Genomic DNA, 57671 nt, shown 5'->3' on the forward strand with positions numbered 1-57671 from the left:
AGGTGTTTACGGAGAAGCAATTTATCAATCTGGGATTGTTCCAAGTGTTAAATATTCTCCAGAAGAAGGGTTAGTTGAACTGTCCGCGAGAAAGGCTTATGAGACAAGCGGGTATGGTCCAGGGGATATGGATATTGTACAAGCTTATGACAGTATGAGTCCAGGAGAGTTATGGGATATTGAAAAGTTAGGATTTTGTGAGCGAGGGTTAGCTCCACAATTGCTTAGAGAAGGTTATTTTGATTTAGACGGGAAATTACCTGTCAATACGGATGGAGGCTTACTTTCAAGAGGACATCCATTAGGAGCAACAGGTCTAGCTCAAATCTATGAAGTTGTGCAGCAGCTAAGAGGTTATGCGGGAGAAAGGCAAGTAGATAATCCCAGAATGGGATTAACACATGCGATGGGAGCGGGACCAAATAGTACGATAACCATTCTAAAAAAATAGAAAACGGGGTATTGATGTGAGAGAAGACACTTTGTTTTATGAAGACTTTCAAGTTGGGGATGTTTATTTTTCACCATCCAGAACGGTTACTGAGGCGGATATTGTAAATTTTGCAGGTCTTTCAGGAGATTATAATGCTTTACATACAGATGAAGAGTATGCGAGAGACTCCATATTTGGACAAAGAATAGCCCATGGCATGTTAGGTATGGTCATAGCTTCAGGACTCTTTACAAGAACAGATTTAAACGGAAGAATGAGTCCAACGTTATTAGCATTATTAGGAATTGATTCTTGGAAGTTTATCTCACCGATTAAAATTAATGACACAATTCGCTTGGAAATTGAAATTGCCGATAAAAGAGAGACAAGTCAGGGCGGAAAGGGAATCGTATTTTTTAAGAGGAAAGTAATCAATCAAAACGGTGACCTTCTACAAGAGGGGACTACGCCGATGTTAATTGAAGCTTATCAAAGATAGGAGGAATAAAATGAGTATAACATTAAATGAAGAACAGTTAATGATTAAAAATACTGTTAAAAAGTTTTTGGATAAGGAAATTAGTCCAATGGTTAATGAATACGAGCATGAAGGAAAACCCGTTACAACGGATATTGTACAGAAACTTGTACCATTTGGATTCTTAGGCGGTTTGTTACCAGAGAGTAGCGGAGGCTATGGTTTAAATCATACAACTTATTTTATTATGATAGAAGAGTTGTCAAGAGTTTGGCCATCGTTGAGGGCAACAGTTGGAATTACTAATTCTGTCTTAACGCATATTTATGAATATGGATCGGAAGAACAAAAGAAAAAGTTTATACCGCCATTATTAAAGGGAGAAAAGCTCGGTTTCTTTGCATTGACTGAACCAAATGTAGGATCAGATGCGTCCAGTATACAAACACGGGCAGTGCTCAAAGGAGATAAGTGGGTATTAAATGGATCGAAAATGTTTATTACAAATGGAATAGAGGGAGAAGTTGGAATTGTTATTGCCCAAACAGATAAAGACAAAGGAAATAAAGGAATAGCTTCCTTTATAGTAGAGAAAAGTGAATCGAGTTATTATGCAAGTAAAATAGAGAAAATGGGAACATTGAGTTGTCCTTTTGCAGAATTAACATTTGATAACTGTGAAATTCCAAAAGAAAATTTACTAGGGGAAGTAGGAGACGGCTTAAGACAAGGACTTAAATTTTTGAATAGTGCTAGAGCGATGGTTGCTTTTATTTCAACGGGTATTGCACAAGCGAGTCTAGATGCTTCAATTACTTATGCAAAAGAAAGAGTGCAATTCGGCAAGCCAATCGGTGGTTTTCAACTAATACAAGAAAAAATTAGTAATATGGTCACTTTAACAAATGCAATGCGTTTGCTCGGTTTACAAGCTAGTCATCTATTAGATGAAGGGAAAGAATGTAAGGTAGAATGTTCGATGGCAAAATACTTCTCTACAGAAAATGTCTTAAAAGTCGCAGAAGATGCTTTACAAATTCACGGAGGATATGGTTATACAAAAGAGTTTCCAGTAGAGAGATATTATAGAGATATACGATATTTCACGATTGCTGAAGGAACTAATGAAATACAGAAACTTATTATTGGAAGAGAGCTTTTAGGGATTTCTGCTTTTACTTAAAAGGAAGGAGGGATTTGAATTGCTACCACTTGAAGGAATCAAGGTTTTGGATTTAACTAATTTACTTCCAGGACCTTTTTCAACAATGATCTTTGCAGAGCTAGGTGCAGAAGTTATAAAAGTAGAGAGACCGGGGATAGGGGATGGAGCAAGAGAAGTAGCAGGGTTATTTGAAGCAATTAACAGAGGTAAAAAAAGTATTACACTTGACCTTAAAAATAATGAAGACAAAAAGAAGCTTTCTGCACTAATAGAAGAAAGTGACGTAATGATCGAAGGTTTTAGACCGGGCGTAATGGAGAGATTGGGTTTTCTAAAAGATAAAGTGAAGACAATAAATCCGCGCATCATTTATTGTTCTATTTCGGGCTATGGACAAGAAGGACCGTATAGAAATCTGCCAGGTCACGATATAAATTATTTAGCTGTATCAGGTATTCTTAGTATTAGTGGAGATCCAAAAGGAAAACCAGAGGCAGCAGGTGGTATACAAGTTGCTGATTTAGGTTCTGCTATGTATGCGGTTAATTCTGTTTTGGCTGCTTTATTATTGAGAGAGAAAACAAATGAAGGTACTTATATAGATGTCTCAATGACAGATTGTGCACTCTCTCTAATGGCACCTAGAATTAATGAGTACGTTAATCGTAACAATCCTTCCAAACAAAATTTTATGGGGAGAGGAGCTTATGGTGCCTATAAAACGAAAGATAATAAATATATTGCAATCGGCTGTGTTGAAGAACACTTTTGGCATAAATTATGTGACGTTTTAAATGTAGAAAAGTTGAAGTCGAATAAGAAGTTCGAAGGTTGGCATAATCGAATGGAACATGCAGATGAAATAAATGCTATTTTGAATAAGAAGTTTCTATTAAAGAACCGTTCAGAATGGTTGGAATTAATGATAATAGAGGATATACCGTGCGCTCCTGTTAATTTTATCGAAGAATTATTAGAGGACCCACATTTGGCATATAGAGGCATTATAAAAAAGGACGAAAATAGTGATAACCTTATTATTACGCATCCTGTGAAATTTACAAGTTTCGAAGTGAGAAGTAACTCGGATGTTCCAACAGTAGGAGAGCATAATTCCCTCATTAAAAACCCGCTATAAACTCCCGTTGCAATGGGGGGAACGTATATGATTTTTTAAAAGCGCTTACACTCAATTTCACATGAAAGAAAGGAGCTAAGGAATATGTTTACAGATTTAACAAGACTCGTTCAGCCGACAAATATAGCAATTATTGGTGTTTCGAGTAGGGATGGTTCTCACGGGAAAAACACATATGAAAATATAGTGAAACAATCAAATTTCTCTAAGGAAAATGTCTACTTAGTTAACGATCGATATGATGAGTTATTTAATCGTAGATGTTATAAAAGCATTAGTGAAATTAAAGGTGTTCAAATCGATGTAGCAATTATTTTAGTTAGGGCTAATGCTGTTCCAAGAATTGTCCAAGAGTGCGCAGACCATACGATTCCCTTTGCATTAATTATGAGTTCTGGTTTTAATGAAGTAGGGGAGGAAGGTCAAAAGTTACAAAATGAATTACAAGCTGTTATTAAAAATACGAATATTAGAGTTTATGGACCAAATTGTCCGGGGTTAACCGATTTAAATAGAAGATTAGGAATGACATTCTCTCCGGGATATGTAAATGATACGTTAGGCGGGAGTATTGGATTAGTTACACAAGGCGGTGGGTTAGGGAGAACTGCATTACAAGGACAGAAAAGAGGGATTGGCTTTGGTTACTTCTTTTCGCCAGGAAATGAAATTGACCTAGATTTATCAGATTGCATTTACTATATGATTCATGACCCTAAGATTAAAGTAATTGCTGCCGTTGCAGAGGGGATTAAAGATGGAGAGAAATTTAAAGAAGTAGCGAAACTAGCACTTAAAAAACGTAAACCAATTGTAATTTTAAAGGTAGGGAGAAGTGAACTCGGCAGAAAAGCAGCGCTGTCCCATACAGGTTCATTGGCGGGTTCAGATCAAGTTTTTGATGCTTTATGTAAACAATTCGGAGTCATAAGAGTCAACGATATTGATGAGCTTATAGAAACATCACAACTATTTGTTAGATGTACAATAAAAGAAGATGTAGGTTTAGCAATAGTAACGGGATCTGGAGGAAGTGGTTCCTTGTTGGCAGACTTCTGTGGTTTAAATGGATTAGACCTACCCTCATTTAATACATCGACCATAAAAAAATTAGAAGAAGTCTTACCACCGTTTGCTTCTTATAATAACCCAGTAGATTTAACCGCATCATTTTTAGTAGATGAAAGAATCCATGAAGATAGTATGATCCCAATATTGGAAGATGATAATATTGATATTGTCATTGAGCCAATTAACGCAGACTATGGAAATTCCACTAAAATACTTGCTGAATCACTTGTTAATTTACAGAAGAAAACGGATAAAGTGATTATCCCAATTTGGATGAGTAGTAGAGAAGATGGGGGATATGACATTTTAGAAAAAGGGGGACTAGTTCCTTTCAGAAGTATAAGAAATACGGTGACTGCCTTAACTCACTTCTCAAACTATGGAAACTTTGTAAGTAGTCATGTAGAAGTTGATTTTAATCCTAATCAAAAGGAAGCGCAGAGGAGAAAAGATATAATAGTTAAAAAAAGAGTACTGAACGAATATGATAGTAAAAAATTTATTGGAAAAGTGGGGATTGAAGTTCCAAATGAAGTATTAGCAGTAAGTAAAGGAGCTGCGATAAACGCTGCAGAAAGTATAGGTTTTCCTGTAGCTATGAAGATTGTTTCTGAGCAAATTAAACATAAAACGGAAGTAAAAGGGATTCAGCTTAATATTGAAAATGAAAAAGCTTTAAGTTTAGCCTATGATGAATTAATGGAGAACGTGACTAGATTGGCGCCAAACGCTCATATCGATGGTGTACTAATAGCTGAAATGGTTAAAGGTGGGCAGGAAATGATATTAGGATTAAAATCCGATCCTCAATATGGTCAGTCTATCTTAATAGGAATGGGCGGAGTAAATGCAGAAATTTTAAAGGATATTGCAATTGGAATCTGTCCGATTTCTGAACAATATGCGAAAAGCTTGGTAAATGAATTAGCGTCCACTCCTTTATTAAACGGGTATAGAAATAGTCCGAAGTTAGATGTCGATGCATTGGCGAAAGCAATTAGTGATTTATCTGTACTAGGTATCACAACACCAGAAATTAATGAGCTAGACATCAACCCATTGATTGTAAAAGAAAAAGGTGTCGTTGCGTTAGATGCATTAGTTATCTTGGATTAATTCTTATTGTTGTAAAAAAACGCAAAAAGTATTCAGAATAAATAGTTTCCCGTATAAGCTAAGGTCGGTTCGTTCTCCAATTCTAGCCAGATTTTCAGTTTATTTTATAACTTCATATTGAGATCTAGTGCTAGTGTTGATTAATACAAGGTTTGTTATACAAACAATGATATAGGAGGGAAAATGATGAAAAGAATATTAATTAACATATTAATTGCTGTATCAGTCATATCAATTGTATCTGCTTGTGGGAATACCGATGAGGAAAAAAGTTCTGATAATCAAGATGTTATTAAACTAAGATTCGCTGACTATATGCCAAAGAATCATTTTTCATCTGTCAATGCGCAACAAGTGTGGATAGATAGAGTAGAAGAACTAACGGAAGGCAAAGTGGAAATTGAGTATTATCCCGGTGAACAATTAGGGAAAGCGAGTGACTCACTGGATTTGGTAAATACAGGAGCAGCGGATATTGTTAATGTTCCGCAAGCTTATGTTTCGGGGAAAATGCCACTGTCTAGTGTAGCTTCGCTACCTGGTTTAGTAGATAATATTAGGCAAGGAAGCTTAGCATCTTTTGAACTGATAAATAGTGACCCAGTATTAAATCATGACTTTCTGAAAAATAATGTTGTGCCTATTTTTGGATATACGACGAGCACTTATGAGTTCTGGAGTGTGAAAAAGCCAATCAGTCAAATTGAAGATTTAAAAGGTATGAAAGTTAGATCTCAAGGCGGTTCAGCAAATCTTCAAATAGAAGCATTAGGGGCAACGCCAGTTACAATTTCAACAGCTGAGCAATATGAAGCATTGGAAAGAGGGACAATTGATTCGACTTTATCGGCTACAGCAAGTATCACCTCCTATAAGCTTGATGAAGTCCTAAACTATGCGACATTAGGTGCAGGCGGAGGAACAACTTTAGTTTTTTATTTAATGGATAAAGAGAAGTGGGACTCGATTCCTGAAGACTTGCAGAAGAAAATGCAACAAGCAACAGATGAAGTTTTGGAGGAATTTATAACTGTTTCGATAGAAAATGATGAAGAAATAATAACAGGGTTATCAGAAGAAGGGATTGTAGAGTTCATAGAAATCGACAAAGAAGAATTTGCACATGTTAACGAAGAAGTTCAGGAAAAATGGATTCAAGAAAATGAATCTATATCTTCACAAGAAACGTTAGATCTGTTTAAAGAGTTTTTAAATAAATATTAAGGAAATCCCAGAAAAAAGTGAGGGCCAATTGTAGAATCAAGTTAGCCTTCTAAATTCAAAAAAGTGCCATTATAAAATTTCGTGTATCATTGAAGTTGCGAAACAAACAATGAGAGGAAGTCTTATAATGGCACACACTGAGAATACCATAAAAATAAACACTTAGCTTTTTTGAGTGAAGTCAAATTGCTGCCCTGCATAATACTGAACTTTCTAACCGAGACATTGGAAGACGCTTAGGACGTGCCCACCAAACGAATGCTACTGAGTTGAAGCGTGGTGCGACAACACAACTGAAGAGGGCCGCACATCCTATACAGCCTACTTCGCTGAAACTGGACAGACTGTTACGAACGAAAACGGCTCAACTGTGATGCTAAAAGTAAGCTACTGAATACCGGAGAGTTTATTGATTTTGCCTGTGAACAGATCACAGATCACGATTGGTCTCCCGATGCCTTAGTAGGGTTTGCCGATAATCAATCCGACTGGATAGACAAGCCGATGGTGTCCACCAAATTTGTCGTCCATACTTCCCTTGTGAAAGAGGATCAAACGAGCGTCACAATGGCCTTATTAGACGGTAAATTCCTAAGGGGGGTTCAGATTATTCTGCTGAATCCATCCAACGTATTTATCAGACGCTAAATAACTTACCCCAGGAAGATTCTGGACTACCAACAGCCAGCCGTTCTTTCTAATGAAGAGTTAGCCGAACTGGCGTAGCAACTCTGAAATAAGACCCATATCAAAACCTTTTTAAAAGGGTTCTGGAAAACATTACCATCCATAAATACAATAAAATTTATCTAAGTGGCTAACTTAATATTGCAATATAGGTGAAAAATAAATTACTCACTTTTTATATTTTAGTCGATTTTATAGTTGCCTTTAAATCTATATCATCCAATTAATATTGATTTTTTCTCCAAACGAACGCTTTCCACTATAACCAACAGGGATAATAACAAAATAAAAGGTACACCTTTGAATGATTTTACATACGTCTTCAAGATGAAGTGTATGAATTATGAAACCAACTAATTTAGTAGAAAAATTATTGTGTCAATGATCAAAAACATTGAGGATGAAAAGAAGTAATAAATTTTTATCGTTTTCGAAAAGGAGTTGCATGTATGATGAAAAATAAAATTAGTTTTTTTGAGAAAACTGTAACACTTTTAGAAAGATTTTCAATGTTCTTTGCGGCTTTCATATTATTAACGATGATGACTGTCATTATTGCCGATACGATATTAAGACACTTCTTCAATCATCCGATTTTAGGTGTACTAGAAGTAGTTGAAGGGTTTTTTATGGTCGCTATTGTGTTTTTTGGGATTAGCGATTCATTTAGAGCGGGGGAACATATAAGGGTTGATTTATTAAGTAAAAACTTTAGAGGCAGGTTTAAAAATATAAATGAAATTATTCTTCAGTTAGTAGTCGCATTTTTCTTTATCGTTATCGGATTAAAAGCATATAAGCAAATGACAACCGCACTAAGTTTAAATCAAATGACTATAGGAGCCTTAAGTATACCAATTGCACCAGCATATTTAATTGTTGTGATTGGCTCATTTTTATTTGTCATTCGGTTAATGCTTACTATATTTAGTTTAACTTTTGGAAGAGTAAAGGAGGGGTGATATGGAGATTGTTGGTCTTTTTCTTTTAATTCTTTTCATGTTGCTAGGCATGCCAGTCGCATTTGCACTTTTAACAGCTGGTGCGATTGGTTTGTTTCTTATAGACATTGACTCAGGATTTAGTGTATTAACAACTACCCCATACAGAGCCGTTGCTAACTTTACATTGAGTACAATTCCGCTATTCATTTTAATGGCTGAATTTTTATCAAGATCAGGATTTGCAAAAGATTTATATGACTCTTCCAACAAATGGGTAGGACATTTTCCGGGCGGACTCGGAATCAGTTCGATTTTAACTTGTGCATTGATGGGGACAATGTCAGGATCTACTACGGCAACTGCGGCTGCAATGTCTCGAATCGCAATACCTGAAATGGACAGACATGGATACAACCGTATTATGTCGACAGGTATCATAGCGTTTGGTGGTACGATTGCGGGATTAATTCCACCAAGTATTGGACTGATTATCTATGGTATTCAAACGGAAACTTCTATTGGAAAGTTGTTAATTGCCGGGATTATTCCAGGGGTTTTGCTAACACTATTGCTTTCTCTAGGTATATATCTTAGAGCGAAAACAAATCCAGCGTGGGCCCCGGTAGGTTTCTCATTTAGCTGGAAGGAAAAAATATATTCGTTAAAATATTTATGGGCAGTTATTATAATACTGCTCGTTGTGATTGGCTCAATCTATAGTGGATTTGCGACGGCTACAGAATCTGCCGCACTCGGTGCAGGTGCCTCCGCACTTTTAGGTTTTTTAACAAAAAGGCTAAGCTTGAAGGATTTTTATGAAAGTTTAATTAGCACAATAAGAACGACTACAATGATATTCTCGATTATAATAGGAGCTATGGTTTTTGGTTATTATTTAACAATTACAGGCATGGCTCTAAGTTTTATCACCTTCTTAACAACAATGGATGTTCCGAATATTGGAATATTAATACTCGTTTTATTTGTCTATTTAATATTGGGATTCTTTATGGATGCAATTGCAATTCTATTATTGACATTACCGCTAACTTTTCCAGTAATAATAGAATTAGGCTATGATCCAATCTGGTTTGGGATTTTAGTCATTATGATGGTTGAAATTGGCCTAGTTACACCACCTTTGGGAGTGAATGCTTTTGTTGTAAGCTCCATCTCGAAAGAACCAATTAATAATGTATTTAGAGGTTCTGTTTATATGGTATTAATAGCGCTAATTACTTTAACAATAATCGTTATATTCCCTAATTTAGTGACTTGGCTTCCATCTACGATAAAAGGTATATAAAATCGGTGATTTGAGGGATTTGGAAGTCCTACTATAATAATCTTTTATTGTAGAAGAAGTATCGGTATTGGGTATATGGCGAATTTCCATTAATATCAGTCATACTAACATGTTTCAAAAAATGAGAAGTAGCGAATATAACAGCTTGTGTGAATAGGAAAGCAAGCCTAAGCCGGATAAGCGAAATAACGAGAAAGCAACTCATTCTAAGAATCGTAAACTATAGAACGGCTGGACGTCTAACCTCACCTGATTCGCTCTGAAAAATTATCGATAGGAATAGCAGTGGAGAGTAAAATATTCTAATAGTGTTACAGGGCACTTGCACCCCCTAATCTGCTATAAAACTCATTATTTTATATATAATGGGTTTTATTGTCATTGAGTCCTGTTTATATGATGGAGAGCCTGCAAAATTAATACTTTTGTATTTCTATATTATATTGAAATGTCATAACGAAATCGAATCTTCGATTACACAGGTAACCCAACTAGTCTCCTGATGTGCGACATGATTAACTGATGACTGCTTACGTAGCCAATACTTTATATTATGGACGGCGACCTTTGCCTTTTCATACCATTTAGAAAGTGCTAGTTCGCTGTTTTGATATTCATCGACTTTAGCAGACTAGTATGCTTCTTTCTCTTTCCTTTTCAAATAGATACCTCCCAAAACGTGTTCTATAGGAGGAGTATCTGACGAATGTACTTCTATTAATATGTGTTTACTTTTTGACGCTTACCGCCTTATGACTAGATCGAACGAAGGAATGTAGGCGCATCAACCCAATATATCCTGCAGTCTCTATTTTTTTCCGGGAACTTGAATGATGGAAAAGCCGCTATTACGCGGATAAAGAGAATTGAAGAACGGCTTCGGCTTTCTCATCTGACCTATCATACACTAGATGCCGGCTACGATTTCGAAGCGATTTTCGAGAAGGTGCATCGCATGGGACACCGGTCCAACATCAATTACAATAGGCGCAATGAACCCGACCCTGTTGGCTTTGATTAGCATTTCGCACTGACTTGTTTCCATTAGCAAACGTACCGATACGACAGCTACGACACCAAATATGAAACGCTGAAATAAACGCGACCTCAAGAGTGTGAGATGTGCCCACTCTCAATAGAAGGGATCTTTCAGAAAATGTAAAAGGTCAAAAACAACACAGATCTGCGGAGATATTCGGCATTAGCCCGCGGTTCTCAGGCATGGAAAGAGCTCTTCAAACGCCAGACCGCCGAAGAACGCGTCAACGTTTATTTGAAAAAAATCCAATTAAACAATGTACAATACCGCACAGGAAATCGCGCAAATGTTCATTTCGATTTATTAGTTCTAATGTACAACGCATCTAACGCTCGGATGATAAAATGAACGCAAGGTTACAATTGCTTCAAGCTGTATGATTTCTGTTTTTTGAAATACAACTCGTAAATTCTGTCCTTTTCTGTATTTTTAAAAAGAGCAATTATGAAATTGATTCATTTGTATGGTATTCTTGATGTGCTTATGAAAACTGCGTATATTTTTCGTGAAAACACTTTTTATTTGTTTGAAATGATTAGTCAGCTCCTACAAAAGATTCGATTTTTAAAAATAATAATAATAAATATTAAGTTTTTCGGAGGGAGGATGTTATGTCTAACATGGAGAATAATCAATCTATCTTTAGTAAAACTATTTTAATGCTTTCATCTTTAGCGAAAAAACCTTACTATAAAGAAAATTGGAATAATTTTTATTCGGATGTAAAACCAATTTTAGGAGAAGATCTTTTTTCGGATGTATACACAAGTTTTCAGGATATTGAAAACCTAAAACAAAGAGAACACAATTTAAGCTTTACATCAAGTACTTTAGAACTGATCCAGCAAATAAACCTTGAAATTTCTTCGTTAAAAAAGCTTGAGGAAGTATTAAATATAAGTGCGAAAAGATTAAAAGATGTCTCAAAAGCTCATATTATTTTTTTATTCTTAGTTGATGAAAAAAAGCCTCATAATTATATTATTAAAGCTGTGGCAGGCGCGTCTGCCCAAAATTATATAGGTTATAGATTAGACATTCGTAACTCTGTATTTGAAAAAACAATAGATGATAAAGAAATTTATATTATTGATAAATTCAATGAATCTCCAATAGAATTAGACGTATTTTCAAAGTATATAGCTGAAAATGAAGGAATACAATCTAGCATATATTCCCCAATTCTATTAAATGATCGATGCACTGGAGTGTTAGTTCTATCACGTAAAGTCCCTTATCGTTCAACTAAAGCGCATATTAAAATGTTATCTCAGTATTGCCAACACTTGGCGATTGTCATGGAAAACTCAAGATTATATACAAAAGAATTACAAATTTCAAATTTGAATCAACAAGTCTTATATGCCACTTTGGATGAAGGCTATGCTAACACGGTGCAACGATTAGAAAAGATTATTAACTCTCCAATATTATTAGTTGATGAAAATGGAAATACGATCTACAAGACAGACAGCACTAACCCTTATCCTACATATCAATATATCCTGAAATTCCAAATGGAAATCACTCAACTAATTTTATCCATGTCGTTTGATAGATTACAAAGAAAATCTCAGAGATTACGAAATGGTAAGGTTTTAACAATCTTTCCAATAGTATTAAAGAATAAAAATGTCGGCTTTTTAATTATCCCTCGAGTTTTTGATGATCGGGATGATTTAGACATATTAGCAATTGAACAATTTAAAAATGTTATTGCGCTTAAAATAAACCAGGAAAAGTCTATCACAGAAATGGAACTTAGTTTAAAGAGAGACTATCTTTATGAACTGTTATTGGGACTGGAGTCTGAGGAGAATTTATGTAGAAAAGGGAGGTTCTTGGCGTTTAATTTTGAAGAGCCTCATAAAATTCTTGTACTTAGACTGAACAAACAATCACACGAGATGACAGATTTAGTTATAGAAAAAATAAGAAATAGGATGGACATTGCTTCCGTAGAATTTAATATGATTCACAATAATAAGTTGGTCGTAATATCACGCGAAGAAGATGCAGAAAAATTGTCGGGAAAATTATTGGAATTGCATGATTCTTTATATCCTGATTATCCAGCAACGATTGGGATTAGTAACATTGTAATTACACCTAATGATTACGTGAACGGTTACTGGGAAGCTAAAAAAGCTTGTGAATTTGGTTTACATTTTGATACTACCCAAAAGGAAATACATTTCGATGATTTAGGCATCGTTGGCATGCTACTTCAAGCAGACCACGTAGAAAGAATTAGTAGATTTAAGGAGAAATATTTAAATAAATTGATTCAGTATGATTTAGAAAGCAATACCGATTTGATAAATACGTTGAAAGTATATTTAGAAAATGAATCGGTTATCCAATCATCTGCTAAAGTTTTATTTGTACACTACAATACATTAAGAAATAGAATTAAGCGGATTGAAGAAATTCTTGAATTAGACTTAAATGATGCTCAAACGAAACTGAATTTGAGGATAGCTTTAATTATACATAAGTTAGTCAGTAACTAACTAACTGATCGTGACAACCGCTACTCAAATAACAAGTTTTATCTTAAGTAGGTAATCGAATCGATTTCACAATTGTAAGCGTCAAAAAGGTTCTTTCCATTGTTAGTTGAATTTACTTGATTCAAGTAATAATAATCTATTCCGTAGAAGTTAAAAACTATTTCTGTCATACATGATCCGTTTGATAGTTTTTAACTTATTTATGCTTTCTTCAGCTAATCCATTGTTATATGGAAGTATACACGCATTTTCAACCGCAACTATAATTCATTACATCACAAGCCATACATCGTACATAATCAAATTTCAATCTATACGAAGAATTCATTCATCATCATTCCTATTCCTCACATATCCTATAAAAGCATTGCTGAAAATAGGAAGGGGAATGATGTATGACGAGCGAATTCCATTACGGCGAGTCCCAACCGAACATTCTGTTTTTAATGGTGGACCAGGATCGGTTTCCGCCTGTGTATGAAACGAAGGGGATACAAAAGTGGAGAAGAAAGAATTTAGTAGCGCAAGAATTATTACGAAAAAATGGACTTTCCTTTTTGAATCATTATGCAGCGAGTACGGCTTGCTCTCCTAGCCGGACGTCATTATATACAGGGCACTATCCTTCGTTACATGGGGTTACGCAAACGCCGGGTGCTGCAAAAGGTTCTTTCGACGCGGATTTATTCTGGCTGGATCCGAATACCGTTCCCACTATGGGGGACTATTTCCGAGCTGCTGGCTACAAAACGTTTTGGAAAGGGAAATGGCATGCGTCGGAACCTGATATTCTCATTTCAGGAACAAAAAATTCATTGCCCAGTTATGATCAAAATACAGGAGTGCCTAATAAACGGGATGAAAGGATGTATCGAAAAGCAGACCGTCTGCATGAATACGGTTTTTCTGAGTGGATTGGTCCAGATCCCCATGGTGCGGATCCTAGAAATTCCGCTTCATCTGCAGGCACTGGAACGAGTGGACGCGATGAAGTGTATGCAGCGGATACCGTGAAACTGATTAAACAATTAGATCAAGATAGAACGTGTGATAAGAAGGATACTCCTTGGTTTATTCAATGTTCATTCGTCAATCCGCATGACATCGCATTGTATGGCCTGTTTTCTGCGATTTCTCCCAACTTTAATTTCGAAGTAGATCCCACACTTCCTTACATCCCATCCGCCCCAACTGTTCACGAATCGCTGCGGTCGAAACCGTCTGTACAGGAAAGTTATCGGGTCACGTATCCGAAAGGGCTTCAGCCGATACATGATAATAATTTTTACCGCCAGCTTTATTACAGTCTTCAAAAAGAAGTGGATCACGAACTCCTCAAAGTCCTTACCGCTCTCCAACAGTCTAGTTTTTTGGATAATACGATCATCGTGTTTACTTCGGACCATGGTGAGCAACTAGGTGCACACGGCGGCCTGTATCAGAAATGGTACACGATGTACGAGGAATCCATTCATATTCCTCTCATCATTCATAGTCCAAAACTTTTCGATAAAGCAGAGACTACTGACATGCTAACGAGTCATGTGGATATTCTACCTACTCTTTTAGGATTAGCCGGAATTGACGCCGCGGCTATACAACGGAAACTATCCCGCGATCATACAGAAGCACAGCCTCTCGTCGGAAGGAATCTAACGCCACTCTTTTACGGCCGTGACCATTTCTTCCGAGCAAATGAACCGTTGTATTTCATGACAGAAGATAATGTCTTCAAAGGACTTCACCAAACCAACCCGATTACCGGGCGTGCTTACGAACAGGTGGTCCAACCAAGCTCTATTGAAGCGGTCATTGCCTCATTTCAAACAGGCTGTAACAAGGAGCGTGAAATTTGGAAATTTGCCCGCTACTTCGACAACCCTCAATTTTGGTCGGAACCCGGAGTTAGTGATACCACACTGGTTGAGAAAGATGGATGCTGGGTGGAAATCGTCAAAACAGAGCCGGTTGGCGATCAATTCGAAATCTACAACCTGGCTGAAGATCCGCTGGAGACGAAGAATTTGGCTGATCCTGCTTATGCGTCGAAGGAATTGGAAGGGATTCGTTGTAGATTGGAACAGTTGTTGGTGGATCAGCGTTGTGAGAAACGGGTGTAGGAGGTACCACGACGATACAGTACCACGACACAGTACCAGGTCCCCACACAATTCCCACACAATTCGGGGCGGTGGACGTGCCAGCTCCTCACATCACGACACAGTACCAGGTCCCCACACAATTCCCACACAATTCGAATCGTTAAACGTACCAACTCCCACATAATTATTCAATTACAAGGTAGTAACTCAACATACCGACTAAATTGAACGAGATCAAAAAATACTATATACTTAGTTTAGTATTATTGAACTAGTCAGAATGTAACTATATGACTAAGTAGAGTAATGTGAAAAATGGAGGTTGTAATATGAATCAAGATATTCTCTTGCGCAATAATGTTAAAGTCACTGGGAAAGGTGACAAGACCATTTTATTTGCGCCTGGCTTCGGATGTGATTTGAATGTGTGGAGCTTGACAGCGCCTTACTTTGAAGACGATTTCCAAGTGGTTTTATTCGATTATGTCGGTTCGGGGCAATCTGATTATCAAGCGTATAGTGCGGAAAAATATCAAGATCTTCATGGGTATGCACAGGACGTACTTGATGTGTGTCATGCTTTGGAGTTGAAGGAAGTGATATTCATCGGGCATTCTGTCGGGGGTATCATTGGTATGCTGGCGGCTATTCAGCAGCCTGATTTATTTGAACATCTTATATTGATAGGTCCTTCTCCTTATTACTTAAATGAAATACCCGATTATTACGGTGGGTTTGAGAAGGAAGATTTAGAAGGGTTGATTCAGATGATGGATATGAATTATATTGGCTGGGCGAATTATCTAGCGCAAGTCATTATGAAGAACCCCGAAAGACCGGAACTGTCACAGCAATTGGAGGATAACTTCTGCTCGACGGATCCAGAAGTTGCCCATCGTTTTGCGATTGCGACTTTTTTCTCTGATCATCGTGAAGATATAAAGAAGGTACTAGTGCCGTCGCTCATTCTTCAGTGTTCCGATGATAGTATTGCACCGGTGGAAGTAGGGCATTATATGCACCGTCACCTCCAGAACAGCACGCTGAAAATTATGGATGCGACAGGACACTGTCCTCATATGAGTCATCCAGAAGAAACCGTTCAGCTGATTAGCCATTATTTGACTTCTGTATACAAGAGTCTTGTCACAAATGGATAGACAACTAGATTGTGCGCCGTTCGGTTATTTCACACTTGATGATGCAGGGATGATTTTTGAAGTCAATCAAACGCTGCTTAGTTTACTTGGCTACCAGCTTCATGAGGTACAAGGGAAACACATCAATTTAATATTGCCGAACGCAAGCCGGTCTTTTTACCAGCTGTACTTTTTTCCGATGATTCGATTGCAGAATAAAGTAGAAGAGATGTTTTTTTCATTTAAGTCCAAAGATGGTCAGGAAATATCCGTGCTATTGAACGCACTGCGTCATGAACGCGATGGAAAGGTGTTCAATGACTGTGCATGTCTGCGCATGAAAAATAGAATCGAGTATGAAGAAGTGATTCTGGCGGCAAAAAAAGAAACAGAGGCACGCAATTTACTGAAAGTGAAGCAAATAGCAGAGTTGGAGCGCTTACAGATCGAGTTGGAGTCAAAGCAGAAAAAGTTATTGGCGGTAAATGAGACGCTTCTCGAGATGGCCAATACGGATGGACTTACAGGTCTCAGGAACCGCCACTATCTACAAGACTGTCTTTCTTCTTATTTCACGCCGCATACCGAACAGTCTTTGACTCTTTCTTTTCTGTTGATCGATATAGACTTTTTTAAAAACGTCAATGATACATATGGTCATTTGACGGGCGACAGCATATTACAGAAGTTGGGAAAAATGTTGAGGGAAGAATCCAGAAAAGAAGATGTGGCTGCTCGTTACGGGGGAGAAGAATTTGCTGTAGTCCTCCCAGCAACAGGGAAAGTGGAGGCTTTAGAAATAGCGGAGAGAATTCGTTGGCGGGTCGAGAAGGCAGACTGGAATACTTATGGTGTTACCGTCAGTATTGGGGTAGCGACCAAAATGCCAGGAGATACAGAGAATTCCTTGCAGTCTAGGGCGGATTGGGCATTGTATAATTCAAAAGATAATGGACGGAATCGGATTACGTTTGGTTTGTAGGGGGAGATACGATGCGGTGCGATACGGTACCAGGTCCCCACACAACTCCCACACAATTCGGGTAATTGAATATTGCGATACGGTACCAGGTCCCCACACAATTCCCACACAATTCGGGTAATTGAATATGGAAAAGGTAAAGGAGTCTTTTGATCGTGAAAACGATTAAAGAAGGTATCAGGTTCTTATACAATTGCTAGTATATTTATACTACAGTAGGAGAATAATATTATTTTATAAATTTATATTCTGAAAACTAGTAATAATCTATTCAATAGATAAAATAGACTAGCAAAATAGATTTCTTACTGTAAAATAAAGAAAAAAGAACAACGATGAGAGATTCGAATGAAGATTTGATGGATGACGTCTGTCTAGATTTAAGCCTTTATGATGGTGATGGCTCAGTACAAGTTGTAAAAATGAGAGTGGGACAAAGGGGAGAAGAGAGTATGATGAAATTTACGAAGAGAGTTGTACCGGCACTACTAGCATGCAGTATGGTTTTACTACCGATCCAATCAACCGAAGCGGCAGCAGCGAAGTTTAAGAATTGTACGGAGTTGAATAAAGCATATCCTGGCGGCGTTGCAAAGAATGCTAGTGTGAAAAATAAAGGTGGTAAGACTAAACTGAAGCCTACTGTCGCGGCTAGTATATATAACTCACACACAAAACTTGATCGAGATAAAGACGGGATTGCTTGTGAGAGATAAAGCAGTAGCGATGTTTCAAAGAAGGTAACAGGTCACCACATAATCCCCTATGAATCGTCTATCGTGTCATGTGGAAGTGATACCGGTCTCTATATAATTAAAAGGTTTTCCGATCATGGATAGGATCGGAAAACCTTTTTGAGTTTTAGACTAATGAATCATCACGGCCGATTCATTAGTCGTTGGCAGCCGGAAGTGTGAAGTTTTGGTTCGGGTAAATCAAATCGGGGTGTCTAATTTGATTTTTGTTTGCAGCGTATACTGCTTGAACTTGCCGTGAAATTTCTGTGTTCGTCTGCTTGTTAGGATAGTGCGTTTTGACGATCATCCACAGATTGTCGCCTCGTTTTACAGTATAGGCTAACGGGCTTTGCTGTTGTGTTTTTTCACTTGTAGTTTGTTTGTCGCGATTGTTTACAAGTTCCGTCGTTATGCTGAGACCACGACCGGAATCAATACTGCTGTCGCCGAATGTGTAGATCGTTGAATAGTCGGACGGGATCGTGCCATCTGCAATGGCTTCGGCAAATGGGTTCGGTTCTCCGTTATAGACGTTCTTGAACTGGCCGTCTTCTGTTTCTATATCTTTATTTAGTAGATAGGCTGCCATGTGGCGGTGCGTTTTGTTGCTTACGTGATATTCGTCATACAAGTAAAAATCATTTGGCTCAAAGCCTGCAGTTTCGGGTGTGTAGTATTTGCTGTCAGTAGAGTAGAGACCATAGCCGCCGTATTTTTCCTCTTCTTTTGTAGTCGGGAACACATCGCTATTATCTTCAGAAGCCACTGCGTATCCATATGCTGGGACCCAGTCAGAAATTAAATAGAAGCCCATACTTTTGTAGCCGAATTTTTCGAAACCTTGTTCGTCGATGTTTTCCTTGAGTTGCTGATTATGTCCATATAGAACATGGACATCGTCTGGCGTAGAATCTGACGCTAGATAGTCATTGATTTTTTGGACGGTTTGTTGATTTCTTATGTCTTCAAAATCGGTCAACTCTTTGCGGTCATCTTCATAGCGGTTAGGTAGCAGTATGTATTTCGCACCGCCTTCTATTAGATTTTGCACCATTTTCAAAGAAAAGTCGCTAGCCAGTTCTGCAGTGCGATCTGCGCCTAGATCTTCTACTGCATAGGTATCATTTCCACCTACGCTTATGATGTACAGAGCGTCTGGATCGATTTTGCCGTTATGTTCTGCGAGAAATGTCTTCACTTGCTGGTCAGCGCTCCAGCCTTTTAAGAAAGTAGAATAGTTGGAACGTTCATCGTCGCTACCTTCTGTTCCAAATAGGACGCCTGAAAAAGCACCGCCAACGGCATAGTTTGTCAAGTTGTCATACTCTCCGGTCAATGCCTTGGCTAGATATTCCGGAAAGACACGCCCGTTAGAGTAGCGTCCATTATAATAGTAATCGCTTTCCGCTTTTACATAGATGCCGTCTTCCGGGTCATACCCTTCGGCTGGTTGTGCCGCTAACCCTGTTGTAGCAGCTGACACACTTAATAAGAATGCCAAAAGTAATGCTGCCCATGATTTGTTTTTCATGTTATCCCCCTGTCTGATAGTTAGAATCGTGATGCGTTGTGCATACGAAAAAGTTTTCTGACTTTTTCGTACTAGAATAATATAGCATGAATACTGAAAAGTCTGCAAAATTAAATGTTATTTATAGGATTCAAATTTTATTACACTATATGCAAAGTCGAGATTTATCTCGCCAATAGCTTTATTCGTTAAATTCTTTAATCATATGAAAAACGCCAATCCCTTTTGCGGATAGGCGCTTTTCGCAATACTCAAGCAAGTGTTTATAGCTAAATTCAAAGGACTAATAATTAAGTGTTTCTAGTCATCTGGGATATCCTTTGATCAACCTATTCCATCAATCTTGCAAGGGAAGTTTTATGAATACATTATATTCATTCAATACTTTCAGGTAAAATTTGACCACCATCTACTACAAGTGTTTGCCCGGTGATAAAGTTTGCCTCCTTAGAAGCGAAGAAAGTAGCAGCATGTCCTATGTCGTCTACAGTTCCTAAGCGTTTAAAAGGTATTGCGGCAGCCATAGAATTCAAATACTCTTCACCCAGTCCATCCAAACCTTCTGTGAGGATATTACCCGGTGAGACAGCGTTAATTGTGATATTATAATTGGCCAACTCCAGTGCGGCTGTTCTCATGAAGCCGAGTTGTGCGGCCTTACTCGCGCCGTAATGTGCCCATCCAGCATAGCCGGTAATAGGTCCAGTGATGGAAGAAGTTAATATGAAACGTCCGTATTCAGCTTTTTTTACATAAGGCATAAACGCTTTAACTGTAAAAAAGGTACCTTTGGAGTTAATGTTTTGTACGTGATCCCATTGTTCTTCGGTCATATCCTCTATGGTAGCGGATGGGAAAATCCCCGCATTGGCACAAACAATATCGATACTACCAAAATCCCCGAGAATAGTTTGTGCTGTTTTCTCTAATGAATGTAAAGAAGTTACATCTGCGGTGTAAGCGCTAACATTATTGTCGTTATTTTTTAACTCATTTGCGGTTTCTTGACCTTGTGTTAAATCACGAGAGATGATGGCGACATTAGCTCCTTTCTCAGAAAAGACTTTTGCAATTCCTTTACCAATCCCTTTACTTCCACCTGTTACTACCACTGTTTTTCCTTCAAATTGACTCTTCATTCTATCATCCTCCTAAAATTGTTTAAAAATCGTCTATTAATAAGAAGTATAAATGGGGAATTTGAATATCCTGTTAAATCCACAGTGAAATGTTGTATTTTGTGGATTTGAATCATAGTATCATTAGTGGAATTTTTAGTCAATCGGCTATATTTATTCTTTTACTAGTCGTCACATTTTTTGGGAATACTATAGCCTAATGTGTTTATTGAAAGGTTATAGCTTAGAGTAGACATTATCGTGATTACAAAATCGACCATAAAACTATGACCAGTATAAAGTTTTAAAAGATGAAATAATAATTTATTTAATTCTGAATTTTCTATTGACTAATTGGAATGACGATGATATTCTTTGATAAATCCACAACAATCAAAGAGAATACACAATCGCTGATGGTTGTCATTCGATTCTTGTGATGGAGTCTATTATACTGTGAATGTGAGGTGTTACACACATAAGCGGAATAGGAGACTGAATTATGTCATTATCATTTGAAGATAGAAAAAAAGTTATTTTAGAAGCATTAGAGCGAGATGAAAAAGTATATGTGCCTAAGCTAGCAAGTGATTTTCAAGTATCTGGAGAAACGATTCGAAGAGATTTAGATCGTCTTGAGAAAGAAGGGATTTTAAAGAAGGTTTATGGTGGTGCTGTTAAAGAGAAATCTTCATTAGAGCTTCCGTTTGATTTAAAAGCAGATATTCTACGTTTTGAAAAAGATGCTATATGCAAAGCGGCTGCAGAATTAGTTGAAGATGGAGATAGTGTAATTATTGGACATGGCACTACAACAGTAGGAATTATCCCTAATTTAGCTACTAAAAAAAATATCACCATCATCACACCGTCAGTACCCGTATTGTTAGCTACTATGGAACATTTTCATGGGAAAGTGATCTTTGTTGGAGGTGAGTATGAAGCAAACCAAAAATTCACAAGTGGTCCTTTATCTACTTCTATTCTAAATCAATTAAAAGCTAATAAAGCTTTTGTAGCTGCAGGAGGTTTATCTATTAACGAAGGTATGTCTGACTATGATTTGCAGGGAGCGAGTAGTTCGAGGCAAATGATGAATCGGGCAGATGAGACGATAATACTTGCCGATCACTCGAAGTTTGGAAGGACAACATTTGCTCATATTTGTTCATTGAAAGATATATCCATGATTATTACGGATAAGAAGTGTTCTAATGAGTGGAATAACGTATTAGAAGAAAGTGGAATTGAATTAATTGTAGCGAATGTGGAATGTTGAAACTTCAAATTCTAGTACGTTATGGTATCTCTCCAAAAAGTTTCATGATAATGAAGAGAGTTCTGCTATAACGTTTAATTGATAAAATAATTTCTAAGTAAAGGTGGAGATAGAAGTAATGGAATATAACATGAGTAAATCAGCCGTTTTAGATAAATCTATTCAGTATTGGAATCCCGGTAAAACGAAACAATGGCAAACTGATGGTGTCGATTTGGTAATAGGTAAACGTGAAGATTATTATCTGTATGATATGGAAGGTAAAAAGTTAATGGACCTTCATTTAAATGGTGGAACGTATAACCTAGGACATAGAAATCAGGAGATTATTTCATCATTAAAAGAAGCAATGGATTATTTCGATATCGGAAATCATCATTTCCCTTCGACTGCTCGTGCACAGTTGGCTGAGCAGTTAGCTAAGTGTACTCCAGATAATCTTCGCTACTCCATACTTTCAAGTGGCGGTGGAGAAGCTATAGATGTAGCGATTAAAAGCGCACGTTACGCAACTAAAAGAAGAAAAGTAGTTTCTCTTAAATATGCCTATCATGGCCACACAGGAATAGCAGTTTCTTTAGGAAATGAACGTTATTCAAAGTTGTTTTTGAGTGAAGGTAGCCCCGATGATGTAGTCAATGTTTTATTCAATGATTTAGATGAAATGGAAAGAGCGCTATCCAAAGAAGATGTAGCGTGTGTAATCATTGAGACAATACCAGCTACATACGGTTTCCCTTTACCTGACCCTGGTTATCTAGAGGGGACAAAACGTTTATGTGAGAAATACGGTACTTTATACGTTGCCGATGAAGTACAAACAGGACTTTTGCGGACTGGAAAACTGTGGGGCTTTGAACATCATAATATCAAACCCGATATCATGGTAACTGCAAAAGGTCTAAGTGGTGGAATATATCCTATTGCAGCTACTATCGTCAGCGATAGAGTAGGTCAATGGATGAATGAAGATGGCTTCGCACATATATCTACATTTGGTGGATCGGAACTTGGCTGTGTCGTAGCTATGAAAGTATTAGAGATCTCTCAGCGCACCGAAACTATAGAGAATGTGGATTATACTGCACGATATTTACGTGCTGGCCTGGAAAGAATAAAGAATCAGTATTCGGATCAATTCACGGGGATACGTCAAAAAGGAGTCATTCTTGGCCTGGAGTTCAATAAAACGGATGGTGCTAAAGATATTATGAGGTCATTGTATGAAAATGGAGTATGGGCCATTTATTCCATGCTTGATACAAAGGTTTTACAATTTAAACCTGGACTATTGTTAGATCAACGCTATTGTGATGACTTGTTGAATCGTGTAGAGACGAGTATTGGTCAGGCTGTTCGGAAAATGTAGAGAGATGTAGAAAGGGGGATTTTGAAGATGGGTAATACGAGTGCGAATACATGGGATCGGTCAGTTGAATTTTTTAATCAAGTGTCGAAAAAAGCGAAGGGTATGTATGAGGGGCTAGATGACTTTTCAGTCAGGCTCCTAGATTACTCTGAAAATGCTACTTATCTAGTGGAAAATACGGTAACAGATGAAAAATACATCTTACGGGTTTGTCGACCAGATTATCATAAGAAAGTTGAAATTGAAAGTGAAGTTAAATGGTTACAATCCATTGATGAACATACAACCATCATGGTTTCGAAGCCTATTCTAGGTTCAAATAATGAATTTTTGCAAACGGTTACATTAGAAGGAGATAATCGAGAATATCATTGTGTGCTATTTACATTTCTTGAAGGCGAAACACCGGATGTCGATAATGAAGAAAAATTAATACGGATATTTCGAGAAATCGGAAAAACTACTGCGCAATTTCATCAACATTCTATTTCTAATTATGCTAAGTTTGAAGAAATTAAACGTCCTATTTGGGATTACGATAATTTGTTGGGTGAACAACCTAAATGGGGAAGGTGGCAAGACGGCAGAGGGATCACTCCAGAACGTGAGCAACTTTTAACGCGCGTTTCAAAAACGATTAAATCTCGTTTGGAGGATTTTGGTAAGGGTCCTGAATTTTTTGGTTTAATTCATGCGGATTTACGACATGCCAATCTTCTTATTGATAACGAGAAAAAAATCGTACAAGTGATTGATTTTGATGACAGTGGCTTTGGCTGGTACTTATATGACTTGGCTACGTCCTTGTCCTTTATTGAACATCGTTCCTACGTTCCCAAACTGATAGAAGCTTGGCTTGAGGGGTATAGGGAAATACGTTCATTATCCGCGAAAGAAGAAAGAGAAATTCCAACATTTATTATGATGAGGAGATTGCAACTCATTGCTTGGATTGGTAGCCGCGATAATGAGACTGCCGAAGAACTCGGAGCTGAATATTCAGTTGAAACAGATGACTTGGCCGTTTCATACTTAAAAGAGTTTGAATATTCCAAATAGGGCAATCCGCAAACCGGAAATAAGATAGAGAAAATACTTTTTTAAAAGGAGAATACTATGAGTGATAAGAAGAATTTAGAATTAAAGAGAACACTCACGCCTTTTAACTTATGGGTTATCGGTGTCGGTATCGTTATATCGGGTAACTTTTTTGGTTGGAATTTCGGATTAAGCTCTTCAGGATATGTAGGCATGTTAATAGCTGTAGCCATAATGGGTGTCATGTACGCTTTTATGTCATTCGGAATTTCTGAATTATCGACGGCTTTACCGTTTGCTGGTGGACCATATTCATTTGCTAGACGTGCCATGGGTCCTTTTGTAGGCTTTGTTACAGGTATAGGTGTCATGTTGCAGTATGTTATAGCAGCACCAGTTGTAGCGATTGGTATTGGTGCGTATATTAACTTCCTTTTTCCAGCTGTCAATCCAATTGTTTCGGCTGCGGTTATGTATGTGTTCTTCATGGCTGTCCATATTCTAGGCGTAAAAGAATATGCAAGACTTGAAGCTGTATTGGTATTCATCGCATTAGCGCTCTTAGTGCTGATGTATTTCGTTGGATTACCACAAATTAAAGTCGAGAATTTATTTGGAAGTGAAGGTCAATCTATGATCCCGGGTGGCATAAAAGGGATTTGGGCTGCCTTGCCATTTGCTATGTGGCTCTTCTTAGCTATCGAGATGCTACCGATGTTATCAGAGGAAACCCGTGATCCGAAAAAAGATATGCCAAAAGGTATTTTGTCGGGAATGTTTACACTCATTATTTTATCTGTATTAACTACAACCGTAGCAATTGGTCTTAGTGGTTACGATCAATTAAGCACAGCGGATGATCCATTACCTGCTGCGATTGCAGCGGCATTTGGAGGCACCTATTGGCTGGCACAATTACTTGCTTCCGTTGGATTGGTTGGTTTGATAGCTAGTTTTTCAGGAGTAATACTCGCCTATTCTAGACAAATATTTTCCTTATCAAGAGCAGGATATTTGCCAGCAATATTTTCAAAACTACATCCAAAACGACGAACTCCATATATGGCAATCATTCTACCTGGCTTTATTGGATTAGTCTTAGTCGCATTCTTTAATCCGGATGATTTGATCTTAATTGCTACGTTTGGTGCACTGATCTCGTACATCTCGGTCAATCTTTCACTTATTATCTTACGTAAAAAAGAGCCTACTTTACATCGACCATATAAATCTCCCATGTATCCATTTATGCCAATCGTTTCAATGGTATTAGCCTGTATAGCCCTTTTCGCTAGTTTCTTTGCAAATCTTACTTTCTTCTGGGTGAGTATTGCAGTTTTCGGAGTAGCTATTCTTTATTACTTCATATGGGCACGGCATAATATTAACGCAGATGCACCTGAAGAACAATTTATGCAAATTGATGAAAATGACGTGCATATACTACCTGAGGTTGTTAAGGAGAGTATTTAATGAAATTTCCACAAGAAGACATCCAGTCGACTATCCTGTTTGATAAAGATGGTACATTAATTGATTTACCTTCAGTTTGGTTGCCATGGATAGAAGATGTTGATCAATATCTATCAAATTCTATATCTAACTATCCGTATCAAGCTGAAGGAATCAAGCATTTAATCGGCATCAATAAGCAAGACGGTACAATTGATCCTAAAGGTCCTCTTGCAATTGGAAGTGTAGAAGAAAGTGTATCCATTATTGCATTTTTGCTTTACACAAAAGGAATGTCTTGGGACAGCGCACTTTTATATGCAAGAGATAGCGTAGATTATGCGAATGAGCGGCAAAATCACTCACCGTTTCTGCAATTAGTTGAGGGTATTGAAGAGTTGCTAATTCAATTAACTGATAAAGGGTATAATTTAGGGGTTTTGACTGCAGATGATACGGACAAAGCGAATGAACAGTTGGATAGGTTGAACATATTAAAGTACTTTAACTTCGTAATTGGTAGCGATTTGGTAGAACGTAGTAAGCCGTTCCCAGACTTAGCATATGCCGCTCGTGATCGCTACGGAGTGAAGCTAGAAAACTCCGTTATGATTGGCGATACGAATGCGGATATTCAATTAGGAAAGAGCGCTGGTGTGAAGTTTACTATAGGAATAGTCAGTTACACCGGAAGTGATGTAACGCATTTACGTGAAGCGGATTTACTAATTCATAATTACTCTGAATTACTTTCTTGGAGTAAGGAGGCAAAATAATGAACGCAGATATTGTGGCGGAAATTACTAAATTGGTTATGGAAAGATTAGGGCAAGAAAAAATACCGTCATCTTCTTTAACAGATTCGGAAATAAAACGTTGGAATGAAATTTCAACGTCTATGCAAAGGTCAACTGGAGGCAAGATGGATAAGCAAAGCAATCTCACGCCCTTAACACCGGAGGATCTGCGTAAGTGGAATAGTATTTCTGAGAAGAATTCGAAGAGGCAACCGAGCGGTAGGAATTCAGACAACATTAGATTTCATACACAATACTAACGGTTACTGATCATACCCTATTTGAAACATTTATGTCGAATGCAGAAAGGATGTTTCATATTACTCAATATAATACTCCATATAGTGCAATGTCAGAGATGATGGAAGCTGTACAGAGAGCAAAATCAGCTCAAGAGAAGTTTATAAATTTTCAACCTGAAAAAATTGATCAAATAGTTAAAAGTATTGCTGAAGCTGCTTTTGCAAAGGCGGACTATCTTGCAACGATTGCTGTAGAAGAAACAAGTATGGGTGTTGTAGAGCATAAGAAAATAAAAAATGAACTTGGATCTATGGGTGTATATGAGTCTATAAAAGATGAAAAAACAATAGGCGTGATCGAGCGTGATCAGAAGCTGAAATTAACAGAAGTAGCCTATCCATTTGGGGTTATTGCGGCTATTTGCCCGACGACGAATCCGACGTCCACAGCAATTTTCAAGACATTGATTTCATTAAAAGCCGGAAATGCAATCGTAGTAAGTCCCCATCCTACAGCAGCCTATTGCACGGTAGAAGCTTTAAAGATTTGTTCAGAAGCAGCTATATTGGCGGGAGCGCCTGAAGGACTTATTGGATGGATTTCAAAACCGTCCATGGAGGCTACTACTGGCCTAATTCAACATCCAGATATTGACTTGATTCTTGCCACGGGCGGTAGTGGGCTAGTTAAAGCCGCTTATAGTTCGGGCAAGCCAGCATATGGTGTCGGCCCGGGTAATGGACCCGTGTATTTTGAAAAGTCGGCAAACGTGAAGAAAGCTGTTCAATTAGTTTTGGATAGCAAAACATTTGATAATGGGACCCTGTGTTCTACAGAACAATCGATAGTTGTGCATAAAAACATTAAAGAATTAACGATGCGTGAATTACGTAATCATGGTGCATATTTTTTGAACCAAGAAGAGAAACAACGATTAGGCAATGTGATTGCTCCTAACGAGGGACAGTTAAATGCCAAAATAGTAGGTAGATCCGCAGAGTGGATAGCACAGATGGCCAGTATTACTGTACCCAAAGGCACGAGAGTATTAATTGCTGAAGAAGACAAAATCGGTAAAAGCATTCCGTTTTCACTTGAAAAACTGGCTCCGATCTTTCCGCTATACACAGCAGAAAGTGAAGAAGAAGCTTATCGGATTTGTAGAGAACTTTTAAATTTTATCGGAAGGGGACATAGTTGTTCTATTCATACTTCGGATGATGAGTCAGCCGAACGGTTTGGTCTTGCGATGCCTGTTTCCCGTGTCTTAGTCAATACTATGGCGTCAATCGGTGCAGCTGGTGCAACTACAGCACTTATGCCATCTTTAACGCTAGGTTGCGGATCGTATGGAGGTAATATTTCATCAGATAATATTACAGCGCGTCATTTGTTTAATACGAAACGAATTGCTTTCGGAATCAATGAAGTTACACTTCCAAAACAATCTCATGACAGATCAACATCCGTGGAACGTATTTCTGAACAGGAAACCAATATCAAGTTAGAAGAAGTTGTGGAGCAAGTCATGAGAGAACTCAATAAAAATCATCATGATTCAAATCCGGCAACAATTTCTAATGTGATAGAACAAGTAGTCAGACAGTCCACTAGGTAATTAAGAGGAGGAAAAGGTAATGAATGAAATTAATGGAGCATTGGGAATGATTGAAACAAAAGGTTTGGTAGCCGCTTTAGAGGCAGCAGATGCAATGGTCAAAGCAGCTAATGTACAAATAATAGGTAAAACACATGTTGGTGGCGGTATTGTTACAGTTCTTGTAACAGGGGATGTAGGGGCAGTGAAAGCGGCCACTGAATCAGGGAGTGCGGCCGCAAGCAGAGTAGGAGAATTACTTTCAGTTCATGTAATTCCACGACCACATAATGAAATTTCAAGCATACTGCCAAAAGTAAACTTATGAAATATATTTGATGTGAAGGCAGGAGATCAGGAATGTTAATCGGTACAGTCATAGAGAATATTTGGGCAACCCGTAAAGAGAATGGTTTAACAGGTTTAACGTTCCTTGTCATACAACCAGGCTTAGATCAAAAACATGTTTCTTCTGAGATGCCTATTATTGCGGTGGATCGTATAGGTGCAGGAATAGGAGATAAAGTGATTGTTACACAGGGTTCTCCTGCCAGTATAATTCAAGTGGATGAAAAAATCCCTATCGATGCCATCGTTATTGGTATTGTGGATTCCCCTGTGAATGGAACGTGATGAAAAATGAATGAAGCATTAGGCATGATAGAAGTATTTGGAGTTGCCCACTCTATCCTTATTGCAGATTCCATGCTTAAGACATCAAATGTTCGTATTCTTTCAACAGAAGAAGTGAGTCAAGCCTATTATACAATTGTTGTTGCAGGTGACGTAGACTCAGTTCAAATGGCAATTGAACAGGGCAGAGACATTGCTAATACAGCAGGTGTATTCATTGCCTCGAAAGTTATAGCGAGACCGATGCGAGAGACCATTACTAGTATGTTGAAAAATAATGTATGAAAATAGGAGGAATATAATATGAGTAGCGAAGCTTTAGGAATGATAGAGACAAAAGGATTAGTAGCATCTATAGAAGCGGCTGATGCAATGGTGAAATCTGCAAATGTTCAAGTAGTAGGTAAAGTCCATGTTGGTGGCGGCATTGTAACCGTCCTAGTGAGAGGTGATGTTGGGGCTGTAAAGGCAGCGACAGAATCAGGAGCTACTGCAGCACAAAGAGTGGGTGAGCTGATCTCAGTTCATGTAATCCCACGACCGCATAATGAGTTAGAGAGTTTATTGCCAAAAGCTGATTCTTTAAATTGATACTAAAGGAGGGGACTTTATGAATGGGGAGGTAATTCAATCAATTGTGGAAGATGTCATTAAAGAGATGACTAAAAATTCATCAAATAATCATGCCATCCCGATTTCTATTTCAGCAAGACATTGTCATTTATGTCAAGAGGATATCGAAACGTTATTTGGACCGGGGTATGAATTAACGAAAAAATCAAATCTATCACAACCTGGACAATTTGCTGCTAACGAAACTGTCGCTTTAATTGGGCCACGTGACAGTATACATTCAGTTCGTATTCTCGGACCCGCTCGTAGTGTGTCTCAAGTGGAAGTGAGCAAAACGGATGGAATTAAACTAGGAGTGAATCCACCGTTGCGAGAATCGGGAGAAATTAAAGATTCAGCTTCTATTACGTTAGTTGGCACAAAGGGAAGTGTCTATTTAAAAGAAGGCTTGATCGTAGCGAAAGCGCATATCCATATGCACCCGGATGATGCAGAAACGCTCAAAGTAACTAATGGCGATTATGTAAAAGTGACAGTACAAAATGAGAGACCTGTAACTTTTGAAAAAGTGCTTATCCGCGTGTCTCCCAACTACATAATGGATATGCATATTGATACGGATGAAGCTAATGCGGGTGCTATTGAAAGTGGCTCGTTCGGTAAAATTCGTTATAATGAGCGGGAAAATGAATAATAAAAATATAATTGAGGACATAGTTCAAGAAGTGCTAAATCAGTTGGGGAAATCAAAGCTATTTGTAAATGATACATCATTGCCTCTTTTATATGTTCATCATGCTGACAACGAAACTGTTCAAACTTTGAACAGAGATTGGAAAGTAACTAAGAACCCAGAGGAAAGTACAGATCATGTATTGTTTTGTGATGTTTCACAAAACCTTCTCGTAAAAGGAGCGATGGGTTTAGCGGATGATCCGTGTAGTAAGTGGCTTGCTACATTTTTATTGAATGGCAAGAAAATCACGATGATTCCATCAAAGGACTTAGAGTGGTTATTGTACCCGGATGAAAAGTACACGCCGTATAAAAGCTATCTGTTTGCACATAAAGAACAGCTTGAGAGCTTCGGCGTTCAGTTTACGACATTGAACAATTTTACAATGTCTCGTAAAGGTGTAAATACCCCTATAGTTGAAAAGCTTTTAACTGAAAAAATAGTGAGAAATACTTTGAGTAAAGTTATTTTTATTGGACCTACCACTATTGTTACTCCATTGGCTCGCGATACTGCCAAGGAGCTTGAAAAAGTAATTACAGTAATTGAATAAGTATTCAAGGAAAGTGGTGAATATTTTGGGGAAAGCAATTGGTATGATTGAGACAAAAGGTTTCATAGGTTCTATCGAAGCAGCGGATACTATGTTGAAATCTGCAGACATCCGATTAGTTAAACACGAACAAATCGACGCGGGACTTGTCACTGTAGTAATTGAAGGAGATGTCGGTGCCGTAACGGCAGCTATCGAAGCAGGGGAAATCGCTGCTGCCAAAGTAGGTGAGCTTATTGCGAGTCATACAATACCAAACCTTGATGAGTCGATGTCAAAAATACTTTTATCAGAAACAGAGTTGGGGAAAAAGAAAAAACAAAAGAAGAATGCCAGAGTAGAAAGCGTGCAAAAACAAGTGGATAATTCTATAGCAGTTGATGGAGAAACTAAAAGTGGGAAAACAAAAAAGTAATATTAATCTAGGTAAAAGGGAGGTAATATTTTGGCTTTTATCCGGAAAAAAATCACGGTTATTGGTGCTGGACATACGGGATCTACAGTTGCACTTTTACTGGCACAAAAGGAATTAGGGGATATAATGCTAGTTGATATTCCCACCCTTGAGAATACTGCCAAAGGGAAATCTTTAGATATCCAACAAATTGGCCCTATTCAAAGAACGAATTCAAAAGTAGTTAGTACGTCTAATTACGAAGATATAAGGGATTCAGATTTCGTAATCATTACTGCAGGTATTGCACGTAAACCAGGTATGAGTAGGGATGAACTGGTGACAATAAACGCAAAAATAATGCAGGAAGTTTCAGAAAAAGTTGCCTATTATGCTCCTGAGAGCTATGTGTTAGTTTTAAGTAACCCAGTGGATGCAATGACTTATGTTTGCTATAAAACAACCGGATTTTCTAAGAATCGCGTAATTGGTCAATCAGGGGTATTAGATACAGCTCGTTTTAATACATTTGTTGCGATGGAACTGAATATTTCGGTAGAGGATGTGTCAGGATTTGTATTAGGTGGACATGGAGATGATATGGTACCACTAATTCAATATTCTCACGTCGGAGGTATCCCATTAGATAAAATACTTTCATCTGATCGGATTGAAAAAATTGTGGAACGCACCCGAAAAGGCGGGGGAGAAATTGTTAGCTTACTCGGTCAAGGTAGTGCATACTATGCCCCTGCCGCAGCCCTTGTACAAATGACAGAAGCTATTTTACTAGATAAAAAACGGGTTTTGCCAGCTATAGCCTATTTAGATGGTGAGTATGGTTTTAAAGATATTTATTTTGGAGTTCCTACAATTCTTGGCGGTAATGGCATTGAAAGTATTATTGAATTACCATTGGATGAAGAGGAAAAGAATGCATTGAACCGCTCTGAGAAGTCAGTTCGACAGGTTTTAGAATCGATAAATAAGCTGGATAAATAGTATGTTTTAGAAACATGAACCTCACGTGTGCTAATGTCTCACATGACTTCTAAGTTACGATCATCACACCTGAGATAATGTAGATGCTAGTAAGATAATTGAATACGGATAAAATAAATTAGTTTCTTGAGCAATCAGTCGAGGGACTTTTTTGTTGTTATTATCCCAGATTAGGACACAATGAATACAGTTTTTACTCGAGCATAAGAAAAAGAGAAATTCCATCCACTATCAAGCCGGATAGAATTTCTCTTTTATTATGGGTGTGTGATAGGAGAAAGGGGGTACTTTACTGTTAATCATTCAAATTCAAATGCATTTTGAATTCATTTTGCAATTCTTTTAATTCATCGTGATCGGGAATGTAATACCAAGTCTTCTTCATTTCTTTGCCATGTCCTTTTTTGAAAAATAGTTGCTCTATTTCTCCGAGAGCGTCTGTATAATGTTTTTGGATTTCCATCATCTCGTTAAACTCCATATTCGTGCGGACGTTGTTCTCGACTGTTTTGAAAATTTGTTGATAATTTAAGAGGCTGTTCACGGATGCTCCTTTACGCAGCATAGCTTGAGCCACTAGTTTTTGACGATCCTGACGTCCGAAGTCACCGTGGGGATCTTCATAGCGCATCCGTATATAGTTCAGCGCTTGATCACCAGTTAACGAAATAGTCCCTTTTGAAAATGAAGAGCCTAGAGAAGTGAAGACCGTTGGGTTATTAATGGTAATACCATCTACCGCATCTATAATATCTTTAAAGCTTTCCATATTGATTTGAACGACGTAGTCAATTGGGATGTCGAGGAAGTGTTCCACTGTACGTAACGACATGTCAATTCCGCCAAAAGCATAAGCATGATTGATTTTATCCCAAACTTTCTTGCCTTGAATTTCTGTGTACGTGTCACGGGGAATGCTGATCATCTTTGTGGTATTTGTCGTCGGGTTGATGGTTACTACGATAATAGTATCCGATCTGCCTTTATCTCCTTTGCGCTCATCCACACCAAGAAATAATAAGGAAATGGGTTCTTGCTCTTTAATGGAAACCGGTATCTTTCGCTTAATAGACATTACCCGATGAATGGGTTCATGTATTTGTTTCACTGTATTCGTTACTTTAAAGTACGCGGATGCGGCCAGAATAGCAATAATTAGAATAAAGACACCCAAAAATCTAAAAAGCCCATTCCGTTTGTTGTGTGTTGTCTTCTTCATATCCAATTCCTCCAGACGTATAAGAGAGTGATCGTGAATGAACTAGTTCTGTACTTCTTTGGAAGGTAAGTGATCCGTGATCGGTAAAAATAGTTTGAAAGTCGATAGAGAAGTTTATTTTCTGTTCATATTACTGGGTTATAGTGGACTTATAAACTAGAGACGGAGATGAATAGCATGAGTCCTTTATTGATCGTTGCTTCCATGGCAATGGTAGTCGCCTTAATTCTGTATAGTATTGGTGTATTCGGGGAGAAAGTCAGTGGTACAATTCGTTTTAAGCATTTGCTTTTCTTTGTAGGTGGTCTTGTGTTCGACACAATCGGTACTACTCTGATGAATCGAATTGCGTCACAAGGTGGAGGTTCGTCGATTGGCCTTCATCAAATAACAGGAGGAGCCGCTTTGGTTTTGATGGCGTTTCACTTGGTTTGGGCTGTTTGGGTTTACAATAAAGGAAACGAAAAAGCGAAGCATCAGTTCCACAAATTCAGTTTAGGTGTTTGGTCGCTTTGGGTTGTGTCGTTTGTACTTGGGATATTGTTAGGCACCGGTGTGATTTAAGAGAGAATTTTTACTTGATGGACGCTAGATGTAGGTATTATATAGTTAACTAAACCAAGCTGTTTATGACAGCTTGGTTTTTGCATGTAGTGATGGATAAGAAGTTTGATAGGTTCACTTATAAAATAACACTTTTTGTGTTGTTTTACAACATAAAACGAAAAATGTGTAGTATAATCAAAACAATAGGTTGAATAAAAAGAATATTCTTGTGATGTAAAGTATATTGAAACTTCATTATATTATGGCTGTTCTACAAGAATTCCTCGTCAAATTATCAGAAAATTTGTTATAATATGTGGATATAGAGTAAAGTAATAACGTTGTATATGGGATGAATTGTCTACAGGCAATCGATTGGCAGTAGTATAACTACTATTCGTACGATAGAGAAGACATGAAAAAGGAGATGGAATATGAAAATAGCCCTAATTTGCCCATCGAATATGCTTTTTATGCCGTACGTAGATAACTATGTAAAAATACTCAAAGAAAATGAAGTGGACTTTACTATCATCAACTGGGATCGATTACATCTAGGGCAAGAAGGCAACATCTTATCATATAAAGATAAAAAAGTAGGGCATCAAAGAGGCTATTTAAGCTACTATAGGTATTCTCGTTTTATAGTGAGGCAATTGAAACATAGTGAATTCGATAAAGTGATTGTGTTTGGAATTCAATTAACGTACTTTTTAAAAGCCTATCTACAGAAAAGGTATAAAGAGAATTATATTATGGATATTAGAGATTATAATAAGTCGTTAAAATTATTTACTATAAAAAAATCCATTGATTCTTCTTTTTTTACTACTATTTCATCTCCAGGATATAAAGAGTGGCTACCTACAAGTTCGAAATACGTTATTAATCATAATACAACCGTGAAAAACATAGGAAAATTGGAGCGACCGATTTTGAAATCAGTTGGAAGACCGCTAAATATCTCATACGTAGGCACTATTACAAACTTAGATGTCAATCTTCAATTGATCCATGAACTGCAAAATAATCCTGACTACTTTTTGAAATTTCATGGCGATGGAATGATTAATGAAGACATTGAACAATATGTAAAAGAAAAAGAGATACATAATGTATCGGTTAAAGGAAGATACCAAAAGAATGAGGAAGTATGGTTATACAAACAAGCGGATTTAGTCAATATGCTTTTGTTCAGTGATCATATCAATAATAGGACATGTTTAAGCAATAGATTATATAATGCCGTAATACACGGAAAGCCATTGCTCTCGTTAAATAATACGTATTTATCTGATGTAATTGAGCAATATAAATTAGGGCTAGTAGTAGATTCATTGGGTGAAATATCACAGAAACTCAATCAATATGTAAATAACTTTAACGAAGCAGAGTATGAAAAAGGAAGGGAAGCGTTTTTGCATACTGTTATAGAGGAAAATGCGAACTTTAAAATGAGATTGGAAGAATTAATTAGTGGAGATACAAGTAAATATAAACGGGGAGATGAGTGAAATGGAATTATACAAGAATACTATCTATGCTAATAAAATAGAAGTGTTGTCTTGGTGTATCCAATGAAAAGGGGGAAGGTAGTCAATATACTATATAGCGTGACAGTATCATCTGAAAGCACATATGATAAGTTATTTTCAAAGAGTGAGAAAAAGCCTTTACAACAAGCTATGAAGTATCACAGATTGTTATGTGAAGGTCTTTCCGCTTTGGATCATGTAAACGTTCACGTTATTTCAAAGTTGCCGATAAATAGAAGTAATTTCAAGAAGAACTATTTAAAAAGTGAATCTGAAATAAAGAATAAAGTGAATTACTACTATATATCGATTGTAAATTTACCTCTAATTAAAAACGTATTTGCATTTTTTACTGTACTTTATACTGTGATCAAACGATGTGATCGTGACACCGTCATTGTAGGGGATGTGTTAAATATTACAACATCTATGGCTAATATTATGGCTGGAAGAATTAAAGGAGTGAAAACGATAGGAATTGTAACAGATATTCCTTCACACTTAGCTTCAAGTAATAAAAATAGCCATACAGAACGGATTTCACGGTTTAAAAACTTCACTGTTAAACTGAATAATTTTATCCTGCAAAAATTTGATAGTTATATATTTTTAACAGAGCAGATGAATGAGTTGATTAATAAAGAAGGGAAGCCCTATATTGTCATGGAAGGACACATCGATAGTCAGGTAGTTAAACTACGTAATACGCTTGAAGGGAAGTATCCTGGAATAGTCTGTCAGTATGCGGGCTCTTTAAAGAAAATATATGGCATAGAAAAACTAACAAGAGCTTTCATACATGCAAATGTAGAAGGCAGTGAACTCCATATATATGGAGATGGAGATTTCGTCGATGAACTGCAACAGATTTGTGCCCAACATCCTACTATACGGTATTTTGGTGTGAAGCTTAATCAGTATATTGTGAATGAGCAACTAAAATCTACGTTACTCATTAATCCAAGACCGACCGATGAAGAGTATACCAAGTACTCCTACCCATCAAAAAATATGGAATATATGGCATCAGGAACACCTACACTCACTACAAAGCTTGCAGGCATGCCAGAGGAATATTATGACTATATTTATTTGATTGAAGATGAATCCCTAGAAGGTTTAACTAAGACATTACAACATGTATTAGGTAAATCAAAAGAAGAACTACATGAGAAAGGGTTAAAAGCGAAAGAATTCGTGCTTTTAGAAAAGAATAATATCGTTCAAGCAGAGAAGCTATTAAAGTTAATACAACAAATACAGTAAAAAGAATATATGCATTGGATATGTGCAATATAGTGCGGAAAATGCTTTTGAACAAGTCGACGTCTCTTAAACTTCAAATACTTAGTAGGTTACACCAATTGATAGTATGTATCCAATTAGACATCTGAAAAATGTATATAAAATATCTCGAGTGAGGTGATCTTTATGAAAAGGAGACTAATAATTCTGTTATCCATTGTGTTAGCACTTATTGCCGTGAGTGGCGGCTATCTCCTATATATATTTCAGTTCAAAGAATACAACGTGGCGGATCAACAGATAGATCGGATTTTAGAACATCCCTATCATACCGTATTGCCAAATGGGACAAGACTTGTTGTTGATCATACAGGTGGAACAATTAAAAAGGAATATGCCGAAAAGGAAAACACGGGTAGAAAAGAGTTTTCGTCAAATCCTAATGAAATGGATAGTAAAGAAAGTCCAATATCCATTCATAAAGCATCCATCCCTACTAAAGCCGATTCAAACTCCGAGAAATATCCTGAACGGATAACTGTTGCACAAATAAAAAATAAATATGAATCGGTCATTACGAATTTTCATAAACAAACAGATGATAAATATTATGAGTTGATTGAACATGCAAAAAATGAATACGCTACAAAAGGAAAAAATGTCAGTTATGCCTATAGGTACACTAAATATAACAGTGCAGTGGAAGCTCTTGAATTACAGAGCGATAGAATGTTTAACGAAATAATGAATTCTGTAGAAAGAAGTTTGGAATCAAATGGCTATCATAAAGCTTATTCGAATAGCTTCCAAGATGAGTATAAAGAGAAAAAGAAGGTACGCCGTGACAAAGTTCAGAGCGACGCAGTAAAACAATAAAAACGAACGGTTATCTAGTACTATTAACTTTTCTGGATAACCGTTTTGCTATTCATTGAACGAATCCAACAAATATGCCGTAAAGGAGTCATGATACATTATGGGCGAGACTATTAGTTTACAAGAATTATTTGCGACATTAAAAAAGCGGTTATGGCTTATTATAGGTACTACGCTGACAGCGATTCTGGCTGCAATAGTTATAAGCTATTTCTTTTTGACTCCTATCTATCAAGCATCTACACAAATATTAGTAAATAAGGCAGAAGCCACGACAGATTTTGACTCATCGGATATTCAAACCAACTTACAACTCATCAATACTTACACCGTCATTATTAAAAGTCCTGTCATCTTATCGCATGTTATTGAGAGTTTGGACTTGGGGATAACGCCTGCTGCTCTAAATACACAATTAACTGTGAACAGTGAGCAAAACTCTCAAGTAGTGAGTGTAACAGTACAAGATCCCGAGCCACATAAAGCAGTGGATATCGCAAATACGACAGCTGAAGTATTCCAAAAAGAAATTGTTCATCTTATGCAAGTGGACAATGTGACTATTTTATCACCTGCTATGTATGCTGATGACCCGACACCTGTAAGGCCGAATAAACGTTTAAATATCGCGATTGCTACCGTGATTGGTTTGATGGCTGGTGTAGGAATCGCATTTTTACTCGAATATTTGGATACAACTGTGAAAACAGAGCACGATGTTGAAGAATTACTGAACTTACCGCTATTAGGCTTGATTAGTCCGATATCTGATAGAGAGGTAGGAGTAGGCAGAGTAATTAAACAGAAAGGTGTTGATTCTCATGGTAAATAAAATTAGTCGAAAAAAGAAAAGACAAGCTAAGCGTTTTGTCGGTCGGAAGTTAGTGACACAGTCCAATTCAAAATCTAGTGTGTCTGAACAATTTCGAACATTACGGACTAATATAAATTTCTCTATGCCGGATCAAGAGTTGAAAACGATTCTTTTCACTTCTGCTGCACAAGGTGAAGGGAAATCCACCATTTCCGCCAATACAGCAGTTGTTTTTGCTCAAGCAGGAAAAAAGGTATTATTGATTGATGCGGATATGCGTAAACCGACGACACATTATACATTCAATCGGATGAATGCGACTGGATTATCCAATCTACTGACGCGTAATTGGGAGATCAAAGATGTCATTCAAAAAACAGATATAGAAGGTTTGGATTTAATAACGAGTGGACCCATACCACCCAATCCGGCTGAGTTACTAGGTTCGAAAACTATGGATCATGTACTGGAACAATTAACTGGCATGTATGATTTGCTATTATTTGATGCACCGCCTGTAATTAACGTGACGGATGCACAGATCTTATCGCATAGATGTGACGGTACAATTATTGTTTTACATGCGCGTAAGACGGAGAAAGACAGTGTAGTAAAAGCGAAAGAAGCACTGCTTTCCTCCCAGGCGAATATTATAGGCACTGTACTTAATAACTTTGAGAGGCAAAAAGATCACTATTATAATCAGTATTACGGAAATGTGGAGGCGGGGACATGACTAGAAAATAGTCCGCTCCCCTGCGCTCCACTCTTCTTTCTCAAAAGTTACTTTTATAAATACGTAGTTAAAAAAATGCAGGAAGGAGAAGAATGATCCTTCATGCATTTTTTTGTTTTGTCCTAGTCTGTTTTTACGTTATGTCGTTGGCTATTCATTATTCGATAGGATTACTACCTTTTACGTATAAATAGCCATGATTTGAGCAAATGTTTCTAGTTAGTATGTTGAGTAGAGTACTTGCTTATTATTTGCTAGCATCTATGTTTTAGTTCAAAAGGTTTTGTTTGGGCGTTGATTCTGAATTTACTAAGAGCTAATAGCATAGATAAGTTATAGACCGAAAGTCGAGTATAGTTGAGATGAAAGCGAGTAAAATACTAATTTGTAAGCTTTTTGTGTAGTAGTACTATCAATGAAAATAGAAAATTCTAAAAAATGTGTAGTATAACTACAATAAAAGATTGAATATACTGAACTATCTGTAGTATACTAGTTAAAACGAATGAAATACGCGCATTTTGTGTTGTTTTTATACACAAGCGGCATTTATACAACACGCTTTAAGAGATTACATAATGGATTTTCGAAAGGGGAGGTTGATGTGACCATTCGCAAGAGAATGACTATGCTCATTGTAGTAGATTCAGTGATTGTTTTGTATTCCATTTATATCGGCTATTTTATATTAACGCCATTCGTTGACGTGTTTTTTAGTAAATTGTTGTTGATTAGTGCAGTAACGATACAAATTTCTCATCACTTTTTTGCCTGGCGTTTCGGCCTATATAGGAAAGCGTGGACATATGCATCGATTGGGGAATTGCGATCTATCGTCGTGGCGGTGTCGTTATCTATATTGGTGGTCGCTGTTGTGCAATATTTACTCACTCAAAACATTTCGATACGTGCACTCGTGATTACTTGGATGCTGCATGTCTTGCTCATCGGAGGGTCAAGATTATCCTGGAGAGTAGCTGGAGGTCGAAAGATTAAAGCCCATGATGTGAAAATGGAACGAACAATCATAATAGGTGCTGGACAAGCTGGGATTATGATAGCAAGACAAATACTGAATAACCCAAGGCACGGTATGCGGCCAGTAGCATTTATAGATGATGATCCTATGAAACAAGGGTTGGAAATTTACGGTATTCGCGTTTGTGGCGGTACAGAAGACATCCAGCAATATGTAAACAGATACGAAGCGGATAAAATCGTCATTGCCATACCATCGATGGATAAACGGAAGATGGCACTATTAATGAAGAAGTGTGTGGAAACCAGTATTACTACACAAACGATTCCACTGATTGAAGACTTAATCACGGGAAAAGTATCGATTCAAGATGTGCGTGATGTGAAAATTGAAGATCTTCTTGGACGTGACGAGGTACAGCTAGACTTACAGGCGATAAAAGGCAAACTGCAAGATAAAACGATTCTTATAACAGGGGCAGGTGGTTCCATCGGTTCCGAGATTTGCCGACAAGTGGCAGAATTTAAACCGAAGAAACTGATTTTATTAGGACATGGTGAAAACTCTATCTACACCATTGATATGGAGCTCCGCCAAAAGCTTTCTAATGAAATAGAAATTGTTCCCGTCATTGCAGACGTACAGGATCGAAATCGAATATTCGATGTGGTTAGCGAACAAAAACCAGATGTCATTTACCATGCCGCGGCACATAAACATGTTCCGCTTATGGAAGACAATCCAATGGAAGCAGTGAAGAACAATATCTTCGGTACTAAAAATGTAGCAGAGGCAGCAGAACTGTTTGGCGTCTCGTACTTCGTTTTTGTATCTACTGATAAAGCAGTAAACCCGCCCAATATTATGGGAGCTACTAAACGTTTTGCAGAGATGATCATACAGAATTTAGCGAAAAATAGTCATACAAAGTTTGCAGCAGTTCGGTTTGGTAATGTACTCGGCTCGCGAGGAAGTGTAGTTCCACTTTTCAGAAGACAAATTGCGGATGGCGGACCTATTACAGTTACCGATCCAGAAATGACTAGATACTTTATGACGATTCCTGAAGCTTCTCGATTAGTCATACAGGCAGGTGTACTCGCGCAAGGAGGAGAAGTTTTCGTGCTCGATATGGGGGAACCAGTAAAAATTGTGGACTTAGCTAGAAATCTGATCAAGCTTTCTGGATACGAGGAAGACGATATCGGAATATGTTACTCGGGAATAAGGCCTGGAGAAAAGTTATATGAAGAATTAATGAATGAAAGTGAACGGCAAACCGATACAGTTTTCCCAAAAATCCACATTGGAAAAGCCACACCTATACCAGAAATGGAACAAGTCCGTGTGTTAGAGCAGTTGATGAATATGTCTGACATAGAGATAAAAGATACATTAGTTGGGTTAGCAAATCGCAAGTTTCCGGAAGTACCTACCCAAGAAGTAGAAGCGGTATAAGTCGTGATTTCTATTCATGGACTTAGGAAAAATGAACAAGAGGGGTGAATGTAATGATAGATAGCAAATTTAGAAATATCCCTTTTTCTATACCTGATATAACAGAGGCTGAGATGGATGAAGTCATGAAGATCATGAAGTCAGGGTGGATTACTACTGGATCTAAAACGAAAGAGTTGGAACAAAGAATCGCTGAATATCTCGGAGTATCTCAAACAGTGTGCTTGAATTCCGCAACTGCGGCAATGGAACTGACACTAAGAATATTAGGGATTGGGCCTGGAGACGAGGTCATCACATCAGCTTATACATACACTGCATCTGCATCTATTATTCATCATGTAGGAGCAAAAATTGTATTAGTTGATACGTCTCTCAATTCTTTTGAAATGGATTATAACCAATTAGCGGATGCCATAACAGAGAAAACAAAAGCCATTATACCTGTTGAAATTGCTGGGAAAATGTGTGATTACGACACGATTTACAAAATTATAGAAAGCAAAAAGCACTTGTTTACAGCGACTGGCAAGCTTCAATCTCAGCTTAACAGAATTGCGGTCATGAGTGATGCTGCACATGCTTTCGGAGCTGAAAGAAAGAATCAAAAATGTGGTCAAGTAGCAGATTTCACTTGTTTCTCATTTCATGCAGTAAAAAACTTCACTACTGCTGAAGGTGGAGCTGCCACGTGGCGCAATGATCGAGGATTTGACGAAGAGTGGCTTTATAAGCAATACATGCTGTACAGTCTTCACGGTCAATCGAAAGATGCCCTGTCCAAAACACAGATAGGTGGATGGGAATACGACATCGTCTATCCGGCTTATAAGTGCAATATGACAGACATTGCGGCAGGGATTGGATTAATTCAGCTTACCCGGTATGAAGACCTGCTCGATAGACGTAAGCAAATGATTGCTATATATGATCAAGCCTTGCTGCCGTTAGGAATTGATGTATTACAACATTATGGTGAAGACTACAACTCTTCAGGTCATCTATATATGGTCAGGCTACCTGGTATTAATGAGAAAGAGAGAAATCACATCATTAACCGAATGGCAGAAGCTGGAGTCGCCTGCAACGTGCACTATAAACCATTACCTATGTTAACGGCGTATAAAAACTTAGGGTTTGACATGGAGAATTATCCAAACGCCTATAAACAGTATGAAAATGAACTGACTCTACCACTTCATACTCAGCTAAGCAATACAGATATCCGTTATATAGTGAAGCAATTAGAAAATATTTTAAACGGTAGGTGATCAAATGTATAGAAATATTGTCAAAAGACTTATCGATATTGTGATCAGCCTAGTTACATTACCTTTTCTACTCCTGATTCTTTCAGTTGTCGGTATTCTAATAAAATCAGAAGATCGTGGACCTATTTTTTATAAGGCAGACAGACTAGGGAAAAATGGTGTTCCATTCCATATGTTCAAGTTCAGGACGATGAAAGTAAACGTTCCCGATATCCGTAATGAAGATGGGTCCACTTTCTGTTCGGATAGTGACCCGAGATTGACGAAAATCGGTAAGGCGCTCAGAGAAACGAGTGTGGATGAATTGCCACAGTTAGTGAATGTCTTATTCGGTCAAATGAGTCTTATTGGACCAAGACCTGATTTAGTAGAAATGTTGTCTGTGTATGAAGGAAGAGAAGTTCAAAAGTTAGACGTCGTACCGGGAATCACTGGCTACAATCAAGCGTATTTCCGTAATTCGATTTCTATGAGAAAGAGATTTGAAAACGATGTATTCTATGTCGACAATTTGAGTTTTTTATTGGATGTGAAAATCGTCTTCAAAACACTACATCTACTCATTCAGCGAAAACATGTTTATAACGAGGAGAATAGCTAAAACATTGTCTGAGAGATTTTAAATGGGTGTAAATGAAATGTGGTGATGACATGAAAGTTTGTTTTTTCTCAGACATACATGGCAACTTGTACGCATTCGAAGAATTCTTAAGGCAAAGCGACCAGCTGGAAATTGATCAGTATATTTTTTGTGGAGATGTCTTTGGTTATTACTACGATCAAAATGCTATCCTATCGAAGCTGCGGAGTATGAAGAATCTACACGCTGTAAAAGGAAATCATGACCAATACTACTTAGATTATTGTTTGGCTGAAGAAGACGAAGATCAGTTAGTGAAGAAGTATGGGAATTCCTATAAAGGAATCATGAGTCGGATTTCAGCTGACAACCAAGTGTTCATTGAAAACATGCCCGATTCTCTCATTCTGGAAATGGAAGGGAAAAGAATGGGGGTGTTTCATGGAAGCGTAAGTGATCCTATCAACGGAAGAGTCTATCCAGATACTACATTATTGAAGGCGGACGGATATGAGACATTCGATTACGTGATACATGGACATACACATTATCGAATGGTGAGGAACCTGCAATCCACAACCGTTATTAATCCGGGATCTATTGGACAGCCAAGAGATACGAATGGCTTTAGCTTCGCTACACTTACACTGCCAAATGGAACAGTCGAGTTTCAGGAGATACATTGGGATAGACAATTATTGATCAGAGACATTGAGACATACGATGCGGGAAATCAAAAGCTGATAGATATCTTGTTTAGAAATGGGGAGAGGAATCATGAATAGAGTCATATTAGTTACTGCAATCGGTGGAGATGTGGGGCATAGTATTTTGAAATGCCTCAAGAACGAGTCCGATGTGTTGATTGGGTGCGATATAGATTCACATCCGGTAGGACTAGATGTAGTCGATAAATTCTTCTCTTCACTTCCAGCAGGAAATGAGGATTATATCTCCCAAATCTCAAATAAATGCAAAATTTATAACGTAACTCACTTAGTTCCTGTAAGTGAACACGAGATAGAAGCAATTATACATCATTTGGATATTTTTGAACGATTGAATGTAAAAGTGTTAATCAATAGAAAAGAAATCGTGGATATTTGCTTGGACAAGTATTTAACAGCGCAAAGATTAGAACATCTCGGCTTAGATATTCCAGAATATTTCTCAGAAGATAATTTCGTGGCCGACGGAAGGAAATATATTGTGAAGTTTAGAAAATCTTGCGGGTCTAAACTGTTAACGATCATTACCACTCAAAAAGAGTTAGACAAGATCAGTTCAAGTGTTTCGGAACTACTGATCATTCAAGAGTATATTGATGCGTCAGATGAGGAATATACAGTCGGAGTGTTCAGCGATGGGAAAGAAATCCGAATCATTTCATTCCAAAGAAGATTACAAGGTGGCTACACGAAATTTGTAAAGTTAGTGGATGATTCGTCCATCACGCGAGATGCGATCATTGCTGCGCAAGGTCTAGGTCTCGTAGGAAGTTTTAACATTCAATTACGTAAGAGTGGCGGTAAAAACTATATCTTCGAGATTAACCCGAGAATATCAGGAACTGTGAATTTTAGGCATCAACTAGGTTTCGAAGATGTCAGATGGTGGCTTGATATGATGGACGAAAGAGAAGTCCAACCGTATGTAAAGAAATATAAAAGTGCAATCGGCATTCGGGAAATGAATGAGAAGTTCTTACTGCTAAGTTAAAAAATAAGTCTTTTAAGGAGAATGACTATAGTGAGAGTGTTATATATCGCTACTTCATTTCCGGAACCATCAAAAGGTGCGACTATATATACCGACTTGGCAGAAGCCTTACACGAGGCTGGTCATGAAGTGACTGTCGCAGTGTCAGAGCAAGCGAGGAATAAAGAACGTACAGAATTACAGCAAGAAAGAGGATTCAATGTACTACGAATTGTAACGGGTAATTATTATGATGTTGGATTACTAGAGAAAGGCGTTACGACGTTAAAGATCCCACTCTTGATGAAACGTGGAATCACTAAATACTTTGCGAATAAAGAGTTCGATTTCATTTTATTTGAAGCGCCACCAGTCACGAATGCGGATCTCGTTGCATGGGCAAAAAAACGTTTTAATTGTCCTGCCTATCTGATGTTAAAAGATATCTTTCCACAAAACGCTGTAGATTTAGGAATGATAAATAAAAAGAGTGTATTTTATCATTACTTTAAATCAAAAGAAAACAAGTTACTGAAAACTGCGGATGTTATTGGGTGCATGTCTAATGCGAATAGGCAATATATTCTTACTCATCATACAAGACTTCACTCTTCTGCTGTTGAAATATTTCCTAATACGAAAAAAGTGAGTTATTCAAAAAACGTAATTAATCTACATGAGATCAACATGCGAGAACAGCTTGGAATTCCAAAAGACTCCTGTGTATTTTTGTTTGGTGGAAATATGGGGAAGCCGCAGTATATAGACTTTTTATGTAAAGTTGTTGAAGGCTGCAAAGATGAAAAGAATATGTATTTCCTATTCGTTGGCCGGGGAACGGACAGAGTGAAATTAGAAAAAGTAATAGAAGAAAAATCTATACACAATGCGCGTGTCATTGAAAATCTTCCAAGAGATCAGTATGAACAAATCACAAAAGAAAGTGATGTAGGTTTGATCATCTTAGATCCGCGATTCTCGATACCCAATTATCCATCCAGGATTCTATCGTACATGGAGTATGCCAAACCAATTATTGCAGCTACGGATAACGTAACAGACTTAAAAGAGCTGATTGAAGAAGCCGACTGTGGTGAATGGGTTTGGTCTGGTGATGTACATGTTTTTATAAATAAGGCGAAGGAAATGTCTACTTCCAAAAGGTTGAAGATAATGGGTGAGAATGGACGCAAATACATGGAAGAGAACTTCAAAGTACATCGCTCAGTTGAGATATTGGAAAGCCATTTCAAAAAGTGAGGTGTTGGATATGTTTAAGGACAAAACATTATTAATTACAGGTGGAACGGGTTCTTTTGGACATGCGGTAATGGAAAGATTTCTTGACAGCGATATAAAAGAAATACGAATTTTTTCTCGAGATGAAAAAAAACAGGATGATATGCGGAAGTTAAATAAAAACAATAAACTAAAATTTTATATTGGTGACGTAAGAGATTTGGCTAGTGTGAAAAATGCGATGCATGGAGTAGATTATATTTTTCACGCAGCAGCATTAAAGCAAGTTCCATCATGTGAATTCTTCCCACTTGAAGCTGTAAAAACCAATATCTTAGGAACTGACAATGTCTTAACGGCCGCCATCGATTATGGAGTAGAAAAGGTCGTTTGTCTGTCGACAGATAAAGCTGCCTATCCGATCAACGCAATGGGCATTTCTAAGGCGATGATGGAAAAAGTGTTTGTGGCAAAATCCAAAACCGTTTCCCCGGAAAGAACTTTAATATGTGGTACGAGATACGGAAATGTCATGGCTTCACGTGGATCTGTTATTCCTCTATTCATCGATCAAATCAAAAGTGGACAGCCTATTACCGTTACGGACCCGGGTATGACTAGATTCTTAATGAGTCTGGAAGAAGCGGTCGAACTCGTAGTGTTTGCTTTCCATAATGCAGAAGCGGGAGATATCATGGTCCAAAAATCTCCAGCTAGTACGATTGGTGCATTGGCACAAGCGATCAAAGAGTTATTCAATGCAAGTAATGAGATTAAAATTATTGGCACGCGTCATGGAGAAAAACGCTATGAAACATTGCTTACGAAAGAGGAATATGTGAAGTGCGAAGATTTACCAAACTTCTATAGAGTTCCATCAGATAAAAGAGAATTGAACTACGATAAGTATTTTGAAGAAGGAGATCGTGAGCTTTCTAGTATCCAAGAATACAATTCAGATAATACTGACATCTTGACTGTTGAACAGATTAAGGAAAGGCTGTTAGAATTAGAGTATGTTAGAACTGAATTAGAACACTGGAATAGAACCTTCCCTATTATGAATTAAAAGGTGGTCTGCTTCATGAAAATCCTAGTTACCGGAGCAAAAGGATTCTTAGGAAAAAATCTGATTGCGGAACTAAAAAATACGGGGTACAGTGAAATATTTGAATTTACTAGAGATACTAATTTTACACAGCTAGAGCATTACACAAGAGAATGTAATTTTGTATTTCATTTAGCAGGTGTGAATAGACCGCAAGATGACAACGAATTCATGGAAGGGAACTTCGGTCTGACTTCTCAAGTATTGAATTTGTTAAATCAACATCAAAATAAAGCGCCGATTCTGATCACTTCTTCTATTCAAGCGGAACAGGATCATCCCTACGGAAGAAGTAAAAAGGCTGCTGAAGAATTAGTGGCTGCCTATCAGAGAGAAACAGGTGTTGAAGTATATATGTATCGTCTGCCTAACGTGTTTGGAAAGTGGAGCAAGCCTCACTACAATTCTGTTGTGGCTACATTTTGTCATAATATCGCAAGGGATTTAGACATTCAAGTCAATAATCCGAATGCAGAGTTGAATTTATGTTATATCGACGATGTAGTAGAAGAGTTCAAGCTTGCGTTAGAAGGAAAGCCGACAGTCATTGAGGGGCGTTGTACGGTTGCTGTATCACATCCTATTAAAATTGGAGAGTTAGCCGATCTGATACGTAGTTTTAAGGACAGTAGAAGCGATTTATATATTCCCGATATGGAGAACGCTTTAACTAAGGCCTTGTATAGTACGTATCTAAGCTTTTTGCCGGAGGATCAGTTTTCATATGATTTGACTATGCATCGTGATGATCGTGGATCTTTTACTGAATTTTTAAGGAGTCGTGAAAGAGGTCAAGTTTCTATTAATGTTTCAAAACCTCATATTACCAAAGGTGATCATTGGCATCATACAAAAAATGAGAAGTTCTTAGTTGTCAGTGGGAAAGGAGTCATTCGTTTCAGAGGAATGGATTCCGATAAAATGATCGAGTATGAAGTGAGTGGGGACAAGCTACAGTCGGTCGATATCCCGCCTGGCTATGCACATTCGATTGTTAATACTGGAGATAGTGATTTGGTAACTGTTATGTGGGCAAATGAGTGCTTTGATGCGGAAAAACCCGACACATACTTTTTGGAGGTCTGATGATGAAAAAATTAAAAGTCATGACAGTAGTTGGGACGAGACCTGAAATCATAAGATTGTCGGCAGTCATCAATAAATTAGATAGTTCGTCTGCTGTTGAACATACGCTAGTTCACACCGGACAAAATTATGATTATGAGTTAAATGAAGTGTTTTTTGAGAATTTCAAATTAAAAAAGCCTGATTACTTCCTGAATTCAGCGAATGGAACAGCCGTGCAAACTATAGGGAATATACTTATTCACATCGATCCAGTGATTGACGAAGTACAGCCCGATGCATTTCTTGTACTAGGGGATACCAACAGTTGTATTAGTGCTATTGCAGCTAAAAGAAAACAAATCCCTATATTCCATATGGAAGCCGGTAATAGGTGTTTTGATCAACGGGTGCCAGAAGAAACCAATAGAAAGATTGTAGATCATATAGCTGATATTAATTTAACCTACAGTGATATCGCAAGGGAATACCTCTTAAGAGAAGGCTTGCCAGCAGACCGAATCATCAAGACCGGTAGTCCGATGTTTGAAGTGATCCATTCCAGAAGAGATGATATTGATCGCTCCGAAGTGCTCGAAAGACTGGATCTTGAAAAAGGGTGCTATTTTGTCATATCCGCACATCGTGAAGAAAATATTAATTCGCAAGTGAACTTCCTAGATTTGGTGGACAGTTTGAATACGATTGCAGAGAAGTATCAAATGCCAGTGATTGTCAGTACACATCCACGAACGAAGAACATGATTGAAGAAAAGGGAATAGAATTTCATCCTTTAGTTAAGACGATGAAGCCTTTAGGATTCAATGATTATATAAAGCTTCAAAAAGATGCAAAAGCTGTGCTGAGTGACAGTGGAACGATAAGTGAAGAGTCCTCTATTCTCGGCTTTCGAGCGTTGAATATAAGACAAGCTCATGAAAGACCAGAAGCGATGGAAGAAACGTCCGTCATGATGGTGGGCTTGAAGAAAGAAAGAATTATACAAGGGTTGAAAGTTTTAGAGACGCAAGAACAAGGAAGCTTGCGACCTGTCGGTGATTATAGTATGCCAAATGTTTCGGATAAGGTATTACGAATTATTTTGTCCTACACGGACTATGTAAACCGAGTAGTGTGGGGGAAATGAGCATGAAGAATATTAAGTAGACTATTTAAATCGAATGAAAAAATCTGATTTTCAAGGGTTGATTTTATGTTCGAAACTAAAAAAGTCCTCACTAGTAAAGATATTAGTCCTCTGTTAACTAGTATTAATCATTTAGCCATTATTTTTGTTTGTATGTGGATTGCTATTCCATATGTGAGAAGTATAATAGGTGTCATTTTCTTACTATTCTGGCTATTCATTTGGTTCATCACGACTGATATGAGATGGATTCTGAAAAAATGGTCATTAGATTTAGTATTTGTTCTAGTTTTTTTTATTACTTTCATTCCTTACTTCCTTACGGGCACATTATTTTATGGAGCCGCAGGAACGAATGCCATTACTATCAGCTTTCCCATCTTCTTAGCCGGAATATTTATTAATCATTATTATATGTACTATAAGAAAGATTATAAAGCTTTAGGATTGATCGCAATTTGTACCATTATATTCTTTATAATAGGTAATTTTCAAACCTACTTAGGCTTACTGGATTATCCGATGGCATCTAGAGAGCTTGCGACTGGAAGAGCAGATTTTATTCAAATGTATACTAAGTTAGGCATTGGTGGATTTGGCCATATTTACAGTGTGGTTTTCCTGTTAATAGGTAGTTTATATCCTATCATAAGAAATCCTTCTTTATTCACAGTAACACATAAAGCGTTAGCTCTGTTATTTAGTATTGTTGCTTTTCAGATGCTGATACAAGCTTCCTACGCTACTTCCTTATTGATATCCATACTTGGAATTATACTGGTTGTCTTTGCCAAAAATAGAGTGACGTTACTTCTATTAATGATTACTTCTTTTTTTCTGTTAGTGGTAGTGGATCAAATCGCTATGGGGAACTTTTTCTTAGCTATAGCAGATAAGCTTAGTTGGAACTATATTCTAAATGAAAAGTTCACAGATTTGGCTAACTCACTTTTAATAGATTTTAACGGTGGACAACTAGGTAATAGAGTAGATTTATACTTATCTTCTTTACAAACATTCTTTTCCAATCCCTTCTTTGGAATACTGGGTCCGTTCAGCCATATAGAATCTGGAAGAATCGAAGGACACTCCGGGTGGTTTGATTTACTAGGGTTTTACGGGTTATTCACTGGAGTTCCTTTGTTCTTAACTTTTTACTTTAATTTTAAAAAACATCTGAAATATTATAAAAAAACTAGCTTTACGGGTTTCTTACTAGTCATCTACTTCCTGTTTTTATTATTCGGTACTATTAATCCGGTACTTTATGTAATTGAAATAGGATTTGTCATATTCTGTGTCATACCTGCAATCCCGTATATTCCGTATGCTTTTAAGAGAGAAAAAGTTAAAGTTAAAGTTCCAAAAAAACGAAGCGTTGTTGTTACTGGAAGGGAGCATGGCATATGAAAGTGATGTGGATTACGAATATTGTTATAGGATCCATTCATCAGAAATTATTTGGCAGAGAATCTAATGGCCTATGGATGGATGCATTACTACAGGAATTCATCTCTACAAAAGAACATGAATTAGTGATTGTTACAACAGGGAGAAATAAAACGTATATTTACTTAGAAGAAGAGAATGTAAAATATTATATCCTACCAGGCGGTAATCCAGTTGAATATGATCATGCAAAAAAAGATCATATTCAGGATTGGGAAAGACTTTTAACTAAAGAAGCACCTGATATTATTCAGGTGTGGGGAAGTGAGTTTACACAAGGATTAGCTGCACTTAAAGCAAAACCTACTATTCCTTCTGTACTATTCATACAGGGATTATTGGCATCCATTGCGAAATATTACGAGGCGGGAATTGAACACGATGAGTTGAAGAAAAATATCACTTTGCGTGACATGATAAAAGGCGATTCTGTTCTTGCGCAAAAAAGAAAATTTTTAAAGAACAGCAAGTATGAAAAAGAAATGCTGAGAATTTCCGGAAACATTATTAGTGAAAATATATGGACCAATGCTAATTGCAAAGCGATCATTCCTGATCTCAACATTCATTCGTGTCCGTTAAGTATTAATGAAACATTTAAAAACTACCGATGGTCATATGAAACGAGTGAGCCTTATACCATTATGTGTAACGCATCAGGTTACCCATTAAAGGGATTACACATGATTTTGAAGGCACTGGCATTAGTAAAAAGAACGTATCCAAATGTTAAGTTAGTAGTACCAGGGAATCCGATGATTAGTGATCGAAATATAAAAAGTAGACTAAAAAAATCAGGTTATATGAAATACATCGAAGGACTAATAGATAAACTGGACTTGATGGATCATATAGAATTCACCGGTCCTTTAACACCTGACAATATGGCTAAGACCATGTCGAAAGTTAACGTGTTTGTACTTTCCTCAGCATTGGAGAACCACTCTAGCACCTTAAAAGAGGCAATGATGGTAGGAACACCATGTATAGCTAGTAATGTAGGGGGGATACCTGAATACGCCACCCATGAAGACATCGCATTACTCTATCGTTTTGAAGAGTATGAATTGCTTGCAGAATATATCAAGATGATTTTTGAAGATCCACAACTAGCGAATAGGCTGTCTCAAAATGCGTTAAAAGCTGTACATACTCTCCATGATGACGGGATGATTTATAAGACGATTACAGATATTTACATGAATATTATGCATGACAATAAAATTAATTAGTGCTCACTGCATAGCCTTTGCTGTAGATAGGAAAACGAAATGAGGTGACATCATGAAAGTGACATTCTACTCAAATTTCTTGAATCATCATCAATTACCTTTCTGCCTGGAAATGTACGAAAGGCTTGGAAGGGATTTTAAGTTCGTTGCAACTGAACCCATGCACGAAGAACGAGTAGAGCTAGGGTATGAAGATATGAGCGAGAAATATCCCTTTACACTCAACTCCTATGCTACTGATGAAAATTATCATAAAGCTCTTCAATTAAGTGAAGAAAGTGAAATTGTAATTATCGGTTCCGCACCAGCAATTTTTATAAAAGAAAGGCTGAAGCAGAACAAAATCACCTTTCGCTACTCTGAAAGGATTTTTAAAAAGGGACGTTACAGAGTGGTGAGTCCTAGATCCTTCTTTCCTTTAGTGAAAAACCACACGCGTTATCTGAATAAAAATGTGTATATGTTATGTGCAAGTGCATACACTGCTGCAGATTTTAGACTAGTAGGAGCGTATAAGAAAAAGGCATTTAAGTGGGGATACTTCCCTGAAGTAAAGCGTCATGACATAAAAGAGCTAATGGAAAAGAAACAGAATAGAGTTCCTAAAATATTGTGGGTAGGAAGGCTATTAGGACTAAAACATCCAGAACAGGCGATACAAGTAGCTGCCATGTTAAAGGCCAGCGATTACTTGTTTCACATGGATATCATTGGTTCCGGAGAGATGGAAGATGAGTTGAAAGAAATGATAGAGAAATATGATCTTTCTACTCATGTAAACCTGCTAGGTAACATGAAGCCAGATGAAGTAAGACGTCATATGGAACGCGCAAATATCTATTTATTCACTAGTGACTTCAATGAAGGTTGGGGAGCAGTCTTGAACGAAGCTATGAATAGTGGATGTGCCGTAGTTGCAAGTCATGCTATTGGTTCTGTACCATTTTTACTCGAACAAAATAAAAACGGATTAATTTATAAGAATGGAGATATACATCACCTATACAAATGTGTTGCCAGTTTATTAGATACTACTGGTTTAGCTGAAAGATTGGGAATTGAGGCCTATCATACATTATACGAAACATGGAATGCAAAATATGCAACCACCCGATTGATAAACTTGTTTGAATCTTTACTAGGCGGAATACACTTACACTATGAACAAGGCCCCTGCAGTCAGGCAGAAATACTAACGCACAAGTTTATATATTAAATTTGGCAAGTAAAATATTCATTCGAAATAGAGTTTTTAAAGATTGAATTACTGAAGAGTAGGGGTGGTGTGTATGGCTAAAGATCAAATTAAATCAGGTGCACTTCTATCCTATGTAAATATTATTTTAACTACCTTTAGCGGGTTATTGTTCACACCATTCCTGCTGCGGCATCTCGGTCAATCTGAATATGGTTTGTATATGTTAATCGGTTCAATTGTAGGGTATATTGCGATTATGGATTTGGGATTACACAATACGATGTACAGGTTTATATCGAAGTATCAAAGTGAAAAAAATGATAAAAAACAAGAAAACTTTTTGGCTACTATATTTTTAATTTATGGTTTGATCTCGCTTTTAGTATTACTAATAGGCACATTACTCGTAATGAATCTGGATCTTTTCTTTGCTCATTCTCTTACGGATGCCGAATTTTCTAAGGCTAAGATTATGGCGGCTATTCTAGTATTTAATTTAATGTTATCACTTCCTCTTGGGGCATTTCATTTTATCGCCAATGGGTATGGAAGATTTGTGGTCGTGAATGTGATAGGGATCGTCAGAATATGCTTGCGTATTGGTGTTCTCATTACACTACTGTTAATGGGGTATAAGTCTATTGCCATTGTTATCATTGATACAATCTTAAATATTGGAATTGGGGTAGTATACGCTATATATTGCTTCAACCATCTTAAAATAAAAATCAGATTGTATAAATTCGATATGGAATTTATTAAAGAAATTATGAATTATTCTTTTTTTATTTTCATTACAGCGATTGTGAATCAACTCTTTTGGAGAATTGGTCAAGTGACATTAGGAATATATAGCAGTACAGTAGCAGTTGCGCTATATGCATTATCCTTAACCCTCGTAATCTATTATCAACAACTTTCATTAGCTATATCCAACGTTTTTATGCCAAAGGTATCTAATTTAGTAAGTGAAGGAGCAAGTGGAGAAGTATTGACCAGTTTAATGATTCAGATCGGTCGTATCCAATTTGTGATATTGGGTATCGTCTTATCAGGTTTTATCGTAACGGGGCAATCTTTTATAGAATTTTGGGCTGGAGAAGAATATGGAGAAGTGTATTGGATCACTCTTCTGATTTTCATACCGGTGACAGTTCCTATGTTTCAAACGCTTGGCGGTGTGATTTTGCAAGTCAAAAGTATGCACAGGTTTGAGGCGAAGGCTTATCTTGTCATGGCGCTCTTAAATATTCCGCTTTCCATATGGTTAGGTATGCTATACGGTCCGATGGGGATAGGAATTTCGACAGCTGTCTCGATTATTATTTTCCAAATTGGTGTGATAAATTGGTATTACCAATATAAGATTGGGATCAACGTACCTAGATTTTTTAGAGAGACCTTAAAAGGTATTCTTCCTACAGTGATTGTAACTGTTTTACTAGGACAACTAGTTAACAGTATGGGATGGGAAGGATGGTTAGCACTATTATTGAAAATGGTTTTTGTTGCAGTAACGTATATAGTCTTACTGTCATTCTTTGGTTTAAATAGTTCCGAAAGAGCGATATTTAGTGGATATAGAGTGATTGTTAGAAAGAGGTTTAAATATTTGTAGATGTGAAAACCTAACGCTCACCACACCTCAACATCTTGCCAACCTATCCTACACATGTGGTAGGCAATATATGTAAGGCAGCCGCCACTGTACAAGTGACGACTGTCTTTTTCATCAGCGTTTACGATAACGAAACAGCCGCGAAAGGCCTTTCAGAATGATCGCCAAGGCGAACAACACGATGATGATCACCAACACCACAGCAAGAGCTAACAGCAGCAAGCTTCCAGTGAGAGCGCCCAATAAGCCCGGAACGATTAAAAATAAACCGAGCAACGCATATCCGGCTAAAATCCCGAAGAAGAAAAGCCATTCATTGCTTACATGTGCACATTTCGACATAAACTTCACCTCCTTGCTGTACTATATGTAGCGTTCAGCAAGGCGATGTAATGCAATTCACTCGGTTTTGATAATAAAAGAGTGTTAATAATTCTACCAACCCAATAATCGATAATAAACAAGGCATCCAATCGATAAACCGATTGGATGCCTTGTTCTGATCATCTCGATGTGCGATTAAGTTGTCACGACTCTACTTACTATCAATCAAACGTCAACACAATACGTCCATTGATTTGACCCTTTTCCATCTTTTCAAGCACTGCATTCACATCGGAAAGGGGAGCTGTTTCAATTTGCGCCTTTACTTTCCCGCGTGCGGCAAAATCAAGCGCTTCTTTCATGTCGATTCGTGTTCCCACGATGGAACCTTTTACTGTGATTCCGTTTAACACCGTATTGAAAATAGGGATCGGTAAATCTTCATGTGGCAATCCGACAGCAACCAAAGTGCCACCGCGTTTGACGGAACGGTACGCTTGCTCAAAAGGTACTTGAGATACCGCTACACTAATCGCCGCCTGTACGCCACCGACTTGCTGTTGAATCGCTTCGGCAGGATCTTCATTTTTGCCGTTCACTATAATGTCGGCTCCGAGTTTCTTCGCCAGTTCCAATTTTTCATCCGCGATATCAACTGCCACTACATTGAACCCCATAGCTTTCGCATACTGTAACGCTACATGACCCAATCCACCGATGCCGTAAATTGCCACCCAGTCTCCTGGTTTTGCACCGGATACTTTCAACGCTTTATATGTTGTCACACCTGCGCAGAGGATAGGTGCGGCTTCAACAGAGCTTAGATTTCCAGGGATTTTCGCAACGTAATCTGCTGCTGCGAGGCAATACTCCGCGTACCCACCATCCACTGAATAGCCACCATTTTCTTGACTATGGCATAGCGTTTCTTTCCCTTGTAGACAATAATCACACTCACCGCATGCAGAGTAGAGCCAAGGTATACCGACACGATCTCCGACTTGTACGGAATTGACGTCCGGTCCAATAGCTTCAACAATTCCTACACCTTCATGACCTGGAATGAGAGGAAGTTTCGGTTTGACAGGCCAGTCACCATTGATTGCGTGTAAGTCTGTATGACAGACGCCGCATGCCTCTAGTTTGACTAATGCCTGACCGGCTCCAGGTGTTGGTTTTTGTGTGTTTTCAATTTGTAACTTTGTCTGAAACTCTTTAACGATCGCTGCTTTCATTGTGGTCTGTTTTGTAGTCCCTCTTGCGTTACTGTTTTGAATTGCTGGTTTCATGAATGATTCCTCCCTTTTTCTCTTACGGACTATCTGTATGTGGGAGGATTACGGATTAGTACACGTTACGTGAAAATAATAGAGTTCGATATAACATATTTGCTTCGGCTTTTTTTAATAACTTGGAGAATCATTTGATTATTAAAAAGATACGTAGTTTGAGTGAAGGAAGTAATCACAAATCACAAATCACAAACGAAATGATGAAGCCCCAAATAGCGTTTTGTTCTATTTACAGTGAAAAAATATTGATTTTGATGAACAGAAACTAAATGCCTAATGTAATTTTTATAAGTATATAATTCTGTCGATAAGTAAATCTTTGGAATCATTGATTTTAAGTGGTAAAAAGGACTAAACTACGTATAGATTTAGCCGATAGCAAGAACAGTAAGTAAAACCCAAACTGCTCTATTTATAATACGGACAGAGTCAGAAGAAAAGAGGAGATGTAATGAGTAAAATGAAGAACAAAGACAGATGGAGAATAATATTCTTTCCATTAATTGCGATTATGCTAGTGTTTTCAACTGTTTCACCAACACTAGTGGTAGCAGCCGGAGAAACGATTACAACAGTCACGTTAGATAAAAAATACACGACTGCAGCAGATATTAACCAGCAAGGTTTCATACTGAAATTAAAATTGGAGAAT

General features: G+C 37.6%; 54 protein-coding genes and 1 pseudogene (2 of these 55 running past the window's edge). 50 read left to right on the forward strand and 5 right to left on the reverse strand.

Annotation, left to right across the window (positions count from 1 at the left end):
- From CSV70_RS00845 to CSV70_RS00915, 15 genes and pseudogenes are all read left to right on the forward strand, one after another.
- A protein-coding gene (locus tag CSV70_RS00845; protein ID WP_085132782.1) for a thiolase family protein crosses the window boundary here: on the forward strand, positions 1 to 451 show its 3' end. The gene continues 695 nt to the left of window position 1, outside the view; 451 of the gene's 1146 nt are visible here — the last part of the coding sequence; its start codon lies off the left edge, out of view; the stop codon is at positions 449 to 451.
- Positions 452 to 467: 16 nt separating this feature from the next.
- Positions 468 to 932, forward strand: a complete 465-nt coding sequence (locus CSV70_RS00850) for a MaoC/PaaZ C-terminal domain-containing protein (RefSeq protein WP_232319153.1) — start codon at positions 468 to 470, stop codon at positions 930 to 932.
- A 10-nt stretch (positions 933 to 942) separates the two neighbouring features.
- A complete protein-coding gene (locus CSV70_RS00855) occupies positions 943 to 2094 on the forward strand; it encodes an acyl-CoA dehydrogenase family protein (RefSeq protein ID WP_085132784.1) in 1152 nt (383 codons plus the stop codon).
- Positions 2095 to 2113: 19 nt separating this feature from the next.
- Positions 2114 to 3214 (forward strand): CaiB/BaiF CoA transferase family protein, encoded by a 1101-nt coding sequence (locus CSV70_RS00860; RefSeq protein WP_158232323.1) that lies wholly within the window; start codon positions 2114 to 2116, stop codon positions 3212 to 3214.
- A gap of 84 nt (positions 3215 to 3298) precedes the next feature.
- Positions 3299 to 5401 (forward strand): acetate--CoA ligase family protein, encoded by a 2103-nt coding sequence (locus CSV70_RS00865; RefSeq protein ID WP_085132786.1) that lies wholly within the window; start codon positions 3299 to 3301, stop codon positions 5399 to 5401.
- A 186-nt stretch (positions 5402 to 5587) separates the two neighbouring features.
- The gene (locus CSV70_RS00870; protein ID WP_158232324.1) at positions 5588 to 6625 is read left to right on the forward strand and encodes a TRAP transporter substrate-binding protein; all 1038 of its coding nucleotides are present in this window, start codon (positions 5588 to 5590) and stop codon (positions 6623 to 6625) included.
- A 194-nt stretch (positions 6626 to 6819) separates the two neighbouring features.
- Positions 6820 to 6999 carry a helix-turn-helix domain-containing protein gene (locus CSV70_RS16825; RefSeq protein ID WP_369802580.1) on the forward strand — a complete coding sequence of 60 codons (180 nt, stop codon included), beginning with the start codon at positions 6820 to 6822 and terminating at the stop codon, positions 6997 to 6999.
- Positions 7000 to 7761: 762 nt separating this feature from the next.
- Positions 7762 to 8274 (forward strand): TRAP transporter small permease, encoded by a 513-nt coding sequence (locus CSV70_RS00880; RefSeq protein ID WP_085132789.1) that lies wholly within the window; start codon positions 7762 to 7764, stop codon positions 8272 to 8274.
- 1 nt (position 8275) lies between these two features.
- Entirely contained in the window at positions 8276 to 9562 is a 1287-nt protein-coding gene (locus CSV70_RS00885; protein ID WP_085132790.1) for a TRAP transporter large permease, read from the forward strand.
- Positions 9563 to 10337: 775 nt separating this feature from the next.
- Positions 10338 to 10949: pseudogene (locus tag CSV70_RS16655) on the forward strand (IS5/IS1182 family transposase); the annotation flags it as partial.
- A gap of 272 nt (positions 10950 to 11221) precedes the next feature.
- The gene (locus tag CSV70_RS00890; RefSeq protein ID WP_158232325.1) at positions 11222 to 13114 is read left to right on the forward strand and encodes a helix-turn-helix domain-containing protein; all 1893 of its coding nucleotides are present in this window, start codon (positions 11222 to 11224) and stop codon (positions 13112 to 13114) included.
- A gap of 395 nt (positions 13115 to 13509) precedes the next feature.
- On the forward strand, positions 13510 to 15234 hold the full coding sequence (locus CSV70_RS00900; protein ID WP_099660853.1) for a sulfatase family protein: 1725 nt from the start codon (positions 13510 to 13512) through the stop codon (positions 15232 to 15234).
- Positions 15235 to 15545: 311 nt separating this feature from the next.
- Positions 15546 to 16376, forward strand: a complete 831-nt coding sequence (locus CSV70_RS00905; RefSeq protein ID WP_099660854.1) for an alpha/beta fold hydrolase — start codon at positions 15546 to 15548, stop codon at positions 16374 to 16376.
- On the forward strand, positions 16369 to 17337 hold the full coding sequence (locus tag CSV70_RS00910) for a sensor domain-containing diguanylate cyclase (protein WP_099660855.1): 969 nt from the start codon (positions 16369 to 16371) through the stop codon (positions 17335 to 17337). Before CSV70_RS00905 ends, CSV70_RS00910 begins: the two co-directional genes overlap by 8 nt.
- A gap of 500 nt (positions 17338 to 17837) precedes the next feature.
- Complete coding sequence (locus CSV70_RS00915; RefSeq protein WP_233191739.1) at positions 17838 to 18053, forward strand: excalibur calcium-binding domain-containing protein; 216 nt, start codon at positions 17838 to 17840, stop codon at positions 18051 to 18053.
- Positions 18054 to 18228: 175 nt separating this feature from the next.
- On the opposite strand, the gene CSV70_RS00920 is transcribed toward CSV70_RS00915, so the two are convergent.
- Both CSV70_RS00920 and fabG read right to left on the reverse strand, forming a co-directional pair.
- Positions 18229 to 19605 (reverse strand): SGNH/GDSL hydrolase family protein, encoded by a 1377-nt coding sequence (locus tag CSV70_RS00920; RefSeq protein WP_099660856.1) that lies wholly within the window; start codon positions 19603 to 19605, stop codon positions 18229 to 18231.
- Positions 19606 to 19979: 374 nt separating this feature from the next.
- A complete protein-coding gene (gene fabG / locus CSV70_RS00925; protein ID WP_085132805.1) occupies positions 19980 to 20744 on the reverse strand; it encodes a 3-oxoacyl-ACP reductase FabG in 765 nt (254 codons plus the stop codon).
- A 481-nt stretch (positions 20745 to 21225) separates the two neighbouring features.
- Here fabG and CSV70_RS00930 point away from each other — a divergent pair, with 481 nt between their 5' ends.
- The 15 genes from CSV70_RS00930 (at position 21226) to mdh (ending at position 32389) form a co-directional block, all read left to right on the forward strand.
- On the forward strand, positions 21226 to 22002 hold the full coding sequence (locus CSV70_RS00930; protein WP_085132806.1) for a DeoR/GlpR family DNA-binding transcription regulator: 777 nt from the start codon (positions 21226 to 21228) through the stop codon (positions 22000 to 22002).
- A 118-nt stretch (positions 22003 to 22120) separates the two neighbouring features.
- Entirely contained in the window at positions 22121 to 23371 is a 1251-nt protein-coding gene (locus CSV70_RS00935) for a class-III pyridoxal-phosphate-dependent aminotransferase (protein ID WP_099660857.1), read from the forward strand.
- Between the two features lie 27 nt (positions 23372 to 23398).
- Positions 23399 to 24430, forward strand: coding sequence for a phosphotransferase enzyme family protein (locus CSV70_RS00940; RefSeq protein ID WP_099660858.1), 1032 nt, complete (start codon positions 23399 to 23401; stop codon positions 24428 to 24430).
- A 57-nt stretch (positions 24431 to 24487) separates the two neighbouring features.
- Positions 24488 to 25882 (forward strand): ethanolamine permease, encoded by a 1395-nt coding sequence (eat, locus tag CSV70_RS00945; RefSeq protein WP_099627279.1) that lies wholly within the window; start codon positions 24488 to 24490, stop codon positions 25880 to 25882.
- Entirely contained in the window at positions 25882 to 26637 is a 756-nt protein-coding gene (locus CSV70_RS00950; protein WP_085132810.1) for an HAD family hydrolase, read from the forward strand. The genes eat and CSV70_RS00950 overlap by 1 nt, the downstream gene beginning before the upstream one ends.
- Positions 26637 to 26918, forward strand: coding sequence for a hypothetical protein (locus CSV70_RS00955; RefSeq protein ID WP_099627280.1), 282 nt, complete (start codon positions 26637 to 26639; stop codon positions 26916 to 26918). Before CSV70_RS00950 ends, CSV70_RS00955 begins: the two co-directional genes overlap by 1 nt.
- A 50-nt stretch (positions 26919 to 26968) precedes the next feature.
- Complete coding sequence (locus tag CSV70_RS00960) at positions 26969 to 28519, forward strand: aldehyde dehydrogenase family protein (RefSeq protein WP_099660859.1); 1551 nt, start codon at positions 26969 to 26971, stop codon at positions 28517 to 28519.
- A gap of 19 nt (positions 28520 to 28538) precedes the next feature.
- Positions 28539 to 28826, forward strand: coding sequence for a BMC domain-containing protein (locus tag CSV70_RS00965; protein ID WP_085132813.1), 288 nt, complete (start codon positions 28539 to 28541; stop codon positions 28824 to 28826).
- A 32-nt stretch (positions 28827 to 28858) separates the two neighbouring features.
- Positions 28859 to 29131 carry a EutN/CcmL family microcompartment protein gene (locus tag CSV70_RS00970; protein ID WP_099627282.1) on the forward strand — a complete coding sequence of 91 codons (273 nt, stop codon included), beginning with the start codon at positions 28859 to 28861 and terminating at the stop codon, positions 29129 to 29131.
- Between the two features lie 6 nt (positions 29132 to 29137).
- A complete protein-coding gene (locus CSV70_RS00975) occupies positions 29138 to 29416 on the forward strand; it encodes a BMC domain-containing protein (protein ID WP_099627283.1) in 279 nt (92 codons plus the stop codon).
- Positions 29417 to 29434: 18 nt separating this feature from the next.
- Positions 29435 to 29722 carry a BMC domain-containing protein gene (locus CSV70_RS00980; protein ID WP_085132816.1) on the forward strand — a complete coding sequence of 96 codons (288 nt, stop codon included), beginning with the start codon at positions 29435 to 29437 and terminating at the stop codon, positions 29720 to 29722.
- A gap of 19 nt (positions 29723 to 29741) precedes the next feature.
- Positions 29742 to 30398 carry a phosphate propanoyltransferase gene (pduL, locus tag CSV70_RS00985; RefSeq protein WP_099660860.1) on the forward strand — a complete coding sequence of 219 codons (657 nt, stop codon included), beginning with the start codon at positions 29742 to 29744 and terminating at the stop codon, positions 30396 to 30398.
- The gene (locus CSV70_RS00990; protein ID WP_085132818.1) at positions 30391 to 30993 is read left to right on the forward strand and encodes a hypothetical protein; all 603 of its coding nucleotides are present in this window, start codon (positions 30391 to 30393) and stop codon (positions 30991 to 30993) included. Before pduL ends, CSV70_RS00990 begins: the two co-directional genes overlap by 8 nt.
- 16 nt (positions 30994 to 31009) lie before the next feature.
- Positions 31010 to 31408, forward strand: a complete 399-nt coding sequence (locus CSV70_RS16830; protein WP_369822329.1) for a BMC domain-containing protein — start codon at positions 31010 to 31012, stop codon at positions 31406 to 31408.
- Between the two features lie 30 nt (positions 31409 to 31438).
- A complete protein-coding gene (gene mdh / locus CSV70_RS01000) occupies positions 31439 to 32389 on the forward strand; it encodes a malate dehydrogenase (RefSeq protein ID WP_099660861.1) in 951 nt (316 codons plus the stop codon).
- A 295-nt stretch (positions 32390 to 32684) separates the two neighbouring features.
- On the opposite strand, the gene CSV70_RS01005 is transcribed toward mdh, so the two are convergent.
- Entirely contained in the window at positions 32685 to 33608 is a 924-nt protein-coding gene (locus CSV70_RS01005) for an LCP family glycopolymer transferase (RefSeq protein ID WP_099660862.1), read from the reverse strand.
- A gap of 177 nt (positions 33609 to 33785) precedes the next feature.
- Between CSV70_RS01005 and CSV70_RS01010 the strand changes: the two genes are divergently transcribed.
- The 19 genes from CSV70_RS01010 (at position 33786) to CSV70_RS01100 (ending at position 55403) form a co-directional block, all read left to right on the forward strand.
- On the forward strand, positions 33786 to 34172 hold the full coding sequence (locus CSV70_RS01010) for an HsmA family protein (protein WP_085132822.1): 387 nt from the start codon (positions 33786 to 33788) through the stop codon (positions 34170 to 34172).
- Between the two features lie 416 nt (positions 34173 to 34588).
- A complete protein-coding gene (locus CSV70_RS01015) occupies positions 34589 to 35668 on the forward strand; it encodes a glycosyltransferase family protein (protein ID WP_099660863.1) in 1080 nt (359 codons plus the stop codon).
- Between the two features lie 63 nt (positions 35669 to 35731).
- Complete coding sequence (locus CSV70_RS01020) at positions 35732 to 36955, forward strand: glycosyltransferase (RefSeq protein WP_143560911.1); 1224 nt, start codon at positions 35732 to 35734, stop codon at positions 36953 to 36955.
- Between the two features lie 264 nt (positions 36956 to 37219).
- Complete coding sequence (locus CSV70_RS01025) at positions 37220 to 37810, forward strand: hypothetical protein (protein WP_143560912.1); 591 nt, start codon at positions 37220 to 37222, stop codon at positions 37808 to 37810.
- Between the two features lie 100 nt (positions 37811 to 37910).
- On the forward strand, positions 37911 to 38642 hold the full coding sequence (locus tag CSV70_RS01030; RefSeq protein ID WP_099660866.1) for a YveK family protein: 732 nt from the start codon (positions 37911 to 37913) through the stop codon (positions 38640 to 38642).
- Positions 38632 to 39360, forward strand: coding sequence for a CpsD/CapB family tyrosine-protein kinase (locus CSV70_RS01035; protein ID WP_099660867.1), 729 nt, complete (start codon positions 38632 to 38634; stop codon positions 39358 to 39360). Before CSV70_RS01030 ends, CSV70_RS01035 begins: the two co-directional genes overlap by 11 nt.
- A gap of 604 nt (positions 39361 to 39964) precedes the next feature.
- The gene (locus tag CSV70_RS01040; RefSeq protein ID WP_099660868.1) at positions 39965 to 41797 is read left to right on the forward strand and encodes a polysaccharide biosynthesis protein; all 1833 of its coding nucleotides are present in this window, start codon (positions 39965 to 39967) and stop codon (positions 41795 to 41797) included.
- A 53-nt stretch (positions 41798 to 41850) separates the two neighbouring features.
- Positions 41851 to 43068, forward strand: a complete 1218-nt coding sequence (locus tag CSV70_RS01045; protein WP_085132830.1) for a DegT/DnrJ/EryC1/StrS family aminotransferase — start codon at positions 41851 to 41853, stop codon at positions 43066 to 43068.
- A 4-nt stretch (positions 43069 to 43072) separates the two neighbouring features.
- Positions 43073 to 43669, forward strand: a complete 597-nt coding sequence (locus CSV70_RS01050; RefSeq protein ID WP_099660869.1) for a sugar transferase — start codon at positions 43073 to 43075, stop codon at positions 43667 to 43669.
- A gap of 50 nt (positions 43670 to 43719) precedes the next feature.
- The gene (locus tag CSV70_RS01055) at positions 43720 to 44433 is read left to right on the forward strand and encodes a metallophosphoesterase family protein (protein WP_158232380.1); all 714 of its coding nucleotides are present in this window, start codon (positions 43720 to 43722) and stop codon (positions 44431 to 44433) included.
- Positions 44426 to 45367 carry an ATP-grasp domain-containing protein gene (locus CSV70_RS01060; protein WP_158232327.1) on the forward strand — a complete coding sequence of 314 codons (942 nt, stop codon included), beginning with the start codon at positions 44426 to 44428 and terminating at the stop codon, positions 45365 to 45367. Before CSV70_RS01055 ends, CSV70_RS01060 begins: the two co-directional genes overlap by 8 nt.
- Positions 45368 to 45397: 30 nt before the next feature.
- Entirely contained in the window at positions 45398 to 46606 is a 1209-nt protein-coding gene (locus tag CSV70_RS01065) for a glycosyltransferase family 4 protein (RefSeq protein ID WP_158232381.1), read from the forward strand.
- A 10-nt stretch (positions 46607 to 46616) separates the two neighbouring features.
- Complete coding sequence (locus CSV70_RS01070) at positions 46617 to 47654, forward strand: polysaccharide biosynthesis protein (RefSeq protein ID WP_099660872.1); 1038 nt, start codon at positions 46617 to 46619, stop codon at positions 47652 to 47654.
- A 15-nt stretch (positions 47655 to 47669) separates the two neighbouring features.
- The gene (locus CSV70_RS01075; RefSeq protein WP_099660873.1) at positions 47670 to 48779 is read left to right on the forward strand and encodes a capsular polysaccharide biosynthesis protein CapF; all 1110 of its coding nucleotides are present in this window, start codon (positions 47670 to 47672) and stop codon (positions 48777 to 48779) included.
- 2 nt (positions 48780 to 48781) lie between these two features.
- Positions 48782 to 49906: a non-hydrolyzing UDP-N-acetylglucosamine 2-epimerase gene (wecB, locus tag CSV70_RS01080; protein WP_099660874.1), complete on the forward strand. Its 1125-nt coding sequence runs from the start codon at positions 48782 to 48784 to the stop codon at positions 49904 to 49906.
- Positions 49907 to 49972: 66 nt separating this feature from the next.
- Entirely contained in the window at positions 49973 to 51316 is a 1344-nt protein-coding gene (locus CSV70_RS01085; RefSeq protein WP_099660875.1) for a hypothetical protein, read from the forward strand.
- Complete coding sequence (locus tag CSV70_RS01090; RefSeq protein ID WP_099628292.1) at positions 51313 to 52587, forward strand: glycosyltransferase family 4 protein; 1275 nt, start codon at positions 51313 to 51315, stop codon at positions 52585 to 52587. The genes CSV70_RS01085 and CSV70_RS01090 overlap by 4 nt, the downstream gene beginning before the upstream one ends.
- Before the next feature lie 52 nt (positions 52588 to 52639).
- The gene (locus CSV70_RS01095; RefSeq protein WP_099660876.1) at positions 52640 to 53803 is read left to right on the forward strand and encodes a glycosyltransferase; all 1164 of its coding nucleotides are present in this window, start codon (positions 52640 to 52642) and stop codon (positions 53801 to 53803) included.
- Between the two features lie 73 nt (positions 53804 to 53876).
- A complete protein-coding gene (locus CSV70_RS01100) occupies positions 53877 to 55403 on the forward strand; it encodes an oligosaccharide flippase family protein (protein WP_099660877.1) in 1527 nt (508 codons plus the stop codon).
- Positions 55404 to 55517: 114 nt separating this feature from the next.
- Here CSV70_RS01100 and CSV70_RS01105 read toward each other — a convergent pair whose 3' ends face one another.
- Both CSV70_RS01105 and adhP read right to left on the reverse strand, forming a co-directional pair.
- Positions 55518 to 55745 carry a hypothetical protein gene (locus CSV70_RS01105; RefSeq protein WP_099660878.1) on the reverse strand — a complete coding sequence of 76 codons (228 nt, stop codon included), beginning with the start codon at positions 55743 to 55745 and terminating at the stop codon, positions 55518 to 55520.
- Positions 55746 to 55948: 203 nt separating this feature from the next.
- Complete coding sequence (gene adhP, locus CSV70_RS01110; protein ID WP_099660910.1) at positions 55949 to 56962, reverse strand: alcohol dehydrogenase AdhP; 1014 nt, start codon at positions 56960 to 56962, stop codon at positions 55949 to 55951.
- A gap of 508 nt (positions 56963 to 57470) precedes the next feature.
- On the opposite strand from adhP, the gene CSV70_RS01115 reads away from it, so the two are divergent.
- Positions 57471 to 57671, forward strand: the start of a protein-coding gene (locus CSV70_RS01115) for a hypothetical protein (protein ID WP_099660879.1). The gene runs 3024 nt beyond the window's last position; only the first 201 of its 3225 coding nucleotides appear in the window; it begins with the start codon at positions 57471 to 57473; its stop codon lies off the right edge, out of view.

This window comes from Sporosarcina sp. P25 (assembly GCF_002743235.1).
GTDB classification, from domain to species: Bacteria; Bacillota; Bacilli; order Bacillales_A; family Planococcaceae; genus Sporosarcina; species Sporosarcina ureae_B.

Bases quoted from the DNA above. Each gene is read 5' to 3' on its own strand.
- CSV70_RS00855 (WP_085132784.1), top strand. From the start codon at position 943: ATGAGTATAACATTAAATGAAGAACAGTTAATGATTAAAAATACTGTT.
- CSV70_RS00865 (WP_085132786.1), top strand. From the start codon at position 3,299: ATGTTTACAGATTTAACAAGACTCGTTCAGCCGACAAATATAGCAATT.
- CSV70_RS00870 (WP_158232324.1), top strand. From the start codon at position 5,588: ATGAAAAGAATATTAATTAACATATTAATTGCTGTATCAGTCATATCA.
- CSV70_RS00880 (WP_085132789.1), top strand. From the start codon at position 7,762: ATGATGAAAAATAAAATTAGTTTTTTTGAGAAAACTGTAACACTTTTA.
- CSV70_RS00885 (WP_085132790.1), top strand. From the start codon at position 8,276: ATGGAGATTGTTGGTCTTTTTCTTTTAATTCTTTTCATGTTGCTAGGC.
- CSV70_RS00890 (WP_158232325.1), top strand. From the start codon at position 11,222: ATGGAGAATAATCAATCTATCTTTAGTAAAACTATTTTAATGCTTTCA.
- CSV70_RS00900 (WP_099660853.1), top strand. From the start codon at position 13,510: ATGACGAGCGAATTCCATTACGGCGAGTCCCAACCGAACATTCTGTTT.
- CSV70_RS00905 (WP_099660854.1), top strand. From the start codon at position 15,546: ATGAATCAAGATATTCTCTTGCGCAATAATGTTAAAGTCACTGGGAAA.
- CSV70_RS00910 (WP_099660855.1), top strand. From the start codon at position 16,369: ATGGATAGACAACTAGATTGTGCGCCGTTCGGTTATTTCACACTTGAT.
- CSV70_RS00915 (WP_233191739.1), top strand. From the start codon at position 17,838: ATGGTTTTACTACCGATCCAATCAACCGAAGCGGCAGCAGCGAAGTTT.
- CSV70_RS00920 (WP_099660856.1), bottom strand. From the start codon at position 19,605: ATGAAAAACAAATCATGGGCAGCATTACTTTTGGCATTCTTATTAAGT.
- fabG (WP_085132805.1), bottom strand. From the start codon at position 20,744: ATGAAGAGTCAATTTGAAGGAAAAACAGTGGTAGTAACAGGTGGAAGT.
- CSV70_RS00930 (WP_085132806.1), top strand. From the start codon at position 21,226: ATGTCATTATCATTTGAAGATAGAAAAAAAGTTATTTTAGAAGCATTA.
- CSV70_RS00935 (WP_099660857.1), top strand. From the start codon at position 22,121: ATGGAATATAACATGAGTAAATCAGCCGTTTTAGATAAATCTATTCAG.
- CSV70_RS00940 (WP_099660858.1), top strand. From the start codon at position 23,399: ATGGGTAATACGAGTGCGAATACATGGGATCGGTCAGTTGAATTTTTT.
- eat (WP_099627279.1), top strand. From the start codon at position 24,488: ATGAGTGATAAGAAGAATTTAGAATTAAAGAGAACACTCACGCCTTTT.
- CSV70_RS00950 (WP_085132810.1), top strand. From the start codon at position 25,882: ATGAAATTTCCACAAGAAGACATCCAGTCGACTATCCTGTTTGATAAA.
- CSV70_RS00955 (WP_099627280.1), top strand. From the start codon at position 26,637: ATGAACGCAGATATTGTGGCGGAAATTACTAAATTGGTTATGGAAAGA.
- CSV70_RS00960 (WP_099660859.1), top strand. From the start codon at position 26,969: ATGTTTCATATTACTCAATATAATACTCCATATAGTGCAATGTCAGAG.
- CSV70_RS00965 (WP_085132813.1), top strand. From the start codon at position 28,539: ATGAATGAAATTAATGGAGCATTGGGAATGATTGAAACAAAAGGTTTG.
- CSV70_RS00970 (WP_099627282.1), top strand. From the start codon at position 28,859: ATGTTAATCGGTACAGTCATAGAGAATATTTGGGCAACCCGTAAAGAG.
- CSV70_RS00975 (WP_099627283.1), top strand. From the start codon at position 29,138: ATGAATGAAGCATTAGGCATGATAGAAGTATTTGGAGTTGCCCACTCT.
- CSV70_RS00980 (WP_085132816.1), top strand. From the start codon at position 29,435: ATGAGTAGCGAAGCTTTAGGAATGATAGAGACAAAAGGATTAGTAGCA.
- pduL (WP_099660860.1), top strand. From the start codon at position 29,742: ATGAATGGGGAGGTAATTCAATCAATTGTGGAAGATGTCATTAAAGAG.
- CSV70_RS00990 (WP_085132818.1), top strand. From the start codon at position 30,391: ATGAATAATAAAAATATAATTGAGGACATAGTTCAAGAAGTGCTAAAT.
- CSV70_RS01005 (WP_099660862.1), bottom strand. From the start codon at position 33,608: ATGAAGAAGACAACACACAACAAACGGAATGGGCTTTTTAGATTTTTG.
- CSV70_RS01010 (WP_085132822.1), top strand. From the start codon at position 33,786: ATGAGTCCTTTATTGATCGTTGCTTCCATGGCAATGGTAGTCGCCTTA.
- CSV70_RS01015 (WP_099660863.1), top strand. From the start codon at position 34,589: ATGAAAATAGCCCTAATTTGCCCATCGAATATGCTTTTTATGCCGTAC.
- CSV70_RS01020 (WP_143560911.1), top strand. From the start codon at position 35,732: ATGAAAAGGGGGAAGGTAGTCAATATACTATATAGCGTGACAGTATCA.
- CSV70_RS01030 (WP_099660866.1), top strand. From the start codon at position 37,911: ATGGGCGAGACTATTAGTTTACAAGAATTATTTGCGACATTAAAAAAG.
- CSV70_RS01035 (WP_099660867.1), top strand. From the start codon at position 38,632: ATGGTAAATAAAATTAGTCGAAAAAAGAAAAGACAAGCTAAGCGTTTT.
- CSV70_RS01045 (WP_085132830.1), top strand. From the start codon at position 41,851: ATGATAGATAGCAAATTTAGAAATATCCCTTTTTCTATACCTGATATA.
- CSV70_RS01050 (WP_099660869.1), top strand. From the start codon at position 43,073: ATGTATAGAAATATTGTCAAAAGACTTATCGATATTGTGATCAGCCTA.
- CSV70_RS01055 (WP_158232380.1), top strand. From the start codon at position 43,720: ATGAAAGTTTGTTTTTTCTCAGACATACATGGCAACTTGTACGCATTC.
- CSV70_RS01060 (WP_158232327.1), top strand. From the start codon at position 44,426: ATGAATAGAGTCATATTAGTTACTGCAATCGGTGGAGATGTGGGGCAT.
- CSV70_RS01070 (WP_099660872.1), top strand. From the start codon at position 46,617: ATGTTTAAGGACAAAACATTATTAATTACAGGTGGAACGGGTTCTTTT.
- CSV70_RS01075 (WP_099660873.1), top strand. From the start codon at position 47,670: ATGAAAATCCTAGTTACCGGAGCAAAAGGATTCTTAGGAAAAAATCTG.
- wecB (WP_099660874.1), top strand. From the start codon at position 48,782: ATGAAAAAATTAAAAGTCATGACAGTAGTTGGGACGAGACCTGAAATC.
- CSV70_RS01085 (WP_099660875.1), top strand. From the start codon at position 49,973: ATGTTCGAAACTAAAAAAGTCCTCACTAGTAAAGATATTAGTCCTCTG.
- CSV70_RS01090 (WP_099628292.1), top strand. From the start codon at position 51,313: ATGAAAGTGATGTGGATTACGAATATTGTTATAGGATCCATTCATCAG.
- CSV70_RS01095 (WP_099660876.1), top strand. From the start codon at position 52,640: ATGAAAGTGACATTCTACTCAAATTTCTTGAATCATCATCAATTACCT.
- CSV70_RS01100 (WP_099660877.1), top strand. From the start codon at position 53,877: ATGGCTAAAGATCAAATTAAATCAGGTGCACTTCTATCCTATGTAAAT.
- CSV70_RS01105 (WP_099660878.1), bottom strand. From the start codon at position 55,745: ATGTCGAAATGTGCACATGTAAGCAATGAATGGCTTTTCTTCTTCGGG.
- adhP (WP_099660910.1), bottom strand. From the start codon at position 56,962: ATGAAAGCAGCGATCGTTAAAGAGTTTCAGACAAAGTTACAAATTGAA.